Source organism: Photobacterium sp. WH77 (assembly GCF_022014395.1).
GTDB classification, from domain to species: domain Bacteria; phylum Pseudomonadota; class Gammaproteobacteria; order Enterobacterales; family Vibrionaceae; genus Photobacterium; species Photobacterium arenosum.
Genome location: NZ_JAKLTE010000002.1, coordinates 230,687 through 288,357, shown reverse-complemented (window position 1 = coordinate 288,357; position 57,671 = coordinate 230,687). Strand labels below are relative to the sequence as shown.

Here is a 57,671-nt window from a genome sequence, read left to right as displayed (position 1 = left end):
CTGCTGGCAAATACCCTCGACTGGGTCTCGGGCCAATCCGCCACTGTGACTGAATTTTAAAGCTAAGGGAGAGCCCAGATGAACAGCGCTATTTATCCGATTACCGACAAGTTATACGATCAGCAAACGCTGACAAAAGACGAAAGCCGCACATTATTCGATGCCATTATCAAAGGTGACGTGGAGTCCGCTCTGCTGGCTGCCATTCTGACCGCGCTGAAAATCAAAGGCGAAACACCCGATGAGATTGCCGGCGCCGCCACTGCCTTACTGGAAAATGCAGCGCCCTTCCCTCGTCCTGACTACGACTTTGCCGATATTGTCGGCACAGGCGGTGACGGTGCGAACACCATCAATATTTCCACCACCGCAGCCTTTGTCGCCGCCGCCTGCGGCGTAAAAATTGCCAAGCACGGTAACCGTGGCGTCTCCAGTAAATCAGGCTCTTCAGACCTGCTGGACAAATTTGGCATTAATCTGGCGATGTCGGCACAAGACGCCCGCGCCGCGCTCGATGAGCAAGGTGTCTGTTTCCTGTTTGCGCCTCAGTACCACAGCGGTGTGCGTCATGCGATGCCCGCCCGTCAGGCCATGAAAACCCGCACTATCTTTAACCTGCTCGGTCCGCTGATTAACCCTGCCCGTCCGAGCATTGAGCTGATGGGCGTGTACGATGCCGCTCTGGTTCGCCCGATTGCAGAAACCATGATAGCGCTGGGGATGAAACGCGCCGCCGTGGTGCATGGCAGCGGTCTGGATGAAGTGGCCATTCACGGCCCGACTCTGGTTGCTGAAATCATCAATGGCGATATTCGCGAATATACAGTGACACCGGAAGATTTTGGCTTGCAAACCCATGCATTAGATGCGATTAAAGGGGGCGAACCGGAAGAAAACCGTGCCATTATCACCAACATACTGACGGGCAAAGGCACGGAAGCACAGCAAAGCGCTGTGGCCGTCAATGTCGCTCTGCTGCTTCGTCTGTTTGGTCAGGAAGATTTGAAAGCCAATGCTCAGCAAGCGATGGAAGTCATGCAATCCGGCAAAGCCTACCAACTGGTAGAACAACTGGCCGCACGAGGTTAACCATGGAAACTGTACTCGCCAAAATCGTCGCTGATAAGAAAATCTGGGTTGAAGCCCGTAAGGCAGTCCAACCACTGGACAGCTTCATTGCCAATGTCATCCCCAGCGACCGGGACTTTTATCAGGCTCTGCACAGCGAAAGCGCGGTATTCATTCTTGAATGCAAAAAGGCGTCGCCGTCTAAAGGGCTGATCAGGGAAGATTTCGATCTGGATCATATTGCTCAGGTCTACAGCCGTTATGCCAATGCGATTTCCGTACTGACAGATGAAAAATATTTCCAGGGAAACTTTGATTTTCTGCCGCAAGTCCGCCAGCACGTGACCCAGCCCGTATTGTGCAAGGATTTCATGATAGACCCGTATCAGGTCTATCTGGCCCGCTATTATCAGGCCGATGCTATTTTACTGATGCTGTCTGTCCTGAACGACGATCAGTACCGCGAACTGGCAGCCCTGGCCGACACGCTGAATCTGGGTGTGCTGACCGAAGTCAGTAACGAAGAAGAACTGGAGCGTGCTATTGCACTGCAAGCCAAAGTGGTAGGGATTAACAACCGTAACCTGCGCGATCTCAGCATTGACCTGAACCGGACCAAAGTGCTGGCTCCGCGTCTGCCTGCAGGTACGCTGGTAATTTCAGAATCCGGTATTTACACCAACCAGCAAATTCGTGATTTATCAGACTACGCCAGTGGCTTTCTGATTGGCAGCTCACTGATGAGTGAAGATAATCTGGAAATGGCTGTACGCACTGTACTGCTGGGCGAACATAAAGTCTGCGGACTGACGCACCCTGATGATGCCTGTGCGGCGTACCAGAGCGGTGCGGTTTATGGCGGGCTGATTTTCGTCGAAGGGTCACCAAGAGCCGTCGACGGTGAACTGGCCCGACTGGTGATGAGTGGTGCGCCGCTGAAGTACGTCGGCGTATTTCGCAATGCAGATGTCAATGCTGTCGCCGAACTCGCTAAAACTCTGAAACTGGCGGCCGTTCAATTGCACGGCAACGAGTCATCTGATTATATTTCAGCGCTGAAAGCGCTATTACCCGCAGACTGTGAAGTCTGGAAAGCCCATGGTGTCAGTGATGCCCTGCCCGAGCTGGCTGACTGGCCAGCTGACCGACACCTGCTGGATACTCAGGTCGGTAATCAGAGCGGTGGTACAGGTCAGCAATTTGACTGGTCGCTGCTGGATAACTGCGAAGAGAAAAGCCGCATTATGCTGGCTGGCGGGCTGAACCCGGGTAATGCTAAAGACGCCGCCAGCAAAGGCTGTCGTGGCCTTGATTTTAACTCAGGCGTGGAAAGCGAGCCCGGCAAAAAAGACAGACAGAAATTACTCTCGGTATTCAAGGCAGTGAAGCCTTAATCAGGTAAGCGAACAGCTTGCGGGCTTCCGCACTGACACAGATGATAAGAATAGGACAGCAGACACATGAGTAAACTCGACCCGTATTTTGGTGAATTTGGTGGCCAGTTTGTGCCCCAGATTCTGGTTCCAGCCCTGGACCAGCTGGAAGACGCATTTATTGATGCGCAGAAAGACCCGGCTTTTGAAAAAGAATTTATCGGCTTACTGAAAGACTATGCCGGTCGCCCAACGGCACTGACCTTGTGCCAGAATTTAACCAAGGGCACCAAAACCAAACTGTACCTCAAACGCGAAGACCTGCTCCATGGCGGCGCACACAAAACCAATCAGGTTCTGGGCCAGGCCCTGCTGGCCAAACGCATGGGTAAAAGTGAAATCATCGCCGAAACCGGCGCGGGTCAGCATGGCGTTGCCACTGCACTGGCCTGTGCCCTGTTGGGCCTGAAATGCCGTATTTACATGGGTGCCAAAGACGTTGAGCGCCAGAGTCCGAATGTTTTTCGTATGAAACTGATGGGTGCAGAAGTCATTCCGGTTCATTCCGGCTCAGCGACCTTGAAAGATGCCTGTAATGAAGCCATGCGTGACTGGTCAGCCACTTACGACAAGGCTCATTATCTGCTGGGGACCGCAGCAGGCCCGCACCCTTTCCCAACGATAGTCCGTGAATTCCAGCGCATTATCGGAGAAGAAACCAAAGCGCAGATTCTTGATAAAGAAGGCCGCTTGCCGGATGCGGTTATCGCTTGTGTCGGCGGCGGTTCCAACGCTATCGGCATGTTTGCCGATTTTATCGAAGACACCAGCGTGAAACTGATTGGTGTGGAGCCTGCCGGCCTGGGGCTGGATACCCACATGCACGGCGCACCGCTGAAACATGGCAAGCTGGGGATTTTCTTTGGTATGAAAGCCCCGTTAATGCAGGATGAACATGGTCAGGTGGAGGAATCTTACTCTATCTCGGCCGGTTTAGACTTCCCGTCTGTCGGCCCTCAGCATGCTCATCTGAATGCCACCGGCCGCGCGGAATACGGTTCAGTGACCGACGACGAAGCATTGGATGCTTTCCAGGCACTGGCCCGTAATGAAGGCATTATTCCGGCGCTGGAATCGGCACATGCCCTCGCGTATGCACTCAAGCTGATTAAAGATGAACCAGAAAAGGAACAACTCCTGGTGGTTAACTTATCTGGCCGTGGTGACAAAGATATCTTTACCGTACATAAGATTCTGGATGAAAAGGGAGCGCTGTAATGGACCGTTATCAAGCTTTATTCAGCCGTTTAGCGGCCAAACAGGAAGGCGCGTTTGTTCCTTTTGTCACCTTAGGGGATCCGAGTCCGGCCCTCTCTTTGCAAATCATTGATACCCTGGTTGAATCCGGCGCCGATGCCCTTGAGCTGGGTATTCCGTTTTCAGACCCGCTCGCCGACGGGCCAACCATTCAGGGGGCAACTATCCGTGCTCTGGATGCCGGAACCACGCCTGACACCTGTTTTGAGCTGTTAAAACAGGTGCGGGAAAAGTACCCCGAGTTGCCTATTGGCCTGCTGATGTACGCCAACCTGGTGTTTGCAGGCGGCATTGAGCATTTTTACCGTCGTTGCCAGGAAGCGGGTGTTGACTCGGTTCTGGTCGCAGACGTGCCTGTTAATGAATCCGCAGAGTTCCGGCAAGCGGCGGAAAAATACGGAATTCACCCGATTTTCATCGCCCCGCCGAATGCCACAGCAAGTACGCTGAAAACCGTGGCCGAATTGGGTGGTGGTTATACTTACCTGCTGTCACGCGCCGGTGTCACCGGCGCGGAAACCAAAGCAGGTATGCCCATTGACCATCTGCTGGCCTCTCTGGCCGAATATAAAGCGCCCCCCGCACTGCTGGGGTTTGGTATCTCAGAGCCGGCACAAGTGGCTGACGCCATCAAAGCCGGTGCAGCCGGAGCGATATCCGGCTCTGCTGTAGTGAAAATCATCGAGCAGCACAAAGATAATCCGGACGCTTTGCTCCACGCATTAGGACAGTTCATCCACAGTATGAAGCAAGCCACCAGAGGCTGATGGATTCCTCCGCCCTAAAACAGAGCCCTGGCTTCATTAAGCCGGGGCTTATTTTTTAACATTTCCGTTACACCCTTCCTTTTCGGGCATAAAAAACGTAATGCATAAGTCCGCCAGCCTAGTAGAATAAATCGCCCCTAAATCGTAACAGAAGTAGAAAGTAACGAATTTCAACATTGATTATCGCATTATTCTGCTGTAAAACCTTAACCCGCAAAATATTGACTCAAATTAAGCAACATTTGCGAAACATAAGTCTTTCATCAATTAACAAACTTCCACAATAAAGGTGTTCAAGGTGCTAAAACAACAAGGACTACTTGGCAACATTGGAGTACAGGTTGTCATTGCCATGTGCTTGGGTGCACTGGCCGGTGCAATGATGGGGCACTCGGCGAGTATGTTTGCTCCGCTGGGCAGCATTTTCATCCACCTGATTAAAATGCTGGTGATCCCTCTGGTTGCTGTGGCTATCATCTCTGGCGCAGCCGGTCTGGGTAGCAGCCAGTCAGCGGGTAAGATCGGCCTGATTACTCTGGGGTTCTTTGGCCTGACATCAGCAGTTGCCGTTGCACTGGCGCTGTTTATGGGTGAAGTGTTCCAGCCAGGTATGGGTGTCGACCTGACCGGCGTACAGGGCATGTTCGCAAATACCTATGCTGACAAAGGTGACCTGCCTTCGTTCTGGGCAACTATTTTGGGTATGATCCCAACCAACATTTTCCAATCCCTGAATGAAGCAAACATCCTGCAAATTCTGGTGTTCTGCCTGTTCTTCGGTCTCGCCGTTTCTAAACTGGAAAAAGAACGCCGTGACCCGCTGATCAACGGTGTTAATTCCATCGTTGACGCTATGGTCTGGATGATCAACGTAGTCATGAAGATCGCCCCTCTTGGCGTATTCGGCCTGATGGCTGATGCCGTGGGTACGTTTGGCTTTGACGCCCTGATGGTGGTGTTCAAACTGTTCGTTGTCTACATCGCTGCCATTCTGGTATACGGCTTCGTGTTCTACCCGCTGATGATCAAATGCTTCAGCAAGACATCGCCAATCAAGTTCCTGGCTGCAATGAAGAAGCCTCAGGCAGTTGCACTGTCTACCGCCTCTTCCATGGCAACACTGCCTGTCACCATGGAAACCTGCGAAGAAGAGCTGAAAGTGAAAAACAGCACGGCGGCTTTCGTATTGCCGCTTGGTGCGACCATCAATATGAGCGGTAACGCTATCTATTATGGCCTGGTTGCTATCTTCTTTGCCCAGCTGTTCAATGTCGACCTGTCTATGAGCGCGTATGTCGCCATCATAGTGACTTCGACACTGGGCGCCGTGGGTCAGGCCGGTGTACCTGGTCCTTCATTCCTGGTGGTGGCTGTACTGCTGTCAGCAGGTATTCCTATCGAAGGTCTGCCTCTGTTGTTCGCGCTGGACCGTATCTTCGACATGACCCGTACCGCACTCAATATTACAGGTGACGCTGCCTGTGCTGTGATTGTAGACAGCCTGATCACTGACGAGCAAAAAGAAGACGTACGCATGGCAACACAAAACGAAGCCTAATCTAAACTGCGGCTTCTGTAATCTCATAAGGCTGTCAACTGACAGCCTTATTATTTTCTGCCGCTATGAATCCGATTTTCGTTCAAAGTTCCATCAGGCCTGGGTCAGACCAGGTGCTTTCTGCTTGCAAGCCAGCGTAATATTGATGACCATATGAATACATCTTCCCAACACATGATTTATGATGAATTCAGAAAATAATGTCCCACGAGGCCAGTTATTACTTCGCACTTTAGCCATGCCTGCTGACACCAATGCAAATGGCGACATTTTTGGTGGCTGGATAATGTCACAGCTCGATCTGGCCGGCGCGATTCTGGCTAAGGAAATATCTCGCGGTAAAGTGGTTACCGTCTCAGTCGACAACATAGTGTTTAAAGCCCCCGTCGGTGTGGGCGATGTTGTGTGCTGTTATGGCGAATGTAACCGTATTGGTAATACATCGCTCTCTGTCGCCATGGAAGTGTGGGTGAAACCCGTTGGCAATGACGGTATTGGTGAGCGCTACAAAGTCAGTGAAGCCACCTTCAATTATGTCGCCATTGATGCCGATGGCCGCCCTCGTCCGATTAAGAAAGCCTGATTTATCTGCCCTGACCGCTGGTTGGGGCTTTTTCATTCCGCTATGATAACGGCTGCATTCCACCACAAGTACAGGGAGACAGAACGCATGTGGTACGTCATTTTTTCTCAAGATGTTGAAAACAGTCTGGAGCGCCGTCTGAGCGTTCGCGAAAATCACCTGACTCGCCTCAAAGCCCTGCAGGATGAAGGCCGCCTGCTGGTGGCCGGACCTATGCCCGCCATTGACAGCGATAACCCGGGTGAAGCCGGTTTTACAGGCTCTACCGTCATCGCCGAGTTTGGCTCTCTTGAAGAAGCAAAAGCCTGGGCAGAGGCCGATCCTTACATTGATGCCGGTGTCTATGACAAAGTCATTGTGAAGCCATTCAAAAAAGTACTTCCGGCCTGATGGTTATGAATCGAGCATCCATAAAGGCCCTGTTTACCGCCATGATGGCTGCAGTTATTCTCACTGGCTGTGCTAAATCGCAGGATGACCTGACCAACGAGCTTGCGGAGCGCCGGGCAGCTGTCATTAACTCCAAAGCACCTTATCCCAAGATTGATCAGTACCAGATCATGAAAGCGAAGGCGCAGCAGAATATTGTTGAAATTACCATTCTCTACGGTGGTGGCGGTAAAGTTCCTCCCACTCAGGCGGCTCAGGCAGCGGCAGCGAATTTCTGCAGTAATCCTGAACTGACGCCTATGGTCAGCGAAGGTCTGGGCTATCTGATTCAGATCCTGGATATGCGGGGAAGACCCGTGGTGCAGCAGCCGATCAATGCACAATTCTGTGCCCAGATTGTGGCTCCCGGCTCCTGAACTATTGCCAGACAGAAAGCCAGGCAGGAAGCTAACCCGCAATAAAAATGCCGGAGATATCCTCCGGCATTTTTATTTATCGGGCAAAAACCATGGCCTTCAGCGCACTGTCGTGCTCCAGATCCGCAAACTCAGGCGGATTATCAAGGCGCTCAATAAACGTCAATTCAGGTGCTTCCTCAGCCATACCATCAATCAGAAACTGTGGTGACACAGCAGGCGAGTTGACACAGGCCAGCACCTTGCCTTCGGCTGTCAGCATATCCGGCAAACGGCGCAGAATTTTGGCGTAATCTTTCGTGAGTGCAAAACTGCCTTTCTGAAAGGACGGCGGGTCAATGATAATCAGATCATAAGGGCCATACTTTTTCAGTTTGCCCCAGGATTTAAAGATATCGTGCCCTAAAAAACTCACCTTGCTCAGATCGTGCCCGTTCAGCCGGTGATTATCCCGGCCACGCCCCAGAGCCGCTTTGGCCATATCCAGATTAACCACATGCTCTGCGCCGCCCGCAATGGCGGCAACAGAAAATCCACACGTATAGGCAAACAAATTGAGCACTTTGCTGTCTTTCGCCGCGTCTCTTACCCACTGGCGGCCATAACGCATGTCCAGAAACAGACCATTATTTTGCTTCTGGCCCAAATCCAGCTGAAACTTAAGGCCATTTTCCGTCACTTGCTGCCAGGTTTGCAGCTCCCCCCAGATCACTTCCATCGGTGAGCCCACCCGGTCACGATGCTGCACCAAAAGCGACACCGCGCCCGAGCGCTGCCAGGCTTGCGTTTGCGTTACGTCTTGAAGTAAAGCCGTCAAAGCAGCCAGAAAGTCAGCATCCTGCTCTTTAAACAGCGATATCAACACCTGGCCGTCAAGCCAGTCGGCCGTCAGTTGCTCCAGTCCGGTCCAGCGCCGGCCCCGGCCATGGAATAGCCGGCGCATTTCATGAGGAGGAGAAGCCAGTTGCGACAGCAAATGTTGATAAAAAAGAGGTAAAGCAGAAGCGTCCATGAATCACCAGTATGGAATAAATAATAAATGAATCTAACCGGATTGCCGCTCTGGCGGCAACGGCATTAATCAATGCGCGGTTTAACCAGCCCTGAAGGTAGCGAAGGCCATGAAATGTCCCAGGGCGCAGACCACTCGGACAACGCAACCTGCACTTCCGCCACTTGCCATAGCGAGCCTTGTTCAGGCAAACAGACAAAGCGGCTGACTTGTCCCTGAAAGGTAAACTGCAGGGCAAATGCGTGTAAATATCCGCGGTCTGCCTCTTCCTGGCCATAAATATCATCACCTGTGATGCCGGCCCCCACACTTTTCAACGCCACCCGGATCTGATGGGTTTTCCCTGTGCAGGGTTTGCACAGGAACAGCCGGCGGCCACCACCGGCGGCCGTTGAAATAAACTGGGTAATAGCCGGATTCTCTCGCGTTGCATCCAGTTTCCAACTGCGACGACGTGAACGGCTCATATCGCCAATCACTGTGCCCTGCTTCTTTTTGGGTTTCTTGCTGCTGATAGCGAGATAAAACTTCTGCACTTCACGACGGGCAAAACCGCCCGACAACTCGGCGGCGGCTTTCGCGTGACGGCCCAGCAGCAAAATGCCCGATGTCATCTTATCCAGACGGTGGATCAGATACAGCTGTTTATCTCCGGTTGCCGCTGCAACCTCCGCGAGCAATGGCTGATCATTGTCATCTTTATGCACACTCACGCCAGCATGTTTGCAAATAACGAGGAAGTCCGGGGTTTGATGCAGAAGTGTAAACATGGTTCGCAGTTCGATTAACTCAGGAAAGCGGCAGTATACCCGCTCTGCCGCATGACGCCAGCCTTGTGATGTCATCCGTTACTGGAGGAAAAAGATCAGCAGCATGAGAACCGGACAGACAATACGCACATACCAGGGCCAGATCCGCCAGAACAGGCTCGACGCAACGGCCGGATAACCTTTGCGGATTTCTTGCAATACTTTATTTCTGTGCCAGATCCATCCCACCAGCAGCGCGAAAATCATGCCGATGATCGGCTGTGCGTAGGCTGTGGTCGTGGTCACTACCCGGCCGAACAAGGCGTCAAAATTAAACACAATGATCGCCGAGATGACGCAGATTAACCCGCCTATCCACCAGACGGCGGTACTGCGGCGCTGGTTCAGTTCTTCAATGGCGCAAGAGACAGGCACCTCCAGCATAGAAATGGAAGAGGTAAGCGCCGCAATGATCATCAGCACGAAAAACAAGATGCCGACTATCATGCCCACCGGCCCCATGGTGTCGAACATGGTCGGCAGCACACTAAATACCAGCGTATCGGACGCCAGTAATGCCCCGCTCTCGTCGTAAATCACCACGCCGTTATGCTGGGCCACAAACATAGCAGGCAGGATCAGCAGCCCGGCGATAAAAGCAACGGCAGTATCGAGCAGTGCAACCTGCGCTGCTGTTTTCGGTAGATTCGCCGACTTACTCAGATACGAGCCGTACACCATCATAGTGCACACCCCAAGAGAAAGAGAAAAAAACGCCTGCCCCATCGCGCTGACAATCAGCTTGGGAGACAAATGGCTGAAATCCGGGATCAGGTACAGCTTCAACCCGTTCCAGGCGCCGTCCTGCGTCAATATATACACCACCATAACAACGAACAGCAGCAGCAGAACAGGCATCAGACGGGTGGACCATTTTTCGATCCCATCAGCAACCCCGCTCCTTACTACCATTACGGTCAGCCACATAAAGACCAGCATGAGTATCAGGTTACGGCCGCTGCCAAACGCTTCCAGCCAGTGAGCCATTGAAACCAGCCCCACCGCCTCACAAATCGGTGCCAGCAAATACCCCAATAGCCAACCGGCAACAATCGCGTAGAAACTCAATATCAGCGATACAGCTATCATACCCGCCAGTCCGACCAGTCCCATCAGGGCTTTCTGCCGTGGCCAGACTTTACGCAACGAGGTGATGGGATCGGCACTACCGTAGCGGCCAATGGTCAGCTCGGCCACCAGCAAGGGATAAGCCAGCGCAAACACCATCAGCAAATAAACCATCAGAAATACCGCGCCGCCATTGCTGGCCGCCTGAGTCGGAAAACCCCAGATATTGCCCAGACCGACCGCGGAGCCGGCTGCCGCCAGAATGAAACCAATGCGGGAGCTGAATTGCGCTCTGTTCGCCATACACGATACTCAAATAACAAGGGGCTCTTACAAGATAAGACATTTCTCAGCGTATAACGCCTTCACTATTGATACATACGGCATTATAAAATGTGTCAAGTTTTCGCTTAACCCTATGTTTTACAGCGATTCGGGTGCAAAATAGAGCGCAGGTATGCATATAGAAAGAGACAAGCCGCTTTTATGGATCACGTTTATCAAGTCTTAGCCTGGCTCAGCCTGTTTATCTATTGGGTGGCCATTGCGGCTGTCACTATGCGGGTGGTATTCAAACGTCGTGTTGTGGGCGTGTCGCTGGCATGGCTGATGATTATCTACATCATTCCTATTGGTGGCATCATTGCCTATCTCTTGTTTGGTGAACTCAATCTTGGCAAAAAGCGGGCATTACGTGCCGAAGAAATGTTTGAACCCTTCGCCAGCTGGTTTAAGCAACTGTATAACTGCCCGGGGCACCAGCCTCAGCTGATGAACCTGCATACCAAACCCATTCACGACCTGTGTCAGAACCGCCTCGGCATTCCGGCGTTGGTGGGTAACAGCATGACATTGCAGGACACCCCGCAAACCATTCTGCGCTCGCTGATTTCAGACATACAGCAGGCCCATCGCGCAATTCATTTGGAATTTTATATCTGGCATCCGGGCGGCCTGGCCGACGAAGTGGCAACCGCATTAATTCTTGCCGCTAAACGTGGTGTTAAAGTCAGATTATTGCTGGATTCTGCTGGCAGTATGCGTTTTTTCCGTTCCCACTGGCCGCGTTTAATGAAGCATGCCGGTATCGAATTGACAGAAGCGCTGGCTGTCAGCCCGTTACGTATGTTCCTGCGAAGACTGGATATCCGGCAGCACCGTAAAATTGTTGTCATTGATGCGCAAATTGCCTATACCGGCTCCATGAATCTGGTCGATCCGGCTTTTTTTAAAACAGATGCCGGTGTAGGGCAATGGATTGATGTGATGGTGCGAGTCACCGGTCCGGCCGTGTCGGTGCTCAATTGTATTCAGGCCTGGGATTGGGAAGTCGAAACCGGGCAACGTTATTTGCCCCCCGTTCCTGAATGCGACGCAACCCCGCCTGCTGGCAACATCGATATGATCCAGGTGATTCCGTCCGGGCCGGGTATGCCGGATGAAATCATCCATCAGGTTCTGCTGATCAGTATTTACCAGGCCAGGGAGCGCGTGGTCATCACTACCCCCTATTTTGTACCCAGCGAACACTTGTTACATGCGCTGATCAGTGCCGCGGAACGAGGGACAGAAGTTCACATTGTCATTCCCGCCAAAAACGACTCTGTCATGGTGGAATGGGCCAGCCGCTCGTTTTTTGCCGAACTTCTCAATGCCGGTGTATTCATTCACCGGTTTAACGGCGGTCTGCTCCATACTAAATCGGTTGTCGTTGATGATACCCACTGCCTGATTGGTACAGTCAACCTGGATATGCGAAGTCTGTGGCTGAATTTTGAAGTGACGTTAGCGGTAGATAATCCGGTTTTTACAGCGCAATTAGCACAATTGCAGCAACAGTATATAAAACAATCCAGCCGGATTGATCCGGCAAAATGGCGTGAACGTTCTTTAGGCCATAAATTTCTTGAACAATGCTTTTATATGTTCAGCCCGTTACTTTAATTTGCCTGTCAAGCCGGCGTGATCAACAGCGCCAATGACTTCAGCAGAAGTACTTTAACTAGGGTTCGCCGGTAATAGCATCAGATGTCTAAAAAAAGACACTTTGGCATCTGATTTCCTTGCGTGACAATAAACTTAAGTTGGAACTTCATATATGCAATCGCCTCCCATGCGCCACTTTTGGAACAAAAGTCACGCAACAAGACTATGTGTTTATACCGAAAAGTCCAATGATTGAAAAATATAAAACCACATAAACTGTCATTTCAGACATAACGCCCACATTCAATTCAAATTTGAAATAATCCCTTCACACTCATTCATACGAGAAAAGTATTGCTTTGCGCTTTTATATAGCTATCTTTGTATTTACGCACTAATCGCACACGAAGCTGAGGGATATGTGATTCTCAGGAAGTATATCTCACCACTTTCCAATACCCTCTTGTCAGGCCTGCTATTTGCAGGAGTTATTTTCGTTTTTCCTGTTTTTGCTCTCACACCACCTCCGTTGACACTTAAAGGGCAGTCGGCGGAAAATGCGCCCATAGAAATACGCCTGACACGAGTCGATATCGCCAGCCTCCCGCAGGAATCCATCACCACCTCTATGCCTTGGGTCAATGGCAAAGCAACATTTTCCGGTGTTAATCTGCAAGCCTTGTTAGACCACTATCAGCTAAAACCCGGCACCATACATTTTACGGCCCTGAATAAATTTACCGCCGAGTTAAACTGGCAAGATATGGAAACATATCAACCTGTACTGGCGGTACGTCACAATGATGAATGGATGAGAGTACGTGATTACGGCCCCTTCTGGCTTATTTTTTCACTGGATACGTACCCAAACCTCATTGATAAGGGTTTCCTAGAAAAAATGGTCTGGCAAATAAACGAAATTAATGTGGTGCCATGACGTGTTATCTTTGAAATCATTAAAAGTTTTTCACTTAGCCGGGATGCCCTTAATGAAAAAGCTGCTTTTTTTTGCGGCTCCCCTGCTTATTGTGTTTACTTTCGTGTCTGTCAGCTCTTTAGAATCCAATGCTGAGTCTGTCAGTAAAGACCAGAATCTGGCCAGCTGGTTCATGATGCAACTGAGCGATGAATACAGTGAGTTAATATACCAGCTTCAGAGCTATGAAGCCGGGCGGGCTGATAATAACGACGTACTACTCCAGTATGAGATACTGTTAAGCCGCTTTAATTCCATTCAAGTCAACAGCCAGGTGAACCGCCTTCACAGCACCTTTGGTTCATTGCAATCTTTCAATCATCACTATCAAATCGTTAAAGGCTACGAAGCTTCGCTGCAACAGCTCACCAAACAGAACGTGACTGAACTGACCCTGGCGGTCAAAGATAATTACGATCAATTGATGAGTTATGCGTTAAAAACATTTCTTTTCACCAACAATGTATTGCGCTCAAAACTGGACAGGTTTATTTCTCTGCGCTGGTTAATCCATGCCTCCCTGTTTTCCACCTTGCTGATCGGCATCATGATGATTTACTTACTGATGAAAGAGTCGAAAACACACCATCAACTGGCGATGTATGACTCATTAACCGGCATCCATAACCGACTTTGGCTCAACAGAAAATTAAAAGATCTTGAGAAATCCGGTAACGAGTTTGCGTTTTTCCTGATTGACCTGAACGGGTTCAAAGAAGTGAACGATACACTGGGGCATGGTGCCGGGGATCAGTTGCTAAAAACAATAGCGCGTCGACTTGATAACCTGACACACGATGGCATGTATGTTGCCAGGATGGGAGGTGATGAATTTGCTGTGATCCAGGTTTTCCCTCAGTCGGTCAATCAGGCGTATGTGTCGAACTTTCTGATGAACACGCTGGACCACGTACTCAAAATCCCCATTCAGCTCCTCCATCGCGAATTATCGCTCTCGGCCAGTATCGGCCTGAGCGTTTATACTCCGGGCAGCAAAAGCCTGTCAGAACTGCTGCAGGAGGCAGATTTTGCTATGTATGAAATGAAACAGCAATTTAAAGCAGAGCATCCATACCCAATCACCAACCTGGAACACCCTGCTTCTGATGCCGCACCAGGTTTTACCAAACGTCAGTAACCTGTTACTAATTGGCCGACCAGATATCGCTGGCCATTACATGACCCGTTTCCAGCAAGGTTTTTAAATTGCTGATCACCGCGGGCCAGCCTTCACTGACATCCTGATAACTCAGCGAACCCGACTGCAAGTCACTGTGGATAACCGTTATCCGGGTGTCTTCACCAAGGTTTTCCAGCGCGACACTCACCTGAGATGAATGCATTACACCATGGTGCCCTCCGGTTTCCTGCCAGCTCAGCACTAAATGGTGAGGTGGGTGAATAAGCAACACTTTTCCCGTCACATCTTCAATTTCAGAGCCGTCAGCCCGAATATGCGCCCACCGGCTGCCCACTTTCCAGTCAGATTCATTCACATGCCCCCAGTATTGCTGGGTCATTTTCGGATCCAGCAAAGCATTCCAGACATCAGTATCTTTTGCCGCGATATAGCTGACATATTTGAATTGTTCCAAGCTCATGGGCATACCTCATCATAGGGGCGGCAAATCTGGCCGGATAGCCAGAATACAGCTCAAGATACCTTGGTATCACTACCAAAGAGGAGAATTCAGTCATTCTTTATTGAGAGTAGCACTGAGTGTCTCTGCAAGCCGAACCGGATAGTTACAATAACTTCTTCATTTGCAGTAAAGTCCAGGGTTCACCATTAAAAACGCGAGTCGCCCGATCAGCCTGATACGTTTCAAACCCCATACCACGATAGCAATTTACTGCACGAAAATTGTGCTCAAACACGGCTAATGATACCACCTCGGCACCGAACTCAGACTCTGCTTTCTCCACCGCCATATCCAGCAGCATCCGGCCATAGCCCTTACCACGGTCCGATTCATTCGCCACTAGTACACGACAAAGCCGGCACTGTTTGGGTGCTGATTGGTATAACTCGACATAGCCTTTTGTCTGGCCTTCGACCTGAAATAAATAGGGATGGACTTCGGGACGGGCAATATGTTTCTCAATCTGTTCTATGGTCAGAGGAAACTGATACACAGGTCCTCCCCAAAGTAAATTAAACTCCTCATCCGTTACCCAATCCATGAGTAATGAATAGTCCTGCGCGGTAAACGGTTTTAGTTGATACCGGGAGCCTGGCCGTTTGATAAGCATGATCTTCCTTGGACAAATTTATACGGTGTTTAAACAGTTGCAACAGTTCGCAGAAATGGAACCTGATAACGCTCGGAGCCATGACAAAGCTCGAAAGCTGGATTCATTTCTCAATCACAGGATCATCAACACACAAATGCAGTGAGCGCAGTTGCACAAAGCTTTGTAGCATTACTTTAGTAGAGAACCAGATCAAGGATCTAAGCCTGATTGATTGCGCTAACTCTCACTTTTTACAGAAGAAATACAGAAGAGAGGCTTATCCGCGCCCTTTTGGGTATTTTTTATGCTCATCACAAACCGCTAACCAAACGAGCTTATCATTGATATAAATATGTTTTTGCTTGCTGGGAGTAAAAGGCGTATCCAGCAAAGGAAGTGAAAATGTCACCCACTCATGACTGTATTTACCGCTGTCCAGCCACTGTACGCTGGCTCCGCAGTGCTTACAAAACCGACGAATAACGCCGGGGGAGGATGAAAACGCAGTGAGATGCTCTTCACCTTTCAGGCTAAAGTTATCCTTCAAGGTCGCCGCATAAGTGGCATACACAGCACTATGGCTTTTTCTGCACATAGAGCAATGGCAATGTGTAATGGCTTTAATTTCACCAAAGATAGAAAAGGTCACGGCCCCGCATTGACAGGAGCCGTGGTATTGATTCGACATCAGATGGGTCGTCATGGGGCATTAATTTTTGCTTCTACTGACATCTGTCCTCCATGACATGTCAAACGTCCTGCTAACCGTCCAGCGAATTCAGGTCAAGCTCCATGAAAATACTGAGCGGGTGCGCTTGGTACTGACCATAAGGCTCACAAACCCGATAACCCATGGTTTGATATAGGCCAATTGATTCAGGTTGATTCACGCCGGTTTCCAGGCGGGCAATGCCGATACCGTTATGCTTAAGGTACTGGTGCAAAGCCTCCATAATTTGCCGGGATATACCCAGGCCGCGATAGTTATCCAGCACAAACATACGCTTGATTTCACCGTACTGCCCGTCATCATCCATCATTTTCACTGCGCCAATACCGGCTAATGCACCGCGTACAAAGGCGCCGACCAGATGAACATTGTCCTTCATGAGGGATTCCTCACTTTCCAGGTTGTTCGTCTCAGGTGGGTACAGACTATACATATAAGCATCGGACGCGCTGAGGATCCCTCGGACGTCATCACGATTAGGCATAACTTTCTGAATATACATAGTATTAACCAAGCATTAATGTTGTTACTGCTACACAGTCAAATAATAGTGATCATAATTTTCATCGCGCCGAAAAACCAGCGACGCATAAAGCGTCAGAGCGTTTATGTTCCCGTGATCTTTCTGACGCGATCCCTCTTCCGCCTGTATGACAACAAACAGATTACGGCCAATTCCCCTGCTCTTTAGCCAATAAAGGCCCTCTTCGCAGGGCAAGAATCGGAATCAGCCTCACATAATAGCAATTTTAAAATCGGAATGAGAGCTTAATGCGTAAAGCGATAACATTCTGTGCACTCTCGCACATAGCCATGCGCAGCGATAAACGAATTCAGCCTGCACCATGCCGAAGACATTATGCCAAACAACTCCGGCATGTATCAGCGCACACTTCAGGGAAGCGCACCTTACTATAAGGAAAACTAAGATGCTATTGGATGATGAAACACCTCAGGAATGAGGTGTCTGGTGGGTAATTTGACAGTCGTCGGTGACTGTCAGGACAGAGTTTTTTCCCACGGTATCGACCATGATAGTCACAGGAAATTGTGTCTTGCTCAACATCATTGAAGCACGGCTCGAGCCACTGACAGTACTTCGCATCCGATTGCCTCTGGCAGATTCCACCGTTAACGTAACCGACTCGTTGCCGTTCGTTATGATTTGTAAAGAAATGTTCTGAGTCAGAACCTTACAGGACAAATCAACCGGCAAATCATCCTGCGCCAGAACGGTTAACGGCAGATAAGTAAAAGCGGCGATAACCGCCGCTTTAATCATTTTTCCTGAGTGCATAAGCTACTTAAAACTGATTCAGGATAAAGGTATTGCCGTCAGAGTTACCACTAATTTCTTTGATAGCAACATCGTTAGTCGATTGGTTAATATAAACAGTGTTGTAATCGGAGTAACCAGAGATATTCACTTTAGCAAACGAGTCATCGCCCAGTTGATCAATATCGACTAAGTTATGCTCCGCACTGCCCCACATGTTCACGTATGCAGTGTTGTCATCACCATACTGGGTCATGCGTACAGTGTTAGAATCAACACCACCACCCAGCAAATCTACATCACCAGTATTGTTTGAACCATGTTGACTGATTCTCACTTTATTGTAATCACCGGATTCAATATTGATCTCAGCATCATTATAAGAACCGCGCTGGCTGATTTTTGCTTTATTGTAGTCAGCATAATCCCAGATGTTAATGTCGGCGTCATTACGATATCCGCCTTGTTTAACTTCGGCATCATTATGATCAGAATGCCAAGTAATATTGACGTCAGAATAATTACGGGCACCATATTGAGTGACAGCGACGTCATTATAATCTGAACCATATGTAATAACTACATCTGAATCATTTCTGTAACCATGCTGTGAAACATCCACATCATTGTGATCAGAACCGCCAATATAAACTGTTGATTCTAATTTTTTACCTTTTTGATAAATGTCGACATTGTTGTGATCTGAGTCGTACTGAAATTTGGTTACAGATGAGTTATCACCATAGTATCCATCAGAGACTTGAGTAACATTTTCCATGTTATTGTCACTATCGCCAGACGCTTCGGTATAAGAGTAGTTATCAGCCGCCATTGCACCAGAAGACATCAGAATTGTTGAGATTACTACTGCTAACTTTTTCATGATCATTTCCTTTAATTGTGTTAATGGACAGAAATATTTTTATTCATTCCGTTTACTATTAATAATTGTTCGTTACCCGACTGATTTATATTATATCCCGAGTAACTCACTCCAGGTCTTTCTACCACTACAGCTTTATTGCCATCACCCTGCTGGTTGATGTATTCGCGAGAGTTGTTACCATTTTGTACCAACGCTGCAAAATTCTCATTTCCATTTTGAATAATAATGCCTTTATTATTCCAACCATTCTGATAAACAGCCGCAATATTGTCATTTCCATTCTGGTCTAAATAAGCGAAATTATTCACACCATTTTGATTAGCGACTGCAACATTGTTATTACCCGACTGGCGTACCATCGCCTTATTTCCTTTCCAACCCTGAGGACTATTTTGTCGGATAAACACTTTACTATTCGTTGCATTTGATAACTCAACAGAAGATGCATTACCATTGATGCCATCTAATTCTGAGTCATAATAACCAAATTCATTCCTGGCTAAATCAAAGGCGCTTGCACTTGAAACAAATAAAGCACCACAGATGAACAAAACATTTTTATTAATTACTTGGGTTTTCATTACTGCAACCTGAACTCAATGTCATCTTGTAACTTTATTATGGTATTTAATCATTCAAATTCTATAAACTTACTAATGAATGTGTGAATTTTTTTGCTAGTACTTTTACATTACATTCAAATTAAAGACAACAAACATAACACGTTGAATAACAACAACAAAAATACATTATCAAGATATTTTCACTCGTCAGGCAGACAATATAATCACAATATAAAAATATACATATAATGCTGAAATCAAAAAAACCCAATCATTATGTATCTAGCAGGAAAGCCTCCGATGAATCATTTCACACACGCGATGAAACATATGCTTTTGACACAAAAAAAGCGCCCTGAGGACGCTTTTAAATAATGTGAGATATTAAATAATTGGCTGAGTAACGTTCATATATCTCTGAATAATTGGATTATTAATATCAGATGAAGTATTCAACTGCCACATATTAGTCTTGATACCATCGACAATCAGCTGTATCACCGCCGAGTCTATCGCAGACATCACAGCAACATTCACTGGTTCATTGGTAGTAATGCCGAGTTCTGCTTCCAGTAAGTCCTTATAGTCTATGAATTTAAACACACCGGTTTGCAACTCCTGAGATAATATCGTTTTACTGGTTGTCACACTTAACAATACACGACCACTTCTAACATCAATAGCCCTGACGTTCACAGAGACCTGATCAGAACGATACTGTGAAGACATACCTATCCCCAAATAACGAGCACCTGCTCCTCCAGTCTGAATATTGGTGTCATAGGCAATAATCCCGCCCTCAATCATAATATTTGCAGCCATAAGCGAAGGAAGATGATCACCATGGTTCTTAGGGATCTCTTGCTTATTCTGTGCAGCACGAATTATTTTTCTTTCGGTCAATAAATTCTGCAGGCCCTCACGCTCAAGAGGTATAAACCATTTAGAGTTTAATAAAGAGGTAGTCAACATTGCAGCCCCTCCCTGAGGAACAGCTGTAGAAAAATTACTATTTGGCTGCGGTTTATATTGACCTGTCTGATCCCTGAAATCATATACTGAAACAAATACTTGGCCTCTGGGCATGGGCAAAGAGGTCAAATCCAGATACGTTGCTCCTCTCGGCATCAATGTCGGCTCTCGGTCTATCTCAGGAATTCTCATCGATTGACTACAGCCACTCAACACCAGTGCACACGCCAGCAAAGTAATGACTTTCATGCCTATCTCCTTACATGTCAGGCACTAAGCCATTAACTTGGATGGTTGACGATTCCCCTGTTTCTTTATCCGTAATTTGGATCATCAGCGTACCGTTGTTATCAACGATATTCAGCAGAAAATCATCCGTGACTAATTGCCCGGTATTACCATTACCGACATCTGAAAGCAACTGACTAATCAACCTGGATTCTAAACTGGAAGCCAGTCGCTCTAGATCGGATTGTTCATCTAACAATGAATCTTCCTTGGGGGCTTTGTAATCATTGATTGCATTTGCCACTCCCAGAAGAAAATTACCATTTAGCGGGTTTCCACCAAAGTTGGGATTCACTGGTGTATAAATCAGCTCTGTTGCTTGGCTATTCATTCCACAAAAACCGAGCAATAATAAACAACATATTTTCCCTTTCATGTGCTTACCTCTTAAATTTCGTCGTAGTCAACATCAAAGGTATCTTTTAAATACCGTTCTATGCGCCATCTCAACACATAATTTTTTACAGCAGAAACAGCTTGATCTGTTTTTTCTTCAACCGTTTGTCTACCAGGTGATAAAGCAGTTCGATATATGATATTTTGCCGATGAAAAATAGTAATAATACTACCCGATAAAGCCGTCGGCCGTTCTTTTACAGTTAAATTCTCTTTCAACTCTTCAATTTGATCATCGAGTTTCTGTGAGAATAAAGAATAAAAATCCTCACCAAGCTTCGTCATTGTACGATCAACAACAACACCATTAATTTCACGTAGGCTATCCAGGCTTTCTAGTCTATCTTGTAACTCTACAGACTCGTTGCTTTCCAACGGAGGACCATTTTCCAAAGGCTTACCGTTATCCGTTTTTGTACCTTCTCCAACAACAGTACCGGGGAAAACCAAGATAAGTGAAATCAGAACAGTGGTTAACTTTTTCATGATAACAAACTATTAAATGTATGATTCTTAGCCCACATAAATGCCTGCAGGCGGTTCTTAACTTTAATTTTTTTAAACACATTATGGAGATGTGTTTTAACTGTATTTTCACTCACGAACAGGGACTCGGCAATTTGCAAATTAGATGCCCCTGACACCAATAGTTGCATAATCTCTTTTTCTCTTGTCGTTAACTCTACGCTCAATTTTGGGATATTGGCTTGAGTACTGCGGTATTCGGAAATCAGTTCCTGGCATAACTTACGGCTAAACCACAACTCACCACTTTGTATCTTCAGCAACCCTTCAGATAACAGATCAAGTGAATCGCTGGTATAGAAAACCCCCACCAAATTCGGCCATCTCTTAAGCTCATCGACCTTAATATCAGTGCAAACATTAATCAGAACTTCAGAAGGTATTACCTCTTTATCTGCCATGATACTCAGATACTTTTCACTCGATTTCGGCGTGATACTGGCAGAATCTAAAATGAACAATGTCTCTTCTATCTGCTTAGCTGATAACTTGCTGATTTCATCCAGCTTTATACAGTTTATGGAAAATGTAAGCTTCTTTACCAAGTACTCTTTCAGAATTGAAGACTGAATACTCTCGTCCGACACTAATGCCAATCTAGTGTATGATTTTCTAGACATTCCTACTCGTCCTTTCATTATTATATTAGCGTTTTAATAAAGTTAACTTTAGTTCACGTAAAAAAAATGACAAATAATAAAGTTATCGTGAAGGCATTTAAAGTTAATCATTTAAAAACATGAAGTTGCAATTGGTCTTACATTTAAACCTTAAGACTTATTTGTCTTATTAATCTCAATAAAATTATATAAAAAATCACCTTCTTATTTTTAGCACTGGAAGTTTAGTTTGGTAGTAAACTTAAGTATTAAATTTCAATTATTCAGTTAAATTAGATAGTTGATAAAGGCTTTCTACACATAAACATTTTTACCATAAAAGCATGTGTCAATATTTTTTACGTTTGTCTTTCTAGGCAGGTTTATTCTGAGATAATTCGGTTCAATATTCATCAGAGAGTATATGGCTGCAGAGTTAAGCTAATTGATGCCTATATTGAATATGCAGGATGATGGATGCGAAAGAAATCCGGATGGGGTGTCGCGGTATTTCAACAGGCTTAGCGGCCTGATATACATCAGACTAAATATGGGTTTGCCTGAAGGGCAACGTGGTCTCGCTCCGCTCGGCTGAGACTGGCCGTCCGCCCCCTTCCAGGCTTCTTCACCCTATCTCATCCTGCCAAGGTTCAGGCAAAAAAAAAACCGCTGATGCTTCAGCGGTTTCTTCGAATGTGGCGGAGCCAGAACAAGGTATAGAGGGATTTTCAAATCCCGGGAAACATCATCTTAAACCCAATAAAAAAAGCCCCGACTAGGCGTCCCCGTCTGATGACGAGGCTTTCGAATGTGGCGGAGAGATAGGGATTTGAACCCTAGATACGCTATTAACGTATGCCGGTTTTCAAGACCGGTGCTTTCAACCACTCAGCCATCTCTCCTGAATGTGGCGGTGAGGGAGGGATTCGAACCCTCGATACGTTGCCGTATACACACTTTCCAGGCGTGCTCCTTCAGCCACTCGGACACCTCACCAAATTGTTGCCAACGCCTGTCGCGTCGACGGCGGCTAATTTACTGACTTGTGCTAATCGGGTCAAGGCTTTTTCCCAATTAGTTGTACTTTCTTATCGTAAGCGATGATCAAAAGATCAAATCGGTTTTTTCTTAGGCCTAACACACGCTTATTTCTACACTTGTAAGATAATTCTTATTTGAGTCTCACCACTTCACTATGCGTAATCTCACCGTATTCGTACTCTCGTTAGTCTTATTGATCACCGTCTTTCCCTGCTACGCCAGTGAAGAGTCAAATTCCGCCACCACCCAGCAAACGTCCGATTACAGTAAAGCACTGGACAAACAGATTGCGTTGGCTAACGAGCTGGAGACAACGCCTGAGAATGAAAAATTACTGGAGAAACTACTTCAGGCTCAGGATCAGCTGCAAAAAACGCAAACCTATAAAACGCAAATCGAAAAGAACCAGCAGTTGCTGGATAACTTCAATGAGCAAACGGAAACCATAAAAACTCAAATCAGTGACTTTAATACCTCAAACTTTCCAGACTTTAGCCAATGGAGCCAGGACCAGCTTACCCTTGAGATAGCTGAACAGGACAACAAGTTAGAGCAGCTTGAGTTACAGCGACAGAACTATCGCAACGAGATTGAAGACATAGAACGCAGTATTGATGCGTTTCCAAAACGGGTCGAACAACTGCGCCAACAGATAGATAATGCAGATAAAGCCCGCAAGCAGGCGGAAAGAGATCGTGATAACCCGCTGTTGCTGGTTCATAACATTGAGTATGAGTTTTATGACAACCAGTTGTCTGCCCTCGAAGCCGAACAATTGACGGGTGATAATCGCCGCACGCTCAGCAAACAAAAGCTCCAGCTGGTCAATGTAGAAATAGAGGCCAGACAAGCATATCGTAACAATCTGCAATTGATGCTGAACCGGCTACTCAGAACCGATGCCGAACAGTCTGCCGTCGATACCGATGAGCTGGTACAAGAGCTGGTCGATCTTCCCCCTGAACTGAAACAGCTCAGTGAAGAAAACCGGCGCTATGCCCGTGTGTTGTCCTCGTTGTCAGATCAACTGGATCAGGTTCAGTTGCAACAGGAAAAAACCGATCAGCAATCAGAACAAGTGGCAAAAACGGCAGAGGATCTGAATAACATGGCCGAGTGGTTGTCCCTCAGCCCTGCTTTCAGTGAAAACATGCGTACGCGGCTCAAGAGACTGCCAGATCCGCCGGATATGTCAGAGCTCGACAATAACATCGCTCAAAATCAGATCCGTAAGTATGAATACCAGCAACGGTTTGAAGATCTGACCGAAAGCGCAAAGTCTGCGCCAGAAAAAAATCTGTCCGAAGATCAGCAAGCACTGCAATCCGAACTCGTTCAGAACAACCTGTCTTTGTTAGAAAAGCTGATAGACAGCAGCGACATCCTGATTTATCAGCAAGCAACCTTGAAAGTCGCCTATGACAAACTGGATTCATCACTGAATAACCTGAAAAACAGAGCGGCACGCTTGCTGTTCCTGGCGCCGGACAGCAACGCTTTCAGTATCAAATTAGCGACCGACACACTGGAAAAATTGCAGTGGTTTTTTTCACCGTCGCACTGGCTGGGCTTACTCAAAGTCCCTTTGGTTGCCGATCCTGTGCTACTGGCTTTCTGTCTTATCATTGTCGCACTGCTGATTATTGCCCTCAGCTGGAGCCGCGCACGCTGGAAGCAATATTTAAAAGAAACCAGTCAGTATATAGGTAAAGTCACCAAAGACAGGTTCAGCTTCAGTACCATCAATGTCATCTGCTCTGGCCTGTTTGCCTGGCCGGCACCACTGGTGGTCGCCGTTGTTGGCGCCCTGTTAAGCGCGCTTTGGCAACTGCCTTTCATCCATCACTTAGGCCAGGCCCTCGCACTGCCATTGCCTCTGGTCATGTACTGTTTCATGAGGGAGCTGGTACGGCCGGACGGCCTGCTCATCAAACATTTTGACTGGCAGCCCAATCTGGTCATGCGCTGCTTCGGCCATTATCGCCGATTGCTCTGGATTTACCTCCCTATGATGGTGATCCAAAACTTTGCCTTCTTCTACAACGATATTGATGTGAACGCCACACTAGGACGACTTGCTTTTATCATCAGCAACATAGCCGTCAGTTACTTTATGTGGAAAATGGCCAATGAGCGTATTCCTATGACCTACCGGGACCTACCTCAAGGCCATTTGCATCTCAGCCATCACTTATTCTGGTGGCTGCTGATTTTATTACCGCAAGCGCTTAACTATTTTGCACTGCTGGGCTATCTGGGCTCGGCGCAAAAACTGATGTCCAAACTCGAATATGCTGCAGTGCTGGGCGTGTTTACCCTCTTGGTGTATTACCTGATCAAACGCCTTATGCTGATTCAGCGACGCAGGCTGGCTTTCGAACGTGCCAAAGCAAAACGTCAGGAAATACTGGCGCAGCGAAGAGCTGAATTACTTGAAGGCAAAGAGGAACCAGCAAGCAGTGAACTGCATATTGAAATTGAAGAACCAGAAGTCGATCTGGATGTCATCAGTGCGCAGTCACTGCGGCTTTTACGCTCACTGTTGCTGCTGATTTACCTGTTTATTCTGGCGCTCTTGTCGTCAGATTTATACCAGGCCACCAGCTTCCTTGAAGACATTACACTCTGGGATGTCAATGCCAATATCGACGGGATAGAACAACTCAGCCATATCACGCTGAAAAGTGTGCTGCTCGCCATTCTGGCGCTCTGGCTGACTGCCATTCTGGCCCGTGATTTACCCGGGGCAATGGAGCTGCTGGTGCTGCAACACATCAGCCTGAGTCCGGGAACCGGCTATGCGATTACTTCCCTGACCCGCTATATGGCCATTTTCTTTGGCATCATTATTGGTTCGGCATTGATAGGTTTTGAATGGTCGAAAATGCAATGGCTGATTGCAGCGCTGGGGGTCGGCCTGGGTTTTGGTCTGCAGGAGATTTTCGCCAATTTTATCTCAGGTTTGATCGTTCTGTTTGAGAAGCCTATCCGCATTGGCGATACGGTCACCATTCGCGATCTTACCGGGATTGTGGCAAAAATTAATACACGGGCAACCACCATTGTCGACTGGGACAGAAAAGAAGTCATCGTGCCGAACAAAGCCTTTGTCACAGAGCAGTTTGTCAACTGGTCGTTATCGGATTCCATTACCCGGGTAACCATAGCTATCAGTGTGAAATATCTGGCTGATACTGAACTGGTGACCCGGCTGTTATTTGAGGCGGCAGATGAATGCGAACTGGTTCTGGACAATCCTGAACCCGAGGTGTTTTTCCTGAGTATTACTGCAGACGCACAAAATTTTGAAGTGCGGGCCTATGCAGCAGAGACCGGCCACCGGCTCAGTCTGACCCATGATCTCCACAGCCGGATTAAACGTAAGTTCCTGGCACACGATATCAGTATTGCGCACCCTCAACTTGAAATTGCCATCAAGAAGCAGCAACGTCACCCTTTGAGCCGCTAGCGGCAGCAACGAAAAAGGCAGTCCGTTGGACTGCCTCTCAGCAAAGACGTTTTAACTCGCTGTGTTAAGCCTGCTGGTAGTAACCCGGTACTCTGAACATACGACGGCAAACTTCAAGAAATTGGCCATAGACGCCACCCAGTACACCGCTTACCAGCGCATTAGTTGCAACCGCTGTCATGATTTGCTCGGGCTCTGCCCCCACAAACCAAAGGATAGCGGCATAAACAGGCGACTGGAATAGCACGTAAGCCAGCATATCTGAGACGAATTTCATCCGGCCCAACGGGCTCAATTTTGCGCCCTGACGGATCATCCAGTCGCGAAAGACGCCGTAAGGCCAGGCAATAGCAATGTTAACCGGAATTGACAATGTTCGGGAAGCCAGCGACTGCTGGAAGGTCATCCCTGAGATAAACACTTCGATCATCATGCCTGTGATAAAGCAGAACACCACCATTGCAAAAGTGTCTGCTGCCGCATTGCGCACATTAAATTGTTCTTTCACTGCCGCTCCGAACCATTAACCAGAGATAAAAGCCAACATAGGCGATTCAAAAAGACCATATGACCAGAATTACCACAAACAACCAGTCATTCATCATATTAAATCAACTTTTCAGTGAAATATCTCACTGTATTAATATTAATGTTGTCTATTTACAACCAATAATCGTGATCAAAGCCGCATATTTAGCTAGTTGCGCACTACTGACGTGCTACTCAGGTATTTCTTGCCTTCTGTTATTCAGTTTTTTCGCATGTTTCACGGCACAAAAATGGTCGGAAAGCTCAGTTTGTCAGTTGATAAACGCAGCTTATCGCCAAGATCCGGTTTATTTACATGAAACCCCACCCGAAGTTTCGCTTCATTTTGCCTGTGCTATTTTTATATTTTTTTCATAAACTTATGATCGAACAAGCTCGGCTACCTCATCTAGCCTGCAATTAACACTGTTAAGATTGCCAAAAATCGTATGCATAAGGTGCACTTTACTGAGTCATGACTGAAGATCATGCCAAATGAAGATAAAACTGCAGGTTTTTATCGCGGGGATACAGGCACACAAAAGAGATATAACTACATAAGTGAAATTTAATTACATATCATGACCAAGCGCTCAGCAAAGAAAAAAGGGAGCACAAGGCTCCCTTCTGGTTCATAACGTTAAAAACGGCTTAGTAATTCAGGTTCAGTGTCACGCCTGAGAAGTTGCTGTAGCCACGCAGCATCACGTAGTAGGTCTGGCCAGATGAAACGGAAACATTGCAGGTTTCATTATTCCCACCAACATATGGACGACAATCCCATGAGCTCGTGGTGGGCTTGCTGCCTGCTTTCACGTACAAGTCGGCATCGCCAGATCCGCCAGTAATGCTTACAGAAGCACTTGATACTGATGCTGGCACAGTGAATGTGTAGTGAAGCTCACTGCTTCTGTTACCGGAAAGACCACTGATAGGCTTGCCTTTTTCTAGCGTATCACCCGTTGGCGGGGTTACACCACAAGCGGCATTGACACCGACAGTATTGAAGGCATCGACAACATCAGCAGTGTTATAGCCCAGATCCTGGGTTGCTTTAACAACACCACAACCACCCTGGTCAAAGTTGGAGTTGGCAGTCCAGTACAGCTGGTTAGCCACTGCAAAAACTTCGAAACCTTTACGGGCATCCCAACCGGATTTATTGGCTAGCAAGTAATATGCACGGTTGAATACACCGCTTGAATAGTGCACATTCAGGCCCGATGTGTACTGCGAAGCATGATCGATTGAGCGGCCGTCTTTGGATGGCTGATCAAAATAACGTAAGCCACCGGACTGTTTGAAAATATCGCTTCCTACTACCCAGTCCACACTGCCACGCATATAGAATTCAGCCGCTTCACCGGCGATATCAGAGAACGCTTCATTGATACCACCAGACATATTGCGGTATTCCAGACCTGAGTTCTGCTCGGTAAAGCCATGGCTGACTTCATGAGCACTGACATTGATATCTACCAGTGGATAGAAGGTAGAAGAACCGTCACCAAAGGTCATTGCGCTGCCGTCCCAGAAGGCATTTTCATATTGAGAGCCGTAATGCACACGCATTGTCAGCTGGAAGGTTAACGGTGCCGTATTCAGCCAGTCTTTATACATATCAAAGACAACCTGGCCAAAGTAGTGAGCATCATTCAGCGGTGAATAGGCACCATTGACCTGCTTGTGGCTATTGGCGTTGCTGTCAGTCGGACAGTTATAGCTGAAGGCGTTGTAGCCTGAGGTCGCCCCATTGAGATCGACGGTTTTTACTGCACTGGTATTCATGGTACAGGTCGTACCGTTTTTCTCCACCATGAAATTCGGGAAATCCACACCGAACTGATATTGCCCGGTCTTAGTGTTACCACCAGGGCCAGAGCCCGGAGCCTGGATATGGGCGATGCTGTCCCAGGTATCCAGCACATCACCTGTGTTGGCATCAATGAAGAAATAAGGACGTGATGGCTCATCAGAAGGAACAAAGAAACTCACCTGGTACACCAGCTCAGCCAGATTGTTTTCATCCAGACGAACCATCAGTGTCACTTGTTCATTTTCAAGTGGCAGCTCACCGGTTAATTGCGGAGAATGTAAAGAAGCATGGTGTGATTTAGCAATATTCAGTGCCTGTTTTTCATCAATACTTGCCTGAATTAATGGCAGATCTTGCTCTACATTTTGCGCCATTCGGCCATGAACCTGAGTCAGGCCTTTATTACTTGTCGTTGCCACTACGGCAGTATTATAAACGGGTAATCCTTTATAAAGCTGCTGATAGCGAACCTTTTGTTTACCATTTGGCAAAGTGACCGATTTAACAGGTTTAAAACTGTTATTTAATGGTGTCAGTGAACGTGCCATTAACCCTTGTTCCAGAACAGCAGAATCGGTTACGTCAACCATTTCTGCGGCCATGGCCGGCAAGGTGAAAAGTGAACCTAGTGTCAATACAGCCAAAGCTTGTTGTTTGTTTGTTTTCATTACTCATTCCTAGAGATTATAGTGAGCTGTCCTGCGCATCCCAACCAACAAACCATTCATACTGCAAATGTTTTATCGCCTAACTTCTGAGAACTTCTTGTTTCAGCTCCGTTACACATATGTATGCTTTTCAAGAAAGCGATTCAACTTTGGCTCAGCATTTCAATACTTTGCAAACATAACGAACAAAAAACCGATAATGAAACGTACATAAAAGTTAACATTTTAATAACAATTAAAACAATAAATAAGAGCTATTACTCTAATGTCAAGTAAAATCAACACGTTGAATCACCACGGATTGTATATGAAAATTTACAAATTAGTTCTTGCTAATTTACAAATATAATGAGGGTTTGATATTTAATGTAACGAATGAACATAAAATGAATAGTGTCTCGCAAATATTTTCGGCTGATAAAAGCGCTTAACGGCCAAATTAGAAATGAGTATTTCGTGAATAAACCAGTTCGCTGTCATCTAGCATTAACGACGCTATTTTAAATTTTCAATACAAAATAAATAACGATTCATGAATAAAGACTGAGTCAGAAATGAAATAATGAAGGTCAGTTTTAATTTTCTGGCTTATAGGCCATTTGATACAACTCAGAGTCGTTAAATACAAAAAGACCCGCTGATTTCTCAACGGGTCTTTTCTGAATGTGGCGGTGAGGGAGGGATTCGAACCCTCGATACGTTGCCGTATACACACTTTCCAGGCGTGCTCCTTCAGCCACTCGGACACCTCACCTAATTTTGGTCACTGCGCTTACTCAGTAACGGGGCGTAACTATAGTGTTGCCCCCGACTGAGGTCAACCCAAATCACCACATTATCAATCAAGTGGATACTTTTGCAGCATTGTCAGGCTCACACTCCCCTTTTTTCATGTTTCCCCGTTACAAGGCTATGTCTTCTGACTCTGCCTGCTACAATACCGTTATTCTGCTCCCAGGCGCTGGAACAGCGTGCCTGCCCATTTAAAAGAGAAACTGATAATGTCTGCGCAACTTTCGGCAATTTTGCAAGACCCTGAACTTAGTCAGCATTTGCTGTCTGAACATCAAACCCGTGGCTTTGTAACGGCAATGGCGGCGGCCCCTCATTTACTGGATCCAGCTGAATGGCTGGCCTATCTGTGGGGTGGTGATGAAACCTCGCCATTTAACAGTCATGAAGAGTTGGAAAACTATGCCAACGCCATCGTTCAGATATGGAACGAAGCGCGCCAGGCTTTGTTGTCCAATAGCTGGGAATGGCCGGAAGGCTGCGATTTGGATGACAGAGAATTAGTCACGCCAGCCACCCGTGAATTTGCCGAAGGCGTATTACAGGGCTGGCAATTGGCCCGGGATGACTGGGAAACCATCATGCCGGAAAACAGCCAGGACAATGCCCTGCTGGGTGGCGTGCTGCTTTCTGTCAGCCTGCTGTATGATCCGGAAAGTGCAATGGCCGCCTTATCTGAGCAAGGCGCTGAAGGTCTGGCACAATTTGAAGAAGTATTCAAAGCCATCCCTCCCATGCTGTGCGGCCTTACTCTGCGCGCACAACAGCTTACCGAAAACCAGTAATACCAACCGCCGGGCAGCCACTTCTGCCCGGCTGATTACACGGGCTGGAAACAAGCGTCAGTGGGTCATTTCCACCTTCTTCCGGCCTAACTTGGTGTTTACCACGACTATCCCGATAACAGCAACTAACGCAGCTAACCTGACCGAGTCATCCATAAACAGCATCATCAGTGCCAATGCCAGCAGTATCACTCTGAACGGCTTATTGAGCGGGTTAATCAAACGTCCCTCAATACCACCCGCAAATGCAATAATCAGCCCTGCCGTTGTCGCAATGCCAATCACAAAATGCAGCGTCTCGCCGTCACCCAGTATGAGCCCGGAGAATGCCATCATAGCAGGGATCAAGAAAAAGCCCTGAGCCAGTTTAAACGCCTGCACCGCAGATCGCATCGGCGATGCATTCGCAATACCGGCACCGGCAAAGGCCGCCAGAGCGATAGGTGGCGTGACATTAGAAGTTTGCGACAGCCAGAATACAATCATGTGGGCAGTCAGAATAGGCAAGCCGAAATCATTCAGCGCCGGTACCGCCATAACGGACAGCACTATGTACGCGGCTGTTACAGGCAAGCCCATGCCCAGCACCACCGCCGCCAGTGCTATCAGAAGGAGTGCCGACCATAAGTGACCACCGGACAGCGCCAGCAGGAACTGGGTGAACTGCAGGCCAATACCGGTTTGTCCGACAACGCCAACAACAATACCGGCCGTTGCACAGGCCACGGAAATCGGCAGGGCCATCAATGCCCCTTCTTTCATGCCTTCCAGTACCTGACTCAGGCTGACACGGCTCGAACGGCGACACAAGGCGGAAACAAGAATAGCGACACATCCCGCAATCCCGACCAGCACCGGCGAGTAACTCATCATCAGCAGCGCAGTGACCAGAATCAATGGCGCAAGAAAGTGCCAGCCTTTATTCAGCACTTCACGCACACCTGCTTTGACATCCATCCCTTCCAGCCCCAGCTTACAGGCCATCAGGTGAACATAAAGCAACGTGCAGGCAAAGTACAAAATCGCAGGTGCGATCGACACCAGCAATATTTCGCTATATGGAATCCCCGTAAACTGCGCCATAACAAACGCGCCCGCCCCCATAACAGGCGGCATAATCTGCCCCCCAGTGGATGCAGCGGCTTCAATGCCGGCAGCTTGCTCGGGTTTGTAGCCCAGCTTTTTCATCATAGGGATCGTTAACGACCCGGTTGTCACCGTATTGGCGATGGCAGAGCCAGAAATAGAGCCTAGCGCCGCCGACGCGATCACACTGGCTTTTGCCGGACCACCGCGGTATTTACCGGCAACAGCAAAGGCAATATCGATAAAAAATTGCCCGGCACCGGTCACCTGCAGAAACGCACCAAACAGCACGAAAATAAACACTACCCCTGCCGCAATCGCTAAAGGCGCGCCGTATACCCCGTTGGTGGAAAAAATATGGAATCGAATCAGCTCTTCCAACTCGAACCCTTTGCTGGCGATGCCAGAAGGCAAGGCATCACCAAACAGCGCATAAGTGATAAAGACCGCCGCAATCACCACCATTACCATGCCGACAGAACGCCGGGTCGCTTCCAGTAAGGCAACGATAGTGATCAACCCAGCCAGTTGATCTGCCCCTTTCAGCCCATCCAGTAAAAAACTGATATCGTCATAATCAAACTGAACAATGTGCCAGGTCGCCCAGATGGTGGCAGCCGACAACACAAAATCGACACTACGTGCCGCCAGATATAGTGGAAGAGAATGGCTCTGTTTGATTAATGGCTGAGTGAGAAACACTAATACCAGAATCCAGCTTAAGTGTACCGGACGAAAAACAGGCGCCGCTAATTCTGCCGTCACCCCTTGCCAAATCTGAAAGGCAGACAAAACGATAGCCGCTATAGCGGCTATTTTCATCAGCATATCTGCAAGCTTTTGCCCGTGCCGGGCAGTGGCTGTCGTTGACATAAATACTCCAATTCAGCACAAGGGCTGAGAGACAGACCCAGGTCTGCGCTTCCCCGCCCCTGAAAACAACCCATGTTTACTGCGACTGCTCATCCAGATATTGCTGGGCACCAGGATGCAATGGCACACCACCCAGTTTTTTCATATTTTCAATCGTCGTATATTGAGTCACGCTGATCGTTTTACGAATCTTATCCATATTCTCGAAGGCGGTTTTGGTCATTTCATACGCCAGTTTGTTATCCAGATCTTTATTCACCACTAACACATTCCAGATTGCCGGTGCTTTAAAGCTTGCGACATTCTTATAGGTGTCAGCGGGTGCTTCGATCAATTGATAAGAGGGGTTGGCCGCAGTGATTTTCGCCATATCCGCTTCGGTAAACGACAAAATACGGATATTACGGGTCAATGCCAGCTCTGTGATTGCGCCTACACCTAAGCTGCCGACAATGGCTCCGGCATCAATCTGACCATTGGCAATCGCACTGGTGGTCGCGGTGTAATTCAGAGACTGGGCCTGAATATCTTTTTCTTCAACCCCCAAGGCATTCAGAATATTAACGGCGCTGACTCGTGTACCCGAACCCGGTGCGCCAAGCGAAACCTTTTTACCTTTAAGATCAGCAATACTGTGGATATCTGAATCCGCAGGTACCATAAACTGGACAACATTGGGATAGAGAGCAAACAAAACTACCGCGTCCATTTTTCTCGGGAAGGGTTTAGTGCCTTCATAGGCCTGCTCAACCACATTGCCCATTGCAATACCCGCCAATTGCTTATGGGTAGATACTTTGATCACGTTTTCAACCGAAGCAGCAGTCACCTCAGCCCGCATATCAAAGTTATCAATATTCTCACTCCAGATCTTGGCCAGCATGCCGCCTAACGGGTAGTAAGTACCGCTCTGACTGCCTGTTCCTATGGTGTAATTTTCCGCACTCGCCTGAACCGAAAAGGTAAGCAATGCTGTAGTCGTGAAGGCCAGCCAGCTTTTTCTGAATTGTGTAAGCATAGTTATGATCCTAGTTTTCAGATATTTAGTAGGGTTGTTTCATTATTATTTATCCTATAAATGTTATTGCCTTGTTGGCATACATGATCAACTAAAAAATGCTGACAATGAGATCTCAGGTGCCACTAAATGTTACAAATTTGATTCATTTTGTTATGTTACGGCGAGTAAAACCTGCTGTTACCGCTTACCGATAATGACTTATACCGGTTTAAGGTCTGTCTATCACAGTCGGATTTCACAACATCTCGCAAAATCCCGCCACACCTTCAACAACACAAAAGTCTTCAGATACAAAAAAAGCGACCATAGGGCCGCTTTTCATCTCGGTGGATCTGGTTTGCCCGTATCAGGCGTTGCCTTTCACTTGCAACTGCAGCGATGCAGCAAAATCCAGCATACGGTTCAACGGAATAAGAGATTTCACACGAATGGCTTCATCGACAAAGATCTCGTGCTTTTCGCCACCTTCGCGCAAAGCTGCTTCAATGGCTTTCAAGCCGTTCATTGCCATCCAGGGGCAATGCGCACAACTTCGGCAAGTCGCGCCAGCTCCTGCCGTCGGTGCCTCAATCAGTTCTTTTCCTGGCACCATCTGCTGCATTTTGAAGAAAATGCCTTTGTCGGTCGCAACAATCAGTTTTTGTTGCGGCAGGCTCTTAGCCGCTTTGATCAACTGGCTGGTAGAGCCTACAGCATCTGCTAAGGCAACCACACTCGCCGGCGATTCAGGGTGGACCAGGATAGCTGCGTCCGGATGCAGGTGCTTCATGTCTTTCAGCGCTTTGGCGGAAAATTCATCATGAACAACACACTCGCCTTGCCATAACAGCATCTCAGCGCCTGTTTTCTTCTGGATATAGCTGCCTAAATGGCGGTCTGGTCCCCAGATGATCGGCTTACCTTCGGCATCCAGATGTTCGACAATCTCCAGCGCTATACTGGACGTCACTACCCAGTCAGCGCGTGCTTTGACCGCTGCAGACGTATTCGCGTACACCACCACAGTGTGATCCGGGTGCGCATCGCAGAATTCACTGAATTCTTTTTCCGGGCAGCCTAAATCCAAAGAGCATTCAGCTTCCAGCGTCGGCATCAACACGTGTTTTTCTGGCGTAAGAATCTTGGCCGATTCCCCCATGAAACGCACACCGCAAACAATCAGGGTTTTCGCAGGATGTTGATTACCAAATCGTGCCATTTCCAGCGAATCGCCCACAAAACCACCGGTTTCTTCGGCCAGTGCCTGGATTTCGGGATCGGTGTAGTAATGCGCGATCAGCACAGCTTCTTTTTCCTGAAGCAGCGCTTTAATTTTCGCTTTGTAATCCACTTGCTCGCTTTGAGTCAGTGGAATAGGTTTGGGTGGAAATGGATACACCATTTCTGAAGGGTCAAATGTCAGGCTCATTACGTCTTGCTCTATCAGCTCGTCCTTACAATCCGCGCATTATACACTGCAATTACGCTGTAATACTAATCTGGATAAGGCATGGAAGGGGCAAACAGACACCGCTAACCCAATTTTGAGAGGTCAGCGGCGAGGAAGAGACTAAGCCCGATATCCTGTTATTTAAGATTCTTGAGGCTTTTTTCGGCTTGTTGAGATGTCGCAGTATTGGGATATTCTGCCACTACCTGCTCGTAGAGTTTTTTTGCCACATCCGCTTTGTTGCCACGCTCGGCTAACACACCCATCTTCAACAGCGCATCAGCGCGCTTATTGGAATCTTTGAAACTGGCAACAGCTTCAAAGTGTGTTTGAGCATCCGCCATCTTGTTCTGGGTAAAATAAAGCTGCCCAAGCCAGTAATGGGCATTGGCCGCATACACAGAGTCAGGATAAGTGGACAAAAATCCGTTGAACGCCGTCACCGCACCATCATAATCCTTTTCTTTCAGAATCAAATTCACGGCACTTTCATAAGCGGTATTTTCATCGGCGCTGGCGGCATAGGTTTCACCGCCGGATACATCCTTTTTCTCTGCTTTGGCTGCAGCGGGTTGCTCACGGCTTAATTTGTCAATTTCACGATAGAGCTCACGCTGACGTTCCAGCATCTGCTTCATATCGTAACTATTGCGTTCAACCATACCACGTAGTTCGCCAACTTCACGGGACAATTCATCAAGTTGACGCTGCATATCCAGTTGCATCTGGCTACGCGCCTCAAACATACGTTCTAAACGTTGCAGACTGCTTTCGCTGCTTGATGAGCTGCCTTTGAGCTCAGAAACAGGAGCAGGTGCGGCGACCACAGGGGTCGCCGCACCAATCAGCAACGTTAATGCGACATAACGCATCATGTTACTGTTCATTTTCATAACCTTAATTAGTAAACCAGAACCGAACGACGGTTCTTAGCGTAATCGGCGTCAGTGTGGCCCAGTACCAGCGGCTTCTCTTCACCGTAGCTTACGATAGAGATCTGGCTTGAAGACACACCCAGTGCCTGCAGGTACTTAACAACAGCATTGGCACGACGCTCACCCAGTGCAATGTTGTACTCTGGCGTACCGCGCTCATCCGCGTGGCCTTCAACAATAATTTTCACACCACTGTTGTTACGCAGGTATTCAGCATGTGCTTCAAGCATCGCCTGATAGCTGGCCTGAATTTCAGCATTGTCAAACTGGAAGTAAACCGTTTGTTCCTGGCGCAGTTGCTGGTTGCGGACTTCTTGCTCTGACATCGCCGCTGAACCAGAATCTACAGGTGTTACAACTGTGGTTTCTGAGCCAGTTGTACCAGCGCCAGTGTTAGTTTGAGCGGCAGAACTGTCTGTGCTGTCGGTAGAACTACAAGCAGCCAGAGTAAACATTGGCAGCGCAATTGCCAAACCCTTTAAAACTTTATTCAGTTGCATTTTTTTTCCTTATTTATCGCTATATTGCAGTGAACCCTATAAGAACGGTCCCCAAGATGGTGCTCTTACTCGCCCACTGGTAGCTGGTAAACGAGCCTTAAAACGACCATCTATTGATACCAGAGACAACTCGTTGGATTTGTTATTAACCGAGCTGTAGATCACCATGCCACCATTTGGGGCAATGCTTGGAGATTCATCCAAAAATGTTTTCGTCAAAATCTGTACAGCACCTGTTTTCAAATCCTGTTTGGCAATGTTGTAACCCGAATCCGATCGGTTCACCATTACCAAATAACGGCCATCTGGAGTCAGCTGACCACCGAGATTTTGCGATCCTTGCCATGTCAGACGCTCAGTCGAACCGTCAGCTAAATTTACTCGATATATCTGAGGTTTACCACCTCTGTCTGACGTGAAAATTATAGATTGACCGCTTGGATCCCAAAACGCTTCAGTGTTGTTCGCACGCCCGTCTGTCACCTGTTTCATCGCTTTAGTTTGTAAATCCATTACGTAGACTTGCAAACTCCCACTTTTCGACAAGACCATGGCTAGTTTCTTCCCGTCAGGGGAAAAACGCGGTGAACCATTGTGTCTAGGGAATGAGGCGACCATTTCACGGGTGCCATTCGTAATGTTCATGATAAAAATCTGGGACTGCTGATTTTCAAAGCTGACATAAGCCAGTTTGTTGCCGTCAGGAGACCAGGAAGGCGACATCAACGGCTGTTTGGATTTCAGGACCAGTTGCTCGTTATAGCCATCATAATCAGCAATGCGAAGCTGGTACGGATAGTCCGAGTTATCGTCGATGACCACGTAAGAGATCCGCGTCAGGAATGCCCCTTTTTCGCCGGTCAGTTTTTCATAGACCACATCCGAGATACGGTGCGCATACTGACGCAGACGGTTGGTTCTGACTGTCGCTCGGTTATTCAGCAAAACGTGATCACTGGTCTGAACCAGCTTTCCGTCTTCCAGACCCCGGCTCTCGCCATTGGTTAACTGGCCGCGCACTACATCTATCAGCTGGTAATTGATGACATAATTACCATCAGCGTTCTTACTGACAGTGCCTGTTACCAGCGCATCCACACCCAATGCTGTCCAGGCGGCATAATTAATGTCTGCTTCGCTGGTAGGCGTTTGCGGCATTGCATTAGGGGCAACAGGACTAAATTTGCCACTGCGACGTAAATCCGAGGCAATAACCGACGCCATATCAACAGGCGCCGCACCACCACCCTCCCACTGAAAGGGAATAATACCGATCGGGCGTGCCGAATCGACACCTTCAGTAATGACCAGTTCCAGTTCAGCATGTGCCAGTTGGCTCATGGTGAGCAGGGCGGCACACAAGCCCAAAATCCAACGTTTCATTTAGCTTTCCCTCTTAACTTACTGGCTTCACGGTTAAGCGAATTGAACGCAGTTTTTCCACCACTGCCGGATCTTCTGGCATGGGAAACTGGCTGACTTTTACAACGGCCGCTTTTGCCGCGCGGCACAAACTTGTATCCCCCCCCACATCCGACACATCCAGCAGCAGGCCGCTCACTGACAGTCGCATTTGCAGGTTGCATTCTTTACCCGAGAAATTTTGATCAAACAGCAAATTTTGCTGGATCATCTGCTTGTAAATTTCGCCGTAACGGGCAGTTTCATCAGCGATAAACTGCCCTTTCGCACTACCTCGTTGCTCAGTTTCTGCTTCCAGGCCGGCAAACATGTCATTAAGAGCCGCTTCCTGCTGCCGCTGCAGTGCTTTTGCTTCTTTCGCTTTACGTTCGGCTTCTTTACGGGCAGCTTCAGCTTTACGTGCTTCTTCTTCCGCTTTCTTCTTCGCCGCTACCTTAGCTTTACGATCAGCTTCTGCCTGGCGAGCCGCTTCTTCGGCACGTTTTTGCTCTTCAATTTTCTGCTGACGCGCAATTTCAGCTTTACGCGTTGCTTCTTCAGCTTCCTGCTTGGCTTTTAACTTAGCCTGACGATCCGCTTCGGCTTTTTTCGCTTCTTCGCGAGCCAGCTTGGCTTGTTCGTCTGCCTGACGCTTTTCTTCTGCTGCTTTTTCTTTTTCACGAGAAATTCGAGCCCTTTCAGCATCTGCTTCGCGCGCTGCTTTCTCGGCCTGGAGCTTATCCGCTCTCAGTTTACGAATACGCTCTTCTTCAGCCTGACGCTGCTGTTCCAGTGCCACAGCCTGACGTTCAAGGCGCTCAAGACGTTCTTGCTCTGCTTTTTTCGCCGCATCTCGCTGCTCGCGAAACTGGCGGGCCTGCTGATTGACCAAAGCGGGATCAACGACAACAGCCTGAATGGTCGAACCCTTTGGCTTAGGGTCAGACATAGTGAAGTCCGTTCCCCAGATCAGCGCAGCAAACAATACAGCATGGAAAAATAACGAAATGATGATGGCAACTGTATAGTTGTTTTTTTTCATTTACTTCCCTACTGCTCCAATGGCTCAGTCATCAGACCCACAGAGCCGACACCTGCCTGATTCAAGGCATCCAGCGTTTCGATAATCGCTGAATAAGGGACTCTGGCGTCTCCGCCCACCATTACGGGCGTTTTCGGATTAAGCTGCAATTCGGCTTTAACGCGCGTCAGCAGCTCAGTCAATTGCAGGCCACGTATCATGTCATCGTTATTGACGCTCAGGCCAAGCTGACCATCTTTGTCCACCTCGACAATGATAGGTGCCCCGCTATCGTTTTCACCGGCCAGCTCTGCCGCCGTTTGCGCTGTATGCGTGGCAGGTAACTCAACGTCTACACCCTGAGTCACAAATGGCGCGGTCACCATGAAGATAATCAGGAGCACCAGCATCACGTCAATGTACGGAACCACATTGATTTCTGCCGTCATCTTGCGCTTTTTCGGTTGATAAACCGCCATGATGTTACTCCTGGTTAGCTGCAAACGCCTGACGGTGCAGGATGCTGGAGAACTCTTCCATAAAGGTGGCGTAGTTATGTTCCAGTTTGGCAACCTTGTTGGTCAGGCGGTTGTAAAACATCACAGCCGGGATTGCTGCGAACAGACCCATCGCCGTTGCAACCAATGCTTCGGCAATACCCGGAGCGACCATCGCCAGTGTTGCCTGCTTCACGGCGCCCAACGCAATAAAGGCATGCATAATGCCCCATACTGTACCGAACAGGCCGATGTAAGGACTGATTGAACCCACAGTGGCCAGAAACGGCAAACTGGTTTCCATTTCTTCCACTTCCCGCGACAGCGATACACGCATCGCACGGCCAGCCCCTTCCATGACAGATTCTGGCGCTTTGCCATTATTACGGTGCAAACGGGCAAACTCTTTAAATCCCGCATAGAAAATCTGTTCCGTTCCGCTCAGATCGTCTTTACGGCTCTGCACTTCCTGAAACAAATGAGATAAATCAATGCCCGACCAGAAACGGTCTTCAAAACGCTCGGCTTTTGAGGCTGCCTGAGACAATATCTGCGAACGTTTCACAATCATCGCCCAGGAGATGACCGACATTCCCAGCAGGATCAGCATGACAATTTTGACCAGCAGGCTCGCCTGCAAAAACAAATCCAGAATAGAAAGTTCAGCACTCACTTAGGCTATCTCCGACAGTATATGTTCTGGTATCACAATGGGTTTCATTGAACGAGGGTCGACACAGGCTACCTGAACAGTAGCTTTACACAAGCACTGGCCCTCATTGTTTACTAAAATCTGACAAAATTCGATGGAGGCTTTACGCACCTTTAACGGCCAGGTACGAACCTTGAGCTGATCGTCTAATCTGGCACCTTTCAGGTAATCAATTTCAAGATGGCGCACCACGAAACTGAAACCTTGCTCTAACATGTCCTGTAAGCTGACTCCAAAGCTTCTGAATAGTTCCGTTCTGCCACGCTCAAAAAACTTAAGATAATTGGCATGATAAACAATGCCGCCAGTGTCTGTGTCTTCAATATAAATAGTGATTGGCCATTCAAAGGCGTTTTCTTCCGTCATCCCAATACCACTAATGATGCATAACCAACGCCAAAAAAATGACGTCAGAAGGTAATCCAGCAATAACTATACCGGAGTTAATTTAGAGAATGAAACCCCTGACTTTCCGCATGTATTATTTCCTTTCAATTTTTGACCTTGTCGGTATTTCCGGGAATTACTGCCACATAAAACACAGCCCGCTATTCTCGGCGGGCTGTGTCGTAACATACATGCTTTCAGCTCAGACGGAGCCAAAGAATACCCGCCAATATGGGTAAGGCGGCATAAGGTGTGAATAACAGTTGCCAGTACCACCGCCGAGGCACGAAACCTACCCCGAAGATAACCGCGGCACAGCAAGACCAGATGAGTGCCGGAGAAATAACAGGACCAAAACCTCCTATCTCCTCGGCGAACAAGACTGGGTCCCATATCACGAGACCGCCTGTAACCAGTCCCATGATCAGGGCCAGCACACGTAACACACTGTGCGCCAGCCAGGCATGGCTTGTTCTGACCCAGACGTCGATACGATTACTCACTGTCTGATTGACTGCTGTCATCCATGTTCTCTGTTGTTTCTAACCACAACGCGTTAATGATACCGAACGAGCAGGCTAACAGGACCCCCAGAATCCAGGCGAAATACCACATAGTCAGTCTCCTTAGTACAGTGAATTTTTATTGTCTTCGATATATTGCTTATCGAGACGACCAAACATTTTGTAATAACACCAGCAGGTGTAAGCCAGGATGATCGGCACCATGACAAAAGCAACCACTGTCATAATGTTCAGCGTCAGCTCACTGGATGTTGCATCCCAGAGTGTCAGACTGTGGTTCGGAATCTCACTGGACGGCATGATGAATGGGAACATTGCAAAGCCGAAAGTAAGAATAATGCCTGCCATGGTCAAACTGGAGAACAGGAAAGCAAACCCTGCCCGTTCAATACGACATGCCAGAATCGTCAGCAACGGCATCACAATGCCCAGTGCCGGAGCAATCCACAGCAGCGGCTGAGCATTGAAATTCATCATCAGTGCGCCAGTCTGGCGCACCACTTCTTTGTTGAGCGGGTTTGACGCCGCATCTTTTACAAGCTCAGACGCGACCACATACCCTTCCAGGTTTTTCGCCCAGAATCCGGCCAGCACAAAAGCAACCAAGGTTATTATCGCTGTGATTGGCGCAATGTTACGCGCGCGCGCATGCAGCTCGTCTGTGGTTTTCATCTGCAGGTATACCGCACCCTGTGTCACTATCATCGCCAGACTGACAACGCCGCACAGCAAAGCGAAGGGATTCAGCAAGCCGAAAAACGAGCCCTTATAAGTCGGAATCAGCAGATCGCTCAGAACAAAAGGCACGCCTTGCAGCAGGTTGCCAAAAGCCACACCAAAGATCACAGGCGGAACAAAGCTGCCGATGAAAATCGCACGGTCCCACAGGCTACGCCATTTTGGATCTTCAATTTTCGAGCGGTAATCAAACCCCAGAGGACGGAGCCAGAGGGCCGCTACTGTCAGAACCATAGCCAGATAAAACCCGGAAAAAGCCGTCGCATAGACCAATGGCCAGGCCGCAAATAACGCACCGCCGGCTGTGATTAACCAAACCTGGTTACCGTCCCAGTGCGGTGCGATAGAGTTAATCATGATGCGGCGTTCTGTGTCTGTTTTACCAATAATGTTGGTGAGAACACCGACACCCATATCGAATCCATCCGTCACTGCAAAACCGATGCACAAGACACCAATCAGCAACCACCAGATAAGACGTAACACTTCGTAATCAAACATTTTTAATTCTCCTGTCCGTCTCGGATCACTTCATGACCGGGTTATCAGTTAAGTCATGCGGTGCAACATTCTGTTCAAAATGATAGCGCCCGGTTTTCAGACTGCTTGGACCCAAACGGGCAAATTTCAGCATCAGGTAGACTTCCGCAATGAGGAAACAGGTATACAGAGCGATAATAACGGCCATCGACGTCAGTACATCCGACACGGCCACATTGGACGCCGCCATCGCTGTAGGCAAAATCTCACCCACCGCCCAGGGTTGACGACCGTACTCAGCGACAAACCAGCCGGCTTCAATGGCGATCCAAGGTAGCGGGATGGCGTACAGCGCCGCGCGAAGCACCCATTTTTTCTCAGTGATTTTATGGCGACAGGTTTGAATAAATGCCGCAGCAAACACACCCAGCATAATAAATCCACAGCCCACCATGATGCGGAAGCTCCAGAATAATGGCCAGACGGTAGGCAATGAATCGGCCGCCGCTTGTGCGATGTCCTCATCCGTAGCATCCACGACCCTGTCGGTATAAGGCTTCAGCAACAGCCCATAGCCCAGATCATTTTTCACGGCATCGAACGCGGCGATATTTTCAGGTGATTTTTCACCCGCACGCAGTTTCTCAAGCAGGCCGTAGGCTTCCATACCACTACGGATACGCACTTCGTGCTCATCTTTAAGATCACGTAAACCCGTGACTTCAGTATCAAACGAACGCGTAGCAATAATACCCATCACATAGGGGATTTTAATGGCGTAATCCGTGTGCATGGTTTCCTGATTCGGAATGCCGAATAAGGTGAAAGCCGCCGGGGCTTCTTCGGTGTGCCACTCGGCTTCAATAGCGGCCAGTTTTGCCTTTTGGACATCACCCAGCTCGTAGCCGGATTCATCTCCCAACACGATCACAGACAGGATAGAGGCCATACCGAAAGAAGCCGCAATCGCAAATGAACGACGGGCAAAAGGCAGATCGCGACCTTTGAGGATGTAATAAGAGCTGACACCCAAGATGAACATGGCACCTGTTACATAGCCTGATGCCACAGTGTGGACAAATTTCACCTGTGCAACAGGATTGAGTATCACTTCGGCAAAACTCACCATCTCCATGCGCATGGTTTCGAAATTGAACTCAGCACCAACTGGATTTTGCATCCAGGCATTGGCAATCAGAATCCACAATGCCGAGAAGTTTGAGCCCAGAGCCACCAGCCAGGTCACCGTTAAGTGTTGGCGCTTACTGAGTCGATCCCAACCAAAAAAGAATAAGCCGACAAAAGTGGATTCAAGGAAAAAAGCTATCAGCGCTTCAATTGCAAGCGGGGCGCCAAAAATGTCGCCGACGTAGTGAGAATAGTAGGCCCAGTTCATACCGAACTGGAATTCCATGGTCAGTCCAGTGGCTACACCCAGTGCAAAGTTAATGGCGAAAAGCTTACCCCAGAACTTGGTCATGTCCTTGTAGATTTGCTTTCCGGTCATCACATACACAGACTCCATGATGGCGAGCAGAAACGCCATGCCCAAAGTCAGCGGGACGAACAAAAAGTGGTACATCGCAGTCATAGCGAACTGTAACCGCGATAGTTCGACGATATCAAACATGATAACTCCTTTAGTCGCCAGTCTCCCGGCAACGTACGACATAGTTGATCGAGCACGCCCAGCAAGTATTCTTCAAGACTACTGTCAATCGGTTAAAACATCAGCAATCATTGATTGATAACCCGACAACGCGTTATCCATCGTTAGGCTACGCAAAACGTCAGCGAGCACGCCTGCCTGTTTTACAACATCATTTCCTGACCAGCGATTTACTCGCCAAACTGGATGTTGCGGACTTGTTTCGAATTATAGATTTTAATGTAAAACCACAGCCAGATAAGCTGAAACTAATACTACTGACTTCGCCACACAGGTTCAAAGGTATTTATAAAAAAGCGCGCTGATTCGCTAAGCAGATTGCGATTTAAATCGTATAGATAAGTTATTTCCATGCGCGAGATCAAACTTCTCGCAATTGCATAGCTTTGTAGCTAACACTTTAAATAAATGTGATTTTTCAATTATAAAGTTACAAAAAATGCAAATTTAATCACCTTGGCAGGTTCTATAGTCACAACAAAAAACGGGTAATTTTTCTCAGTAAAGCTGAAAGGAAAAAACGACTTCGGCGCACAAGATAACATCAATAAACAAGCGTAAAGACAGTGCAATTAATATAAACCTGACCCGACCTTTAGATTATTTTTTCTAATCCAAAAAGACAACAAGACAATGACTGTGCCCTGCAGGTATCACCTTACTGGCAGCCATACCAACTGTGACACTTGTTTGGAGATGAAGATATTCCTATTAACATTTCCCGGTTTGGTTACTGCACCAATATCCAAGTTTTAAACAATCACCGCCAAGCCCAGGCCTGCCAGAAAAATCCGCAACTCCTGGCCAGCCTCAACCATTTGGGCCTTTACCAGCATTAAAGCTATGGCCACCGTCAGGATTTGACCCGTCTGACGCATAAACTCATGCAGGAAATGTTAATGATATTAGATGACTCAGCCGGATTTAGCCGAAAAAAACATGCGTAAAAAGCAAACAAAAACGGAGCCTTGGGCTCCGTTTTTAACATTTGATTATCTGTGATATCAGCTGCTAGGGATATCCAAACCAAAATGCAGATAAGCGCGATGGGTCGCGATCCGTCCCCTGGGTGTGCGCTGCAAAAAGCCTTGCTGAATCAGATAGGGTTCGAGTACATCTTCAATCGTATCCTTTTCCTCTCCGATAGCGGCTGCAAGATTATCCAATCCCACAGGACCACCCATGAATTTGTCAATAATCGCCATCAGCAGTTTTCGATCCATATAATCAAAGCCGCTGCTGTCCACATCCAGCATATCCAGCGCCTGGCTTGCTACCTCTTCACTGATATGACCATCACTCTTCACTTCAGCATAATCCCGTACGCGCCGTAACAACCGGTTCGCGATACGCGGCGTGCCGCGGGCACGTCGTGCAATCTCCAGCGCCCCTTCCGGCACCATAGACAACCCGAGGCACCGGGCGCTGCGCTGAACAATATCTTGCAGATCAGCCACTTTGTAGTACTCAAGCCGCTGGGTAATACCAAAACGATCACGCAGCGGTGAGGTCAGCGAACCGGCACGCGTTGTCGCGCCCACCAGGGTAAACGGGGGCAGATCTATCTTGATAGACCGTGCCGCCGGCCCTTCGCCAATCATGATATCAAGCTGATAATCTTCCATCGCCGGATAGAGCACCTCTTCCACCTGAGGGCTGAGACGATGGATCTCATCAATAAAGAGCACATCATTTTCTTCCAGGTTGGTCAGTAGTGCCGCCAGATCGCCGGCCTTCTCCAGCACAGGGCCTGACGTTGTACGGATACTGACACCCATTTCGTTTGCAACAATGTTAGCCAGTGTCGTTTTACCCAATCCGGGCGGGCCAAAAATCAGCAGATGATCGAGCGCTTCAGTACGCAGTTTCGCAGCCTGAATAAAAATTTCCATCTGGCCCCGGACATGATCCTGGCCCTGATAATCCTGCAGTAATTTCGGGCGGATGGCACGGTCAATGACCTCTTCTTCGCGGTTAACCGGATAACTTCCCGACACCAGGCGATCAGCTTCTATCATACAATCTCACTTACACCATGGAGCGCAGGGCTTCACGGATAATCGCTTCACTTGGCATATCATCCTGCGCAACCTGAGCGACCACTTTAGAAGCCTGCTGAGGTTTATAGCCCAGCGCTATCAGGGCGCTCACGGCTTCATCTTCCGCCCGGTTCTTATCGGATGCGGCAGACTGTGCCTGGCTGGCTGCAGTATCCAGCGCTGGTGTGAAAAGATCGCCCTCGCCCCAACCTTTCAGGCGGTCTTTCATTTCAACCAGCAGGCGTTCTGCCGTTTTCTTACCCACACCGGGGATCTTCACTAAGGTAGAAATATCTTCATTTTCCACACAAAGCACGAACTGGCTGGCCGTCAACGCAGACAAGATGGCTAAACCCAGTTTCGGGCCAACACCATTGGCTTTGATGACTTCGCGAAACAAATCCCGCTCACTTTTCTTATTGAAACCGTACAGCAGCTGGGCGTCTTCTCTCACCACAAAGTGGGTGGCAATGGTGACTTCCTGCCCCGCTTGCGGCAATTCGTAAAAACAGCTCATCGGCATCTGAACTTCATACCCGATTCCGGCGGCTTCAATCACCACTTCCGGTGGCTGTTTTTCTACTATGATTCCTCGTAATCGGCCAATCACTGCCTTGCCTCTATCTCGCAAATTAAATTGGCTCTAGCATAATAAAGCGCTGGATGGATATCCAGCGCTTTATCAGAATGTCGTAATAAATGACAGACAAGATCAAGCCTGATGGCGTGACACCAGCGCATTGAGGCTATCGGCGAGTCCTTTTAAGGTTTCGACTCTGTTGGCCAGCTCGGCGCCCTGCTGGGCCACCTGATCCGAAACCTGATTAGTCTGCACCACACTGTGTGCCACTTCGGTGCTGACCTGATTAAGCTCTTTCAGTGACTGGACCTGAATACCCAGGGTATCGGCCAGCCGGTTAACATCCTCAGACAGACCAGTGATCTCGGCAATAATACCGCCCAGCTCGGTCGCCGTGGCATGAATGACTTTTTGTCCCTGCTGCACTTCATTTTTACTTTTCTCCAGCAAGCTGCGGATCTCTGTGGCGGAAGCATTACTTTTTGCAGACAGCTTACGGACTTCATCGGCGACCACGGCGAACCCTCGTCCCGATTCCCCGGCTCGCGCGGCTTCAATCGCGGCATTCAATGCCAGCAGATTGGTCTGTTCGGCAACGGCAGTGATCAGCTCAGCGGCCGACATGACTTCATTATTACTGTGCAGGATGCGGGCGATAGCGTCGGTTGAGGCATTCAGTGATGCCGAGCTGTGCTGGGCCTGAGTTTCTATGGTTCGGCTGCGCTGGCGCAATTCGGTTACCGAACGGTCTGATTCATCCAGCCCTTCTGTCATCTGCCCGAGTTGCTGGCTCATCTGCTCGGCCGCACTGGCCTGCGACAGACAGTTCTGATTGAGATCTTTCACCTGATGATGCAACGCATCAGACTGCTGTTCCAGATCATCGGCTAACTGTGCCAGCTGACTGGCACTTTCGCTGGCACGATCCATAATGCTGCCCAGCGCCTGCTCACCTTTTTTGGCTTGCTCTGCCAATGTATGGCTGGCCCGTTCAGCCTCTGACGACTTCACCAGCGCGCTTTCTCGCTGACGCACGGTGAAGGCCTGAGCGATACCTATCACTATTAAAGGCAGTAATAAGCCAGACCAGGTTTCCAGCCGTTCTGCTGCCGGCGTCAATACCAGGTGAGGAAAGTCGTGACCGGCCAGAGATTCCTTTATCATCCAGCCAGAAATCACTACGACCAGCGCACTCCAGATCATGGCTGTGACCGGTTTGGCCGCCAGAAAAAACGCCACAATCAGCAGCGGCATCCAGAATGCCTGAGTGGAAACAACAATACCGCCACTTTGATAGACAATGTTCACGGCATGGATCACCATGCCCAGAAAACCCAGATTGATCGCAAGTTCAATCTGTTTAAGCCAGCGTACAACCAACCCGGCCAGTATTTCGCATCCAATGAGTGTAATAGACGTGATAACCAAACTGGTATGGGCATGGCTCGACCATTTTATCCAGCTGTACAAGCCGACGAAAAACGAGATGAGGGTGAAAAATAGCAGGGTATCAACCAAGCGGACTTGCTCTCCCTGCCACTGATGTGAAGAGGGCAAAAACAGGCCGCGCCAAAAAGCGACTGGGGACATTTTGTTATCCTTGTCATTGTTATATATGAACTATCCAACAGCTCCGACCACTATATTCAGTTAACAATGAATTAACAAAGAAAAAAGCAGCACAAGGCTGCTTTTTTTTGATCCGTCCAACAGAACGCATTCCTGACAGGGATATTGATATGGTGACTTAACAGCGTATGACTATCTGTATCGTCCCCGTTTCGAACCCGATGCCTGGCCTGCCATCGCCACCAGGGTTTTGTGGGTATGGGCATGACAGATAGCCACTGCCAAAGCATCTGCCGCATCCGCCTGGGGCTTACCCGGTAATTTCAGCATATGGCAGACCATGTGCTGAACCTGTACTTTATCGGCACTGCCTTTGCCAACCACCGCCTGTTTAATCAATCTGGCCGCATATTCGCTGACGGGGATATGGGCATTCACGGCTGCAACAATTGCACTGCCGCGTGCCTGCCCGAGTTTCAGTGCCGAATTGGCATTTTTGCCCATGAAGACTTCTTCAATGGCAAAATCATCGGGACGAAACTGAGTGATCACTTCGGTAACCCCGGCATAAATCTGATGCAGCCGACCCGGAATATCATCACAGCTGGTACGGATACAACCACTGCCCAGATATTCAAGTTGTCTGCCCACCTGACGGATAACACCGTATCCCGTGATTCTGGAGCCTGGGTCTATCCCTAAAATAATGGCCATTAATATTACAACTGTTCCGCCACTTCGTCGGAAATATCCCCGTTATGGTATACCTCCTGCACATCATCAAGATCATCCAGCGCATCAATCAGACGCAGCAGTTTTGGCGCTGTGTCCGCGTCCAGCTCGGCCTTGGTTGACGGCACCAGAGTCACTTCTGCGTTCTGGGCTTCAAATCCGGCAGTGTCCAGTGCGTCTCTCACCGGACCAAAATCCGCCGGTGTGGTGTAGACGTCGATAGAACCATCATCATTGGTTTCAACATCATCAGCCCCCCCTTCCAGTGCTGCTTCCATGACAGCGTCTTCATCCAGCCCCGGCGCGTAGGAAATCACCCCTTTTTTCTCGAACAGGTAATTAACGCTACCGTCTGTGCCCAGATTACCGCCCGCTTTGCTGAACGCATGGCGCACACCGGATACCGTGCGATTGCGGTTGTCCGTCATACATTCAACCATCACAGCAGTGCCGCCAGGACCGTATCCTTCATAAATCACGGTTTCCATGTTGTCGTCACCTTCACCGCCAGCACCACGACTGATAGCACGGTTGATGGTGTCACGCGTCATGTTATTGGACAGCGCTTTATCGACAGCAGCACGCAGGCGCGGGTTGCTTTCCGTTTCAGGACCGCCTTCTTTGGTCGACACCACGATTTCTCGGATTAACTTGGTAAAAATTTTGCCACGCTTAGCGTCTTGCGCCGCTTTGCGGTGTTTGATGTTGGCCCACTTACTATGACCTGCCATAACAATGCTCCGGATTTATAGAGGGTGTTGTCCCAGCTCTGCGTCACTGGGAGGCGCTGATCACTGTTCAGAACACGGCGAGAGATCGTACATCAGATGGTATGAAGCATACTGCAATGTCTTGAAGAGTGATCGGGCTGGCAGAGCTGCCAGCCCGGATAAGCCTGATTAATCAGGCTTCGGTATTTTGTTCATCTTTCGCGACCAGCTTCACCGCAATCGCCAGCTCCTCAAGAGCGGCAGGATTAGCCAGACTTGGCGCATCTGTCATCAGACATGCTGCCGCCGTTGTTTTCGGGAAGGCAATCACGTCACGGATATTCTCAGTACCACACAGCAGCATCACCAGACGATCCAGACCAAACGCCAGGCCTGCATGCGGCGGCGTACCAAATTTCAGTGCGTCCAGCAAGAAGCCGAATTTCAGTTGCTGCTCTTGCGCGTCAATACCCAGAATGTTGAATACTGCCGCCTGCATGTCTGCGTTGTGAATACGCACAGAACCACCGCCCACTTCGTAGCCATTCAGTACCATATCGTAAGCATTGGAAATTGCTGTTGCAGGGTTAGCCGCCAGCTCTTCCGCGGTCATGCCCAGTGGCGAGGTGAACGGGTGGTGCATCGCGTGCAGATTACCTTCCTCATCTTCTTCAAACATTGGGAAGTCAACCACCCATAACGGCGCCCATGCCGATTCGTTGGTCAGATGCAGATCTTTACCCAGCTTCAGACGCAGCGCGCCCATCGCTTCATCAACCACATTTTTACGATCGGCACCAAAGAGCAGAATATCGCCAGATTCGGCCTGAGTGCGCTCCAGCAACTGGGCCACTATGTCTTGGTTCAGGAATTTAGCCACAGGTGACTGCACGCCGTCAAAACCGGCCGCGCGGTCATTGACCTTCATCCATGCCAAGCCTTTTGCACCGTAAATACCGACAAAACTGGTGTACTCGTCAATCTGCTTGCGAGACAGCGCTGCACCACCCGGTACACGCAGAACGGCCACGCGGCCTTTAGGATCATTAGCAGGGCCGGCAAAGACTTTGAAGTCGACGTCTTTCAGGATGTCGGCCACATCCACCAGCTCCAGCGGGTTACGCAGATCGGGCTTGTCCGACCCGTAACGACGCATCGCTTCTTCATACTTCATGACAGGGAAAGTACCCAGGTCAACGTTCAGCAGCTCTTTCCACATATCGGCTACCATGCGCTCAGTCACGGCACGTACCTGATCGGCCGTCATGAACGAGGTTTCAATATCGATCTGGGTAAATTCAGGCTGACGATCTGCACGCAGATCTTCGTCGCGGAAACATTTGACGATTTGATAGTAGCGGTCAAAACCAGACATCATCAGCAACTGCTTAAAGAGCTGCGGTGACTGAGGCAATGCGTAGAAACTGCCTTTGTGCACACGGCTGGGCACCAGATAGTCACGGGCACCTTCCGGTGTCGCTTTGGTCAGGACGGGTGTTTCAATATCCAGGAAGCCGTTTTCATCCAGGAAGCGACGCACGAAGCTGGATGCTTTCGCACGCAGTTTGATACGGTCGCTCATTTCCGGGCGACGTAGGTCCAGATAGCGGAATTTCAGGCGTTGCTCTTCGGTGTTCTTCTGGTTGAAGTCCAGCGGCAGCACATCGGAACGGTTGATGATTTCCAGGCCTTTGGCAATCACTTCCACTTCACCGGTCGCCATGTCTTTGTTGACCTGGCTGTCCGGACGCTGACGGACTTCACCGGTCAGACGGATACAGAATTCATTGCGCAGTTGGTTCGCCACCTCGAAGATATCTTTCATATCCGGGTCAACCACTACCTGAACGATACCTTCACGATCTCGCATATCAATGAAAATAAGACCGCCTAAATCACGACGGCGGTTTACCCAGCCGCAAAGCTCAACGGTTTGTCCCGCATGGGACTTGTTCAGGTGACCACAATATTGGGTGCGCATAAGAATTTCCCGATCTGTTTACTTACAATCCTGTGTGTCCGCCCAAAATGGTATGACAGACACCAACTGTGCCAGTTTCGGCCATCTTCAGTGTCCGGCTGCGGCCTGACTGACGTCCGAAATAAAAATAACGCGGTATTATAAATGAAAAACACCACTGTAGGAAAAACCTCTGGCGTAAATCAAGCAAAATAGCCTGATTACAGTCGTGAATGTTGACCGAATGGCGGGATATTCTCCACAATGTCAGCCAAGCCCCTTATCCAGACGAATAAAAAGTATTCACTAAGGTTTTTCAATGCCCTTTTCTTCACCCCTAAAGATCGGCATGGCAATGTGGTCACATGCGCCCTGGCAACGTAGCCTCTACGGCCGCGGCTGTCCTTCCACCGAAAGATTAAACCGGTACGCAGAAACTTTCTCCACTGTCGAAGGCAATACCACCTTCTATGCCACGCCCAAGCCGGCCACTGTACAGAACTGGGCTGATGCCACACCGGACGATTTTCGATTCACCTTCAAGCTGCCGAAAACCATCACTCATCAATATAAGCTGATGCACTGCCAGGGCCAGCTCGGTGAATTTTTTCATGTCATGGCGCCTGTGGCAGAAAAAACCAGCATCTGGAAAATTCAATTACCCGCCAGCTTCGGACCGGCAGAGCTGCCTGCACTCTCCGCTTTTCTTAAACAGCTGCCGTCAGATCTGACGGTTGGGGTTGAGGTCCGCCATCCGGCCTTTTTCAGCAAAGGCGCAGAAGAAAAGGCGCTAAACCGGTTGCTTATCGAACATCAGGCCAACCGGATTATCATGGACACTCGCCCAGTTTTTTCGGCCCCCGCCACCAGCGAGGCGGTCATTGATGCCCACCAGAAAAAACCCAGAGTGCCGGTTCACGCCATTGCAACCGCCATGCACCCTGTGGTGCGTTTCATTGGTCATCCGGATCTTAATGCCAACGATCCCTTTTTTGCCAACTGGTTACAACGTCTTCCCTTATGGCTGAGTGAAGGCCGCCAGCCTTATCTGTTCATTCATACGCCCGACAACGACTTTGCCCCGGAACTGGCCGTCCGGCTTCATCGCCAGTTGGCACAACAATTGGCTGACACAGCGTTGCACCTGCCCGAGCTGAAATTGCCGCAAGGTGGTGACCAGGTGTCACTGCTCTGAATCCTACCTGACCTGCCCTGTAAATCCACAAGACAAGTGGCGCTATTTTATCTACAATACGCGCCTTTTCAGCGGGAGAAGGACTCCCCATTGCCATCGCCGTGCGGCGAGGTATGCCGGAAGGAACCGTGCGAGATTCAGATATCAGGTGTGAGGAAGAGATAATGGCTGGCCACGACAATTTGTTCGCCGCCCCGATCGATAAATTGGGTGATTTTACCTTTGACGAACGCGTCGCCGAAGTATTCCCGGATATGATCCAACGTTCTGTGCCGGGATACAGCAATATCATCTCCGCCATTGGCATGCTGGCCGAGCGCTTTGCTATGCCGGATTCCACGATTTATGATCTGGGCTGTTCGCTTGGCGCTGCCACGCTGTCCATGCGTCGTCATATCAAACAGCCCGGTTGTAGAATCATAGGCGTCGACAACTCCCGCGCCATGGTAGAGCGCTGCCGTCTACATATTGACGCTTACCGCTCCGACACACCGGCAGACATTATTGAAGCGGATATCCGGGATGTGGATATTCACAATGCCTCTGTGGTGGTGCTGAATTTCACCCTGCAGTTTCTGGCACCGGAAGATCGCCGCCAGTTGCTGGAAAAAATCTATGCCGGGCTGCGTCCGGGCGGCATACTGATCCTGTCTGAGAAATACGTTTTTGAGAACGGCCAGGCGCACGAGTTGCTGATCGATCTGCATCACGATTTCAAACGTGCCAACGGCTACAGCGAGCTGGAAATCAGCCAGAAACGCAGCGCCATTGAGCATGTCATGCGCCCGGACAGCATCCCGGCCCACCGTGAGCGTTTGTCCGATATTGGCTTTCGCAGCGTAGAAGTCTGGTTCCAGTGCTTCAACTTCGGCTCTATGTTTGCCATCAAGTAATTAACGAAATTAAGGTAACTTTGACGCTCCATGTTTAGCTTTTCAGAATTCTATCGCTTATTAGCCAATGACGAGCAACTGCGTCCCTGGCTTAACATTTTGCCGCAGCAATTATCCGACTGGGAAACCGCCCAGCACGGCGACATGGCCCGCTGGGTTCGGGCGCTGAAGAAGTTTCCTGCCGATAAGCCGGACTTTATCGACCTGAAAACACAAGTCAGTGTCATGAATGAAGTGCCGGTAGCCGATGGTGAGCAAAAACGCCTGGAAAGCTTACTGCGTCTGCTGCACCCCTGGCGCAAAGGCCCGTACCATATCCACGGTATTCACATCGACACCGAATGGCGTTCCGACTGGAAATGGGATCGCGTTCTGCCGCACATCTCTCCCCTCAAACACCGTAAAGTGCTGGATGTCGGTTGCGGCAACGGCTACCACATGTGGCGTATGCTGGGTGAAGGGGCCGCACTGACGGTCGGGATCGATCCTTCAAACCTGTTCCTGATTCAGTTCGAGGCGATCCGTCGCCTGATGGGCCAGGATGAGCGTGCGTTCCTGCTACCGCTGGGCATCGAACAACTGCCGGAACTGAAAGCGTTTGATACCGTCTTCAGTATGGGTGTGCTCTATCACCGCCGCTCGCCGCTTGATCACTTATTGCAGCTGAAAAACCAGCTGCGCAAAGGCGGTGAACTGGTGCTGGAAACCTTAGTGATTGAAGGCGATGAAAATGCGGTACTGGTTCCAGGTCACCGTTATGCTCAGATGCACAATGTCTACTTTTTCCCCTCTGCCAAAGCCCTGAAAGTCTGGCTGGAGAAAAGCGGTTTTGTCGATGTGCGGATTGTTGATGAAAGTGTCACCACCACCGATGAGCAACGCTCCACCAACTGGATGACAAATAATTCACTGCCGGAATATCTTGATCCGCAAGACCCGTCAAAAACAATAGAAGGCTACCCGGCCCCCCGACGCGCAGTGCTGGTCGCCGTAAATCCTGACTAAGTGTTAACAAAAGGGTGCTACCCGCATCCTTTTTTGTACGCTAAACTACGGCCCCCTAAAGAAAAACTAAGAATTACACTATATCCACTTTTGGGAGTGAGCATGCTTGGCCGCAGCGTAACCTTTATTGCATTGACATTTATTTCCGGCTGCTCAATGCTGAAAACCGAACCCAGCCCGCAGCGGGAAACGAATACACTGACTGCGATTGAAATGATGGAAACCAATGTCCATTTTCGACTTAATCGCATGTCGCAACAAATAAATGAGCAAAATGAAAACATTGCTAAGTTAGAAAAAGAGCTATCATCAATGTCAGAAGAACTGAATAAAGTTGCTTCTGTTTCATCGTCTAAACCTGAAGTCATTGTTGAGAAAAAAATAGTGCCGGTACCACAAAAAACTATTGATATCGATCCTAAAACTGCCCATGGCAAAGTTATCCTGGGTGAAGAAGAGTGGATCTGGCTGGACTCAGTGCAATCCTTTTTTAAAGCACGGGTTGACACGGGTGCGACAACTTCTTCGATCAACGCACTGGATGTCCAGATCTTTGAACGGGATGGCAAACAGTGGGCCAAATTCAATCTCAGCCACAGCGGAGAAGAGAATCAGCCAGCCGACCAAATCGTGGAAGCCCCGATTGTCCGCTGGGTGAAAATTCGCCAGTCTTCCGCCGACGATACCGAGCGGCGTCCGGTGGTTGAAATGTGGCTTAAACTCGGCAAATTGCATGAGAAAGCACAGTTTACCCTGGCAGACCGAACACAGATGACATATCCGGTGTTGCTTGGGCGGGAATTCTTTAAAGACGTCGCACTCGTTGATGTCGGTAAACAATTCATCCAAGGGCGATAACCGTTTTCAGTTTGGGGCATGACAGCTTGTCATAGCCCCATTTTCGTTTTCATCGTTTCGTTTGCTTCAACCAATAAAGGAAAAATTAGAGGTTGTCATGACGTCAAGAATTCCGTTTTATTTTCTCATCACCTTGCTCGTCATTGCCGGGACAGCGCTCAGTCTCTACCGCCATGATATTTACGGTGTGCCTTGGACACCGGGCGAAGAGCGCGCCTTGTGGGAGCTGGAAGCCAGAGTGGAGTTTGATGCCATCGGCAAACCGGTCAAAGTATCAATGGCCGCACCGGAATCACAGCAGGGCTTCACGCAAATCGACGAAAGCACCTCATCACCTGGCTATGGCGTTGCACTGATCGATACCGATCAGGGACGCCGGGCGGAATGGTCAATTCGTCAGGCATCCGGCAAACAGGTGCTTTATTACAAAACACAGATGCTTGTCGACCCGCTGGCCAGTTTCTCGACCGATAAACCGAGAGGCAAGCCTGAAGCTCCCAGCCTTGATAACCCTCAGGAAACGGCAGCCAAAGCCATGCTGGTTCAGGCTAGAACCCTGTCGGCGGACAATCTGACGCTGACCCGGGAAATACTGAAACAGCTCAATGATAGGAATAACCAAAACGCCTCTTTGCTGCTCAATGCTTTTCCGCGGGAAAATGTGGTGGTTTTCTTACTCTCGATGGAAGGGATAAATGCCCGCATCGTGGGTGGCTTACAGCTCGAAGATGGCCGCCGTCGCCAAAGCATCAGCCCTATGGTGGAAGTCTGGGGCGGCGAGAAATGGCATTTATTTGACCCGCAGACAGGACAGGAAGGTAAACCTAACGATGTACTGGTCTGGAATCAGCAAGGTCATTCCTTGCTGGATGTCATAGGCGGCCGTAACTCCAATATCAGCTTCTCGATTATTTCGCAGGATATTACCCCGCAGCAGGCAACCCGTGAAAAAATCCAGGCTGAAGATCTGCTGAACTTCTCAATACACAGCCTGCCTATTGAGGAGCAGGCGATGTTCAAAACCATCATGCTGGTACCGATAGGCGCGTTGATTGTAGTCTTCCTCAGGGTCATAGTGGGCCTGAAAACCTCAGGGACATTCATGCCGGTGCTGATTGCAGTGGCCTTTGTGCAGACTCAGCTGATTACCGGTGTACTGGGTTTTCTGCTTATCGTTGGCACAGGTTTAATCATACGCAGCTACCTGTCGCGGCTGAACTTGCTGCTTGTGGCCCGAATATCCGCCGTCATAGTGACTGTAATACTCATTATTTCGATCTTTACCGTGGTGGCCTTCAAAATTGGCCTGGTAGAAGGTCTGACGATCACCTTCTTCCCGATGATCATCCTGTCCTGGACGATTGAGCGTATGTCGATTCTGTGGGAAGAAGAAGGGGCAAAAGAGGTCTTTATTCAGGGTGGTGGCTCGCTGTTAACGGCTATCATAGTGTATCTGGTCATGACCAATGATCTGGTTCGTCACTTAACCTTTAACTTTATCGGCCTGCAACTCATTATAATGGCAATGATCCTGATGCTGGGTAACTACACAGGCTACCGCCTGAGTGAGCTACGACGCTTTAAGCCGTTAGCGGAGGATTAAGCCATGTTTTTATCGCGTTATACTACGCCGTGGCGTCTGCGCGAACGCGGCATCATGGGCATGAACAAGCGCAATCACAGCTATATCGGCCGCTACAACGACCGCAGTCTGTATCCGCTTGTCGATGATAAACTGAAAACCAAGATCATCGCCCAGCGTGCGGGAGCCACCGTGCCTGAACTGATCGGTGTGATAAGAAGCCAGGTTCACGTCAAAGAAATTCACGACATGGTGCGTGACTGGCCGGGCTTTGTTATCAAACCGGCTCAAGGCTCCGGCGGGAAAGGGATTCTTGTCATTATCAAGCACGAAAACGGTTTATACACCAAACCGTCAGGGGCTGTGATTAATAAGCAGGATGTTGAAAGACACATCACTAATACCCTGGCCGGGCTTTTTTCGCTCGGCGGCAAGAACGATGT

At 48.7% G+C, this 57,671-nt stretch carries 57 protein-coding genes and 3 tRNA genes (2 of these 60 running past the window's edge); 21 read left to right on the top strand and 39 right to left on the bottom strand.

Translation table 11 applies throughout. The features are described 5' to 3' along the window. The 9 genes from L6J37_RS03780 to gspS2 all read left to right on the top strand — a co-directional run. Positions 1-60, top strand: partial view of an aminodeoxychorismate/anthranilate synthase component II gene (locus tag L6J37_RS03780; protein WP_237794167.1) — the 3' portion only. 552 nt of this gene lie to the left of the window's left edge; the window shows 60 of its 612 coding nt (coding positions 553-612); its start codon lies beyond the left edge, outside the window; it ends in the stop codon at positions 58-60. Between the two features lie 18 nt (positions 61-78). After that, positions 79-1,089, top strand: coding sequence for an anthranilate phosphoribosyltransferase (gene trpD / locus L6J37_RS03775; protein WP_255557827.1), 1,011 nt, complete (start codon positions 79-81; stop codon positions 1,087-1,089). 2 nt (positions 1,090-1,091) lie between these two features. Next, a complete protein-coding gene (gene trpCF, locus L6J37_RS03770) occupies positions 1,092-2,462 on the top strand; it encodes a bifunctional indole-3-glycerol-phosphate synthase TrpC/phosphoribosylanthranilate isomerase TrpF (protein ID WP_237794166.1) in 1,371 nt (456 codons plus the stop codon). Positions 2,463-2,528: 66 nt separating this feature from the next. Next, positions 2,529-3,719, top strand: a complete 1,191-nt coding sequence (gene trpB, locus L6J37_RS03765) for a tryptophan synthase subunit beta (protein ID WP_192015290.1) — start codon at positions 2,529-2,531, stop codon at positions 3,717-3,719. Further along, positions 3,719-4,525, top strand: coding sequence for a tryptophan synthase subunit alpha (gene trpA / locus L6J37_RS03760; RefSeq protein ID WP_218383072.1), 807 nt, complete (start codon positions 3,719-3,721; stop codon positions 4,523-4,525). Before trpB ends, trpA begins: the two co-directional genes overlap by 1 nt. Positions 4,526-4,814: 289 nt before the next feature. Then, on the top strand, positions 4,815-6,083 hold the full coding sequence (locus L6J37_RS03755; RefSeq protein ID WP_330872736.1) for a dicarboxylate/amino acid:cation symporter: 1,269 nt from the start codon (positions 4,815-4,817) through the stop codon (positions 6,081-6,083). A gap of 184 nt (positions 6,084-6,267) precedes the next feature. Further along, a complete protein-coding gene (gene yciA, locus L6J37_RS03750) occupies positions 6,268-6,666 on the top strand; it encodes an acyl-CoA thioester hydrolase YciA (protein ID WP_192015378.1) in 399 nt (132 codons plus the stop codon). A gap of 87 nt (positions 6,667-6,753) precedes the next feature. Continuing rightward, positions 6,754-7,056: a YciI family protein gene (locus L6J37_RS03745; RefSeq protein WP_237794165.1), complete on the top strand. Its 303-nt coding sequence runs from the start codon at positions 6,754-6,756 to the stop codon at positions 7,054-7,056. 5 nt (positions 7,057-7,061) lie between these two features. Then, positions 7,062-7,472, top strand: a complete 411-nt coding sequence (gspS2, locus tag L6J37_RS03740; protein WP_192015288.1) for a type II secretion system pilot lipoprotein GspS-beta — start codon at positions 7,062-7,064, stop codon at positions 7,470-7,472. A 76-nt stretch (positions 7,473-7,548) separates the two neighbouring features. Here gspS2 and L6J37_RS03735 read toward each other — a convergent pair whose 3' ends face one another. From L6J37_RS03735 to L6J37_RS03725, 3 genes are all read right to left on the bottom strand, one after another. Beyond that, positions 7,549-8,484, bottom strand: coding sequence for a class I SAM-dependent methyltransferase (locus L6J37_RS03735; protein WP_237794164.1), 936 nt, complete (start codon positions 8,482-8,484; stop codon positions 7,549-7,551). Positions 8,485-8,549: 65 nt separating this feature from the next. Then, positions 8,550-9,254 carry a TIGR01621 family pseudouridine synthase gene (locus tag L6J37_RS03730; RefSeq protein WP_192015377.1) on the bottom strand — a complete coding sequence of 235 codons (705 nt, stop codon included), beginning with the start codon at positions 9,252-9,254 and terminating at the stop codon, positions 8,550-8,552. Between the two features lie 78 nt (positions 9,255-9,332). Continuing rightward, on the bottom strand, positions 9,333-10,664 hold the full coding sequence (locus L6J37_RS03725; protein WP_237794163.1) for a sodium-dependent transporter: 1,332 nt from the start codon (positions 10,662-10,664) through the stop codon (positions 9,333-9,335). 183 nt (positions 10,665-10,847) lie between these two features. Here L6J37_RS03725 and cls point away from each other — a divergent pair, with 183 nt between their 5' ends. From cls to L6J37_RS03710, 3 genes are all read left to right on the top strand, one after another. Further along, complete coding sequence (gene cls, locus L6J37_RS03720; protein WP_192015285.1) at positions 10,848-12,305, top strand: cardiolipin synthase; 1,458 nt, start codon at positions 10,848-10,850, stop codon at positions 12,303-12,305. A 403-nt stretch (positions 12,306-12,708) separates the two neighbouring features. Continuing rightward, the gene (locus tag L6J37_RS03715; protein ID WP_237794162.1) at positions 12,709-13,224 is read left to right on the top strand and encodes an oxidoreductase; all 516 of its coding nucleotides are present in this window, start codon (positions 12,709-12,711) and stop codon (positions 13,222-13,224) included. Positions 13,225-13,276: 52 nt separating this feature from the next. Continuing rightward, positions 13,277-14,401 carry a GGDEF domain-containing protein gene (locus L6J37_RS03710; RefSeq protein WP_237794161.1) on the top strand — a complete coding sequence of 375 codons (1,125 nt, stop codon included), beginning with the start codon at positions 13,277-13,279 and terminating at the stop codon, positions 14,399-14,401. Positions 14,402-14,408: 7 nt separating this feature from the next. On the opposite strand, the gene L6J37_RS03705 is transcribed toward L6J37_RS03710, so the two are convergent. The 13 genes from L6J37_RS03705 to L6J37_RS03645 all read right to left on the bottom strand — a co-directional run bounded on the left by L6J37_RS03705 (position 14,409) and on the right by L6J37_RS03645 (position 22,729). Further along, positions 14,409-14,864: an SRPBCC domain-containing protein gene (locus L6J37_RS03705; RefSeq protein ID WP_052729897.1), complete on the bottom strand. Its 456-nt coding sequence runs from the start codon at positions 14,862-14,864 to the stop codon at positions 14,409-14,411. 145 nt (positions 14,865-15,009) lie between these two features. Continuing rightward, positions 15,010-15,516 (bottom strand): GNAT family N-acetyltransferase, encoded by a 507-nt coding sequence (locus L6J37_RS03700; protein WP_192015282.1) that lies wholly within the window; start codon positions 15,514-15,516, stop codon positions 15,010-15,012. A gap of 259 nt (positions 15,517-15,775) precedes the next feature. Beyond that, entirely contained in the window at positions 15,776-16,201 is a 426-nt protein-coding gene (locus L6J37_RS03695) for a GFA family protein (protein ID WP_192015281.1), read from the bottom strand. A 58-nt stretch (positions 16,202-16,259) separates the two neighbouring features. After that, the gene (locus L6J37_RS03690) at positions 16,260-16,661 is read right to left on the bottom strand and encodes a GNAT family N-acetyltransferase (RefSeq protein WP_269093354.1); all 402 of its coding nucleotides are present in this window, start codon (positions 16,659-16,661) and stop codon (positions 16,260-16,262) included. Positions 16,662-17,180: 519 nt separating this feature from the next. Next, positions 17,181-17,510: a hypothetical protein gene (locus L6J37_RS03685; RefSeq protein ID WP_237794159.1), complete on the bottom strand. Its 330-nt coding sequence runs from the start codon at positions 17,508-17,510 to the stop codon at positions 17,181-17,183. A gap of 22 nt (positions 17,511-17,532) precedes the next feature. Beyond that, entirely contained in the window at positions 17,533-18,387 is an 855-nt protein-coding gene (locus L6J37_RS03680) for a hypothetical protein (protein ID WP_237794157.1), read from the bottom strand. Positions 18,388-18,407: 20 nt separating this feature from the next. After that, positions 18,408-18,971, bottom strand: coding sequence for a hypothetical protein (locus tag L6J37_RS03675; RefSeq protein WP_237794155.1), 564 nt, complete (start codon positions 18,969-18,971; stop codon positions 18,408-18,410). A gap of 366 nt (positions 18,972-19,337) precedes the next feature. Next, complete coding sequence (locus L6J37_RS03670; RefSeq protein ID WP_237794153.1) at positions 19,338-20,174, bottom strand: CsgG/HfaB family protein; 837 nt, start codon at positions 20,172-20,174, stop codon at positions 19,338-19,340. A 10-nt stretch (positions 20,175-20,184) separates the two neighbouring features. After that, a complete protein-coding gene (locus L6J37_RS03665) occupies positions 20,185-20,589 on the bottom strand; it encodes a curli assembly protein CsgF (RefSeq protein ID WP_237794152.1) in 405 nt (134 codons plus the stop codon). Between the two features lie 11 nt (positions 20,590-20,600). Further along, complete coding sequence (locus tag L6J37_RS03660; protein ID WP_237794151.1) at positions 20,601-21,095, bottom strand: curli production assembly/transport protein CsgE; 495 nt, start codon at positions 21,093-21,095, stop codon at positions 20,601-20,603. After that, positions 21,092-21,754, bottom strand: coding sequence for a LuxR C-terminal-related transcriptional regulator (locus tag L6J37_RS03655; protein WP_237794150.1), 663 nt, complete (start codon positions 21,752-21,754; stop codon positions 21,092-21,094). Before L6J37_RS03655 ends, L6J37_RS03660 begins: the two co-directional genes overlap by 4 nt. A gap of 790 nt (positions 21,755-22,544) precedes the next feature. Further along, positions 22,545-22,635 (bottom strand) — tRNA-Ser (locus L6J37_RS03650). A gap of 6 nt (positions 22,636-22,641) precedes the next feature. Continuing rightward, a tRNA-Ser gene (locus L6J37_RS03645) sits at positions 22,642-22,729 on the bottom strand. Positions 22,730-22,928: 199 nt separating this feature from the next. Here L6J37_RS03645 and mscM point away from each other — a divergent pair. Further along, entirely contained in the window at positions 22,929-26,243 is a 3,315-nt protein-coding gene (mscM, locus tag L6J37_RS03640; RefSeq protein ID WP_237794149.1) for a miniconductance mechanosensitive channel MscM, read from the top strand. 64 nt (positions 26,244-26,307) lie between these two features. Here the strand turns inward: mscM and L6J37_RS03635 are convergent, their stop codons facing one another. The 3 genes from L6J37_RS03635 to L6J37_RS03625 form a co-directional block, all read right to left on the bottom strand. After that, a complete protein-coding gene (locus tag L6J37_RS03635; protein ID WP_303453641.1) occupies positions 26,308-26,751 on the bottom strand; it encodes an L-alanine exporter AlaE in 444 nt (147 codons plus the stop codon). 671 nt (positions 26,752-27,422) lie between these two features. Further along, the gene (locus tag L6J37_RS03630) at positions 27,423-29,255 is read right to left on the bottom strand and encodes a M4 family metallopeptidase (RefSeq protein ID WP_192015270.1); all 1,833 of its coding nucleotides are present in this window, start codon (positions 29,253-29,255) and stop codon (positions 27,423-27,425) included. A gap of 666 nt (positions 29,256-29,921) precedes the next feature. Next, positions 29,922-30,009: transfer RNA gene (locus L6J37_RS03625), tRNA-Ser, on the bottom strand. Between the two features lie 247 nt (positions 30,010-30,256). On the opposite strand from L6J37_RS03625, the gene L6J37_RS03620 reads away from it, so the two are divergent. Further along, on the top strand, positions 30,257-30,832 hold the full coding sequence (locus tag L6J37_RS03620; RefSeq protein ID WP_237794147.1) for a UPF0149 family protein: 576 nt from the start codon (positions 30,257-30,259) through the stop codon (positions 30,830-30,832). A 57-nt stretch (positions 30,833-30,889) separates the two neighbouring features. On the opposite strand, the gene L6J37_RS03615 is transcribed toward L6J37_RS03620, so the two are convergent. The 14 genes from L6J37_RS03615 to cydA all read right to left on the bottom strand — a co-directional run bounded on the left by L6J37_RS03615 (position 30,890) and on the right by cydA (position 44,066). Continuing rightward, complete coding sequence (locus tag L6J37_RS03615; protein ID WP_192015268.1) at positions 30,890-32,791, bottom strand: TRAP transporter permease; 1,902 nt, start codon at positions 32,789-32,791, stop codon at positions 30,890-30,892. 76 nt (positions 32,792-32,867) lie between these two features. Continuing rightward, positions 32,868-33,809, bottom strand: a complete 942-nt coding sequence (locus tag L6J37_RS03610; RefSeq protein ID WP_237794145.1) for a TAXI family TRAP transporter solute-binding subunit — start codon at positions 33,807-33,809, stop codon at positions 32,868-32,870. 349 nt (positions 33,810-34,158) lie between these two features. Next, on the bottom strand, positions 34,159-35,220 hold the full coding sequence (gene nadA, locus L6J37_RS03605; protein WP_192015266.1) for a quinolinate synthase NadA: 1,062 nt from the start codon (positions 35,218-35,220) through the stop codon (positions 34,159-34,161). A gap of 158 nt (positions 35,221-35,378) precedes the next feature. After that, complete coding sequence (ybgF, locus tag L6J37_RS03600) at positions 35,379-36,128, bottom strand: tol-pal system protein YbgF (protein ID WP_192015265.1); 750 nt, start codon at positions 36,126-36,128, stop codon at positions 35,379-35,381. A 14-nt stretch (positions 36,129-36,142) separates the two neighbouring features. Further along, on the bottom strand, positions 36,143-36,676 hold the full coding sequence (pal, locus tag L6J37_RS03595; protein WP_237794144.1) for a peptidoglycan-associated lipoprotein Pal: 534 nt from the start codon (positions 36,674-36,676) through the stop codon (positions 36,143-36,145). Between the two features lie 36 nt (positions 36,677-36,712). Then, positions 36,713-38,059 (bottom strand): Tol-Pal system beta propeller repeat protein TolB, encoded by a 1,347-nt coding sequence (gene tolB / locus L6J37_RS03590; RefSeq protein ID WP_237794143.1) that lies wholly within the window; start codon positions 38,057-38,059, stop codon positions 36,713-36,715. 13 nt (positions 38,060-38,072) lie between these two features. Next, positions 38,073-39,119 carry a cell envelope integrity protein TolA gene (gene tolA / locus L6J37_RS03585; protein ID WP_218383051.1) on the bottom strand — a complete coding sequence of 349 codons (1,047 nt, stop codon included), beginning with the start codon at positions 39,117-39,119 and terminating at the stop codon, positions 38,073-38,075. Positions 39,120-39,127: 8 nt separating this feature from the next. Then, on the bottom strand, positions 39,128-39,577 hold the full coding sequence (gene tolR / locus L6J37_RS03580; protein ID WP_225445102.1) for a protein TolR: 450 nt from the start codon (positions 39,575-39,577) through the stop codon (positions 39,128-39,130). A gap of 4 nt (positions 39,578-39,581) precedes the next feature. Then, a complete protein-coding gene (gene tolQ, locus L6J37_RS03575; protein ID WP_192015261.1) occupies positions 39,582-40,268 on the bottom strand; it encodes a protein TolQ in 687 nt (228 codons plus the stop codon). Then, a complete protein-coding gene (gene ybgC / locus L6J37_RS03570; RefSeq protein WP_192015260.1) occupies positions 40,269-40,673 on the bottom strand; it encodes a tol-pal system-associated acyl-CoA thioesterase in 405 nt (134 codons plus the stop codon). It lies immediately after the preceding gene. Between the two features lie 218 nt (positions 40,674-40,891). Beyond that, positions 40,892-41,218, bottom strand: coding sequence for a cyd operon YbgE family protein (locus L6J37_RS03565; RefSeq protein ID WP_218383049.1), 327 nt, complete (start codon positions 41,216-41,218; stop codon positions 40,892-40,894). Then, the gene (gene cydX, locus L6J37_RS03560) at positions 41,190-41,309 is read right to left on the bottom strand and encodes a cytochrome bd-I oxidase subunit CydX (protein WP_192015258.1); all 120 of its coding nucleotides are present in this window, start codon (positions 41,307-41,309) and stop codon (positions 41,190-41,192) included. Before cydX ends, L6J37_RS03565 begins: the two co-directional genes overlap by 29 nt. Before the next feature lie 11 nt (positions 41,310-41,320). Beyond that, entirely contained in the window at positions 41,321-42,457 is a 1,137-nt protein-coding gene (gene cydB, locus L6J37_RS03555; RefSeq protein ID WP_237794142.1) for a cytochrome d ubiquinol oxidase subunit II, read from the bottom strand. Between the two features lie 25 nt (positions 42,458-42,482). Beyond that, entirely contained in the window at positions 42,483-44,066 is a 1,584-nt protein-coding gene (gene cydA, locus L6J37_RS03550; protein ID WP_192015256.1) for a cytochrome ubiquinol oxidase subunit I, read from the bottom strand. Between the two features lie 44 nt (positions 44,067-44,110). Between cydA and L6J37_RS03545 the strand changes: the two genes are divergently transcribed. After that, positions 44,111-44,410 (top strand): hypothetical protein, encoded by a 300-nt coding sequence (locus L6J37_RS03545; RefSeq protein ID WP_192015255.1) that lies wholly within the window; start codon positions 44,111-44,113, stop codon positions 44,408-44,410. A gap of 699 nt (positions 44,411-45,109) precedes the next feature. Here the strand turns inward: L6J37_RS03545 and ruvB are convergent. The 6 genes from ruvB to aspS all read right to left on the bottom strand — a co-directional run bounded on the left by ruvB (position 45,110) and on the right by aspS (position 51,716). Beyond that, positions 45,110-46,123, bottom strand: coding sequence for a Holliday junction branch migration DNA helicase RuvB (ruvB, locus tag L6J37_RS03540; RefSeq protein ID WP_192015254.1), 1,014 nt, complete (start codon positions 46,121-46,123; stop codon positions 45,110-45,112). A 10-nt stretch (positions 46,124-46,133) separates the two neighbouring features. Beyond that, entirely contained in the window at positions 46,134-46,754 is a 621-nt protein-coding gene (gene ruvA, locus L6J37_RS03535; protein ID WP_192015253.1) for a Holliday junction branch migration protein RuvA, read from the bottom strand. Between the two features lie 102 nt (positions 46,755-46,856). Beyond that, positions 46,857-48,314: a methyl-accepting chemotaxis protein gene (locus tag L6J37_RS03530; protein WP_237794141.1), complete on the bottom strand. Its 1,458-nt coding sequence runs from the start codon at positions 48,312-48,314 to the stop codon at positions 46,857-46,859. Between the two features lie 171 nt (positions 48,315-48,485). After that, positions 48,486-49,007: a crossover junction endodeoxyribonuclease RuvC gene (gene ruvC / locus L6J37_RS03525; protein ID WP_027253444.1), complete on the bottom strand. Its 522-nt coding sequence runs from the start codon at positions 49,005-49,007 to the stop codon at positions 48,486-48,488. A 5-nt stretch (positions 49,008-49,012) separates the two neighbouring features. Beyond that, positions 49,013-49,756, bottom strand: coding sequence for a YebC/PmpR family DNA-binding transcriptional regulator (locus L6J37_RS03520; protein ID WP_192015251.1), 744 nt, complete (start codon positions 49,754-49,756; stop codon positions 49,013-49,015). Between the two features lie 172 nt (positions 49,757-49,928). Further along, positions 49,929-51,716, bottom strand: a complete 1,788-nt coding sequence (aspS, locus tag L6J37_RS03515) for an aspartate--tRNA ligase (protein ID WP_237794140.1) — start codon at positions 51,714-51,716, stop codon at positions 49,929-49,931. Between the two features lie 298 nt (positions 51,717-52,014). On the opposite strand from aspS, the gene L6J37_RS03510 reads away from it, so the two are divergent. The 6 genes from L6J37_RS03510 to L6J37_RS03485 all read left to right on the top strand — a co-directional run. Then, positions 52,015-52,890 carry a DUF72 domain-containing protein gene (locus L6J37_RS03510; protein WP_237794138.1) on the top strand — a complete coding sequence of 292 codons (876 nt, stop codon included), beginning with the start codon at positions 52,015-52,017 and terminating at the stop codon, positions 52,888-52,890. A 164-nt stretch (positions 52,891-53,054) separates the two neighbouring features. Continuing rightward, complete coding sequence (cmoA, locus tag L6J37_RS03505) at positions 53,055-53,783, top strand: carboxy-S-adenosyl-L-methionine synthase CmoA (protein ID WP_218383031.1); 729 nt, start codon at positions 53,055-53,057, stop codon at positions 53,781-53,783. Positions 53,784-53,813: 30 nt separating this feature from the next. Next, positions 53,814-54,788: a tRNA 5-methoxyuridine(34)/uridine 5-oxyacetic acid(34) synthase CmoB gene (gene cmoB, locus L6J37_RS03500; RefSeq protein ID WP_237794136.1), complete on the top strand. Its 975-nt coding sequence runs from the start codon at positions 53,814-53,816 to the stop codon at positions 54,786-54,788. Positions 54,789-54,890: 102 nt separating this feature from the next. After that, on the top strand, positions 54,891-55,646 hold the full coding sequence (locus tag L6J37_RS03495) for an ATP-dependent zinc protease family protein (protein ID WP_218383301.1): 756 nt from the start codon (positions 54,891-54,893) through the stop codon (positions 55,644-55,646). 97 nt (positions 55,647-55,743) lie between these two features. Next, positions 55,744-57,249, top strand: a complete 1,506-nt coding sequence (locus L6J37_RS03490) for an inactive transglutaminase family protein (RefSeq protein WP_192015247.1) — start codon at positions 55,744-55,746, stop codon at positions 57,247-57,249. 3 nt (positions 57,250-57,252) lie between these two features. After that, positions 57,253-57,671, top strand: partial view of an alpha-L-glutamate ligase-like protein gene (locus L6J37_RS03485; protein WP_192015246.1) — the 5' portion only. Its footprint extends 553 nt past the window's final position; 419 of the gene's 972 nt are visible here — the first part of the coding sequence; the start codon lies at positions 57,253-57,255; its stop codon lies off the right edge, out of view.

Excerpts from the sequence above, each read along its gene's own strand:
- trpD (WP_255557827.1), top strand. The coding sequence starts at position 79 with ATGAACAGCGCTATTTATCCGATTACCGACAAGTTATACGATCAGCAA.
- trpCF (WP_237794166.1), top strand. The coding sequence starts at position 1,092 with ATGGAAACTGTACTCGCCAAAATCGTCGCTGATAAGAAAATCTGGGTT.
- trpB (WP_192015290.1), top strand. The coding sequence starts at position 2,529 with ATGAGTAAACTCGACCCGTATTTTGGTGAATTTGGTGGCCAGTTTGTG.
- trpA (WP_218383072.1), top strand. The coding sequence starts at position 3,719 with ATGGACCGTTATCAAGCTTTATTCAGCCGTTTAGCGGCCAAACAGGAA.
- yciA (WP_192015378.1), top strand. The coding sequence starts at position 6,268 with ATGAATTCAGAAAATAATGTCCCACGAGGCCAGTTATTACTTCGCACT.
- L6J37_RS03745 (WP_237794165.1), top strand. The coding sequence starts at position 6,754 with ATGTGGTACGTCATTTTTTCTCAAGATGTTGAAAACAGTCTGGAGCGC.
- gspS2 (WP_192015288.1), top strand. The coding sequence starts at position 7,062 with ATGAATCGAGCATCCATAAAGGCCCTGTTTACCGCCATGATGGCTGCA.
- L6J37_RS03735 (WP_237794164.1), bottom strand. The coding sequence starts at position 8,484 with ATGGACGCTTCTGCTTTACCTCTTTTTTATCAACATTTGCTGTCGCAA.
- L6J37_RS03730 (WP_192015377.1), bottom strand. The coding sequence starts at position 9,254 with ATGTTTACACTTCTGCATCAAACCCCGGACTTCCTCGTTATTTGCAAA.
- L6J37_RS03725 (WP_237794163.1), bottom strand. The coding sequence starts at position 10,664 with ATGGCGAACAGAGCGCAATTCAGCTCCCGCATTGGTTTCATTCTGGCG.
- cls (WP_192015285.1), top strand. The coding sequence starts at position 10,848 with ATGGATCACGTTTATCAAGTCTTAGCCTGGCTCAGCCTGTTTATCTAT.
- L6J37_RS03710 (WP_237794161.1), top strand. The coding sequence starts at position 13,277 with ATGAAAAAGCTGCTTTTTTTTGCGGCTCCCCTGCTTATTGTGTTTACT.
- L6J37_RS03705 (WP_052729897.1), bottom strand. The coding sequence starts at position 14,864 with ATGAGCTTGGAACAATTCAAATATGTCAGCTATATCGCGGCAAAAGAT.
- L6J37_RS03700 (WP_192015282.1), bottom strand. The coding sequence starts at position 15,516 with ATGCTTATCAAACGGCCAGGCTCCCGGTATCAACTAAAACCGTTTACC.
- L6J37_RS03695 (WP_192015281.1), bottom strand. The coding sequence starts at position 16,201 with ATGACGACCCATCTGATGTCGAATCAATACCACGGCTCCTGTCAATGC.
- L6J37_RS03690 (WP_269093354.1), bottom strand. The coding sequence starts at position 16,661 with ATGTATAGTCTGTACCCACCTGAGACGAACAACCTGGAAAGTGAGGAA.
- L6J37_RS03685 (WP_237794159.1), bottom strand. The coding sequence starts at position 17,510 with ATGATTAAAGCGGCGGTTATCGCCGCTTTTACTTATCTGCCGTTAACC.
- L6J37_RS03680 (WP_237794157.1), bottom strand. The coding sequence starts at position 18,387 with ATGAAAAAGTTAGCAGTAGTAATCTCAACAATTCTGATGTCTTCTGGT.
- L6J37_RS03675 (WP_237794155.1), bottom strand. The coding sequence starts at position 18,971 with ATGAAAACCCAAGTAATTAATAAAAATGTTTTGTTCATCTGTGGTGCT.
- L6J37_RS03670 (WP_237794153.1), bottom strand. The coding sequence starts at position 20,174 with ATGAAAGTCATTACTTTGCTGGCGTGTGCACTGGTGTTGAGTGGCTGT.
- L6J37_RS03665 (WP_237794152.1), bottom strand. The coding sequence starts at position 20,589 with ATGAAAGGGAAAATATGTTGTTTATTATTGCTCGGTTTTTGTGGAATG.
- L6J37_RS03660 (WP_237794151.1), bottom strand. The coding sequence starts at position 21,095 with ATGAAAAAGTTAACCACTGTTCTGATTTCACTTATCTTGGTTTTCCCC.
- L6J37_RS03655 (WP_237794150.1), bottom strand. The coding sequence starts at position 21,754 with ATGTCTAGAAAATCATACACTAGATTGGCATTAGTGTCGGACGAGAGT.
- mscM (WP_237794149.1), top strand. The coding sequence starts at position 22,929 with ATGCGTAATCTCACCGTATTCGTACTCTCGTTAGTCTTATTGATCACC.
- L6J37_RS03630 (WP_192015270.1), bottom strand. The coding sequence starts at position 29,255 with ATGAAAACAAACAAACAACAAGCTTTGGCTGTATTGACACTAGGTTCA.
- L6J37_RS03620 (WP_237794147.1), top strand. The coding sequence starts at position 30,257 with ATGTCTGCGCAACTTTCGGCAATTTTGCAAGACCCTGAACTTAGTCAG.
- L6J37_RS03615 (WP_192015268.1), bottom strand. The coding sequence starts at position 32,791 with ATGTCAACGACAGCCACTGCCCGGCACGGGCAAAAGCTTGCAGATATG.
- L6J37_RS03610 (WP_237794145.1), bottom strand. The coding sequence starts at position 33,809 with ATGCTTACACAATTCAGAAAAAGCTGGCTGGCCTTCACGACTACAGCA.
- nadA (WP_192015266.1), bottom strand. The coding sequence starts at position 35,220 with ATGAGCCTGACATTTGACCCTTCAGAAATGGTGTATCCATTTCCACCC.
- ybgF (WP_192015265.1), bottom strand. The coding sequence starts at position 36,128 with ATGAACAGTAACATGATGCGTTATGTCGCATTAACGTTGCTGATTGGT.
- pal (WP_237794144.1), bottom strand. The coding sequence starts at position 36,676 with ATGCAACTGAATAAAGTTTTAAAGGGTTTGGCAATTGCGCTGCCAATG.
- tolB (WP_237794143.1), bottom strand. The coding sequence starts at position 38,059 with ATGAAACGTTGGATTTTGGGCTTGTGTGCCGCCCTGCTCACCATGAGC.
- tolA (WP_218383051.1), bottom strand. The coding sequence starts at position 39,119 with ATGAAAAAAAACAACTATACAGTTGCCATCATCATTTCGTTATTTTTC.
- tolR (WP_225445102.1), bottom strand. The coding sequence starts at position 39,577 with ATGGCGGTTTATCAACCGAAAAAGCGCAAGATGACGGCAGAAATCAAT.
- ybgC (WP_192015260.1), bottom strand. The coding sequence starts at position 40,673 with ATGACGGAAGAAAACGCCTTTGAATGGCCAATCACTATTTATATTGAA.
- L6J37_RS03565 (WP_218383049.1), bottom strand. The coding sequence starts at position 41,218 with ATGACAGCAGTCAATCAGACAGTGAGTAATCGTATCGACGTCTGGGTC.
- cydX (WP_192015258.1), bottom strand. The coding sequence starts at position 41,309 with ATGTGGTATTTCGCCTGGATTCTGGGGGTCCTGTTAGCCTGCTCGTTC.
- cydB (WP_237794142.1), bottom strand. The coding sequence starts at position 42,457 with ATGTTTGATTACGAAGTGTTACGTCTTATCTGGTGGTTGCTGATTGGT.
- cydA (WP_192015256.1), bottom strand. The coding sequence starts at position 44,066 with ATGTTTGATATCGTCGAACTATCGCGGTTACAGTTCGCTATGACTGCG.
- ruvB (WP_192015254.1), bottom strand. The coding sequence starts at position 46,123 with ATGATAGAAGCTGATCGCCTGGTGTCGGGAAGTTATCCGGTTAACCGC.
- L6J37_RS03530 (WP_237794141.1), bottom strand. The coding sequence starts at position 48,314 with ATGTCCCCAGTCGCTTTTTGGCGCGGCCTGTTTTTGCCCTCTTCACAT.
- ruvC (WP_027253444.1), bottom strand. The coding sequence starts at position 49,007 with ATGGCCATTATTTTAGGGATAGACCCAGGCTCCAGAATCACGGGATAC.
- L6J37_RS03520 (WP_192015251.1), bottom strand. The coding sequence starts at position 49,756 with ATGGCAGGTCATAGTAAGTGGGCCAACATCAAACACCGCAAAGCGGCG.
- aspS (WP_237794140.1), bottom strand. The coding sequence starts at position 51,716 with ATGCGCACCCAATATTGTGGTCACCTGAACAAGTCCCATGCGGGACAA.
- L6J37_RS03510 (WP_237794138.1), top strand. The coding sequence starts at position 52,015 with ATGCCCTTTTCTTCACCCCTAAAGATCGGCATGGCAATGTGGTCACAT.
- cmoA (WP_218383031.1), top strand. The coding sequence starts at position 53,055 with ATGGCTGGCCACGACAATTTGTTCGCCGCCCCGATCGATAAATTGGGT.
- cmoB (WP_237794136.1), top strand. The coding sequence starts at position 53,814 with ATGTTTAGCTTTTCAGAATTCTATCGCTTATTAGCCAATGACGAGCAA.
- L6J37_RS03495 (WP_218383301.1), top strand. The coding sequence starts at position 54,891 with ATGCTTGGCCGCAGCGTAACCTTTATTGCATTGACATTTATTTCCGGC.
- L6J37_RS03490 (WP_192015247.1), top strand. The coding sequence starts at position 55,744 with ATGACGTCAAGAATTCCGTTTTATTTTCTCATCACCTTGCTCGTCATT.